Source organism: Achromobacter sp. D7-1, assembly GCF_059760445.1.
Genome location: NZ_JCBAMT010000009.1, coordinates 57,672 through 113,173 on the forward strand (window position 1 = coordinate 57,672; position 55,502 = coordinate 113,173).

The 55,502-nt window shown below is 66.3% G+C and carries 53 protein-coding genes and 1 tRNA gene (2 of these 54 cut by a window edge); 27 read left to right on the plus strand and 27 right to left on the minus strand.

Translation table 11 applies throughout. The annotated features are described in order from the left end of the window. The 5 genes from AC6LKD_RS06165 to AC6LKD_RS06185 all read right to left on the minus strand — a co-directional run. Positions 1-238, minus strand: partial view of a M14 family metallopeptidase gene (locus tag AC6LKD_RS06165; protein WP_498115532.1) — the beginning only. It extends 854 nt beyond the left edge of the window; 238 of the gene's 1,092 nt are visible here — the first part of the coding sequence; it begins with the start codon at positions 236-238; its stop codon lies beyond the left edge, outside the window. Further along, complete coding sequence (locus tag AC6LKD_RS06170) at positions 238-1,329, minus strand: M14 family metallopeptidase (RefSeq protein ID WP_498115533.1); 1,092 nt, start codon at positions 1,327-1,329, stop codon at positions 238-240. Before AC6LKD_RS06170 ends, AC6LKD_RS06165 begins: the two co-directional genes overlap by 1 nt. Next, positions 1,329-2,675 carry an MFS transporter gene (locus AC6LKD_RS06175; protein ID WP_492275980.1) on the minus strand — a complete coding sequence of 449 codons (1,347 nt, stop codon included), beginning with the start codon at positions 2,673-2,675 and terminating at the stop codon, positions 1,329-1,331. Before AC6LKD_RS06175 ends, AC6LKD_RS06170 begins: the two co-directional genes overlap by 1 nt. Positions 2,676-2,920: 245 nt before the next feature. Next, complete coding sequence (locus AC6LKD_RS06180) at positions 2,921-3,721, minus strand: hypothetical protein (protein ID WP_498115534.1); 801 nt, start codon at positions 3,719-3,721, stop codon at positions 2,921-2,923. Then, on the minus strand, positions 3,693-5,039 hold the full coding sequence (locus AC6LKD_RS06185) for an MFS transporter (protein WP_498115535.1): 1,347 nt from the start codon (positions 5,037-5,039) through the stop codon (positions 3,693-3,695). The genes AC6LKD_RS06180 and AC6LKD_RS06185 overlap by 29 nt, the downstream gene beginning before the upstream one ends. A gap of 367 nt (positions 5,040-5,406) precedes the next feature. On the opposite strand from AC6LKD_RS06185, the gene AC6LKD_RS06190 reads away from it, so the two are divergent. Beyond that, positions 5,407-6,372, plus strand: a complete 966-nt coding sequence (locus AC6LKD_RS06190) for a LysR substrate-binding domain-containing protein (protein WP_013391566.1) — start codon at positions 5,407-5,409, stop codon at positions 6,370-6,372. A gap of 21 nt (positions 6,373-6,393) precedes the next feature. Here the strand turns inward: AC6LKD_RS06190 and AC6LKD_RS06195 are convergent, their stop codons facing one another. Then, positions 6,394-7,197 (minus strand): helix-turn-helix transcriptional regulator, encoded by an 804-nt coding sequence (locus AC6LKD_RS06195; RefSeq protein ID WP_498115536.1) that lies wholly within the window; start codon positions 7,195-7,197, stop codon positions 6,394-6,396. Between the two features lie 106 nt (positions 7,198-7,303). Between AC6LKD_RS06195 and AC6LKD_RS06200 the strand changes: the two genes are divergently transcribed. The 5 genes from AC6LKD_RS06200 to AC6LKD_RS06220 are packed head-to-tail and all read left to right on the plus strand — an operon-like array spanning position 7,304 to position 11,731. Next, positions 7,304-8,956: an FAD-dependent monooxygenase gene (locus tag AC6LKD_RS06200; RefSeq protein ID WP_498115537.1), complete on the plus strand. Its 1,653-nt coding sequence runs from the start codon at positions 7,304-7,306 to the stop codon at positions 8,954-8,956. After that, on the plus strand, positions 8,953-9,156 hold the full coding sequence (locus AC6LKD_RS06205; RefSeq protein ID WP_013391569.1) for a hypothetical protein: 204 nt from the start codon (positions 8,953-8,955) through the stop codon (positions 9,154-9,156). The genes AC6LKD_RS06200 and AC6LKD_RS06205 overlap by 4 nt, the downstream gene beginning before the upstream one ends. Before the next feature lie 30 nt (positions 9,157-9,186). After that, entirely contained in the window at positions 9,187-10,164 is a 978-nt protein-coding gene (locus tag AC6LKD_RS06210) for a Bug family tripartite tricarboxylate transporter substrate binding protein (RefSeq protein WP_013391570.1), read from the plus strand. An 8-nt stretch (positions 10,165-10,172) separates the two neighbouring features. Continuing rightward, positions 10,173-10,715: a VOC family protein gene (locus tag AC6LKD_RS06215; RefSeq protein WP_498115538.1), complete on the plus strand. Its 543-nt coding sequence runs from the start codon at positions 10,173-10,175 to the stop codon at positions 10,713-10,715. Beyond that, the gene (locus tag AC6LKD_RS06220) at positions 10,712-11,731 is read left to right on the plus strand and encodes a fumarylacetoacetate hydrolase family protein (protein ID WP_498115539.1); all 1,020 of its coding nucleotides are present in this window, start codon (positions 10,712-10,714) and stop codon (positions 11,729-11,731) included. The genes AC6LKD_RS06215 and AC6LKD_RS06220 overlap by 4 nt, the downstream gene beginning before the upstream one ends. 9 nt (positions 11,732-11,740) lie before the next feature. Here AC6LKD_RS06220 and AC6LKD_RS06225 read toward each other — a convergent pair whose 3' ends face one another. The 3 genes from AC6LKD_RS06225 to AC6LKD_RS06235 form a co-directional block, all read right to left on the minus strand. Beyond that, the gene (locus AC6LKD_RS06225) at positions 11,741-12,028 is read right to left on the minus strand and encodes an MSHA biogenesis protein MshH (RefSeq protein ID WP_013391573.1); all 288 of its coding nucleotides are present in this window, start codon (positions 12,026-12,028) and stop codon (positions 11,741-11,743) included. Between the two features lie 109 nt (positions 12,029-12,137). Beyond that, on the minus strand, positions 12,138-12,557 hold the full coding sequence (locus AC6LKD_RS06230; protein ID WP_013391574.1) for a hypothetical protein: 420 nt from the start codon (positions 12,555-12,557) through the stop codon (positions 12,138-12,140). Then, positions 12,554-12,994, minus strand: coding sequence for a Fur family transcriptional regulator (locus tag AC6LKD_RS06235; RefSeq protein ID WP_498115540.1), 441 nt, complete (start codon positions 12,992-12,994; stop codon positions 12,554-12,556). Before AC6LKD_RS06235 ends, AC6LKD_RS06230 begins: the two co-directional genes overlap by 4 nt. A 103-nt stretch (positions 12,995-13,097) precedes the next feature. Here AC6LKD_RS06235 and AC6LKD_RS06240 point away from each other — a divergent pair, with 103 nt between their 5' ends. Continuing rightward, complete coding sequence (locus AC6LKD_RS06240; protein WP_492275990.1) at positions 13,098-13,880, plus strand: helix-turn-helix domain-containing protein; 783 nt, start codon at positions 13,098-13,100, stop codon at positions 13,878-13,880. A gap of 186 nt (positions 13,881-14,066) precedes the next feature. Continuing rightward, complete coding sequence (locus AC6LKD_RS06245) at positions 14,067-14,930, plus strand: alpha/beta hydrolase (protein WP_498115541.1); 864 nt, start codon at positions 14,067-14,069, stop codon at positions 14,928-14,930. Positions 14,931-14,941: 11 nt separating this feature from the next. Here the strand turns inward: AC6LKD_RS06245 and AC6LKD_RS06250 are convergent, their stop codons facing one another. Then, the gene (locus tag AC6LKD_RS06250; RefSeq protein WP_498115542.1) at positions 14,942-15,403 is read right to left on the minus strand and encodes a YkgJ family cysteine cluster protein; all 462 of its coding nucleotides are present in this window, start codon (positions 15,401-15,403) and stop codon (positions 14,942-14,944) included. 229 nt (positions 15,404-15,632) lie between these two features. Between AC6LKD_RS06250 and AC6LKD_RS06255 the strand changes: the two genes are divergently transcribed. Continuing rightward, positions 15,633-16,238 (plus strand): DNA-3-methyladenine glycosylase I, encoded by a 606-nt coding sequence (locus tag AC6LKD_RS06255; RefSeq protein ID WP_013391579.1) that lies wholly within the window; start codon positions 15,633-15,635, stop codon positions 16,236-16,238. 18 nt (positions 16,239-16,256) lie between these two features. On the opposite strand, the gene AC6LKD_RS06260 is transcribed toward AC6LKD_RS06255, so the two are convergent. Continuing rightward, a complete protein-coding gene (locus AC6LKD_RS06260) occupies positions 16,257-18,179 on the minus strand; it encodes an LTA synthase family protein (protein WP_013391580.1) in 1,923 nt (640 codons plus the stop codon). Between the two features lie 345 nt (positions 18,180-18,524). Between AC6LKD_RS06260 and AC6LKD_RS06265 the strand changes: the two genes are divergently transcribed. Further along, complete coding sequence (locus AC6LKD_RS06265) at positions 18,525-20,612, plus strand: AsmA family protein (protein ID WP_498115543.1); 2,088 nt, start codon at positions 18,525-18,527, stop codon at positions 20,610-20,612. 5 nt (positions 20,613-20,617) lie between these two features. Here the strand turns inward: AC6LKD_RS06265 and AC6LKD_RS06270 are convergent, their stop codons facing one another. Both AC6LKD_RS06270 and AC6LKD_RS06275 read right to left on the minus strand, forming a co-directional pair. Beyond that, entirely contained in the window at positions 20,618-22,207 is a 1,590-nt protein-coding gene (locus tag AC6LKD_RS06270; protein ID WP_498115544.1) for a GGDEF domain-containing protein, read from the minus strand. Positions 22,208-22,218: 11 nt separating this feature from the next. Then, positions 22,219-22,863 (minus strand): TetR/AcrR family transcriptional regulator, encoded by a 645-nt coding sequence (locus tag AC6LKD_RS06275; protein ID WP_498115562.1) that lies wholly within the window; start codon positions 22,861-22,863, stop codon positions 22,219-22,221. A gap of 115 nt (positions 22,864-22,978) precedes the next feature. Here AC6LKD_RS06275 and AC6LKD_RS06280 point away from each other — a divergent pair, with 115 nt between their 5' ends. The 6 genes from AC6LKD_RS06280 to AC6LKD_RS06305 all read left to right on the plus strand — a co-directional run bounded on the left by AC6LKD_RS06280 (position 22,979) and on the right by AC6LKD_RS06305 (position 28,907). Beyond that, complete coding sequence (locus AC6LKD_RS06280; RefSeq protein WP_498115545.1) at positions 22,979-23,725, plus strand: SDR family oxidoreductase; 747 nt, start codon at positions 22,979-22,981, stop codon at positions 23,723-23,725. Between the two features lie 151 nt (positions 23,726-23,876). After that, positions 23,877-23,952: transfer RNA gene (locus AC6LKD_RS06285), tRNA-Lys, on the plus strand. A gap of 196 nt (positions 23,953-24,148) precedes the next feature. Beyond that, positions 24,149-24,664 (plus strand): sigma-70 family RNA polymerase sigma factor, encoded by a 516-nt coding sequence (locus AC6LKD_RS06290; RefSeq protein WP_492275994.1) that lies wholly within the window; start codon positions 24,149-24,151, stop codon positions 24,662-24,664. Further along, the gene (locus AC6LKD_RS06295; protein ID WP_498115546.1) at positions 24,661-25,629 is read left to right on the plus strand and encodes a FecR family protein; all 969 of its coding nucleotides are present in this window, start codon (positions 24,661-24,663) and stop codon (positions 25,627-25,629) included. The genes AC6LKD_RS06290 and AC6LKD_RS06295 overlap by 4 nt, the downstream gene beginning before the upstream one ends. 88 nt (positions 25,630-25,717) lie before the next feature. Continuing rightward, positions 25,718-28,150, plus strand: a complete 2,433-nt coding sequence (locus tag AC6LKD_RS06300; RefSeq protein WP_498115547.1) for a TonB-dependent siderophore receptor — start codon at positions 25,718-25,720, stop codon at positions 28,148-28,150. A gap of 100 nt (positions 28,151-28,250) precedes the next feature. Then, positions 28,251-28,907 (plus strand): HAD family hydrolase, encoded by a 657-nt coding sequence (locus AC6LKD_RS06305; protein ID WP_013391588.1) that lies wholly within the window; start codon positions 28,251-28,253, stop codon positions 28,905-28,907. A gap of 51 nt (positions 28,908-28,958) precedes the next feature. Here AC6LKD_RS06305 and AC6LKD_RS06310 read toward each other — a convergent pair whose 3' ends face one another. Then, the gene (locus tag AC6LKD_RS06310) at positions 28,959-29,438 is read right to left on the minus strand and encodes an Lrp/AsnC family transcriptional regulator (RefSeq protein WP_013391589.1); all 480 of its coding nucleotides are present in this window, start codon (positions 29,436-29,438) and stop codon (positions 28,959-28,961) included. Positions 29,439-29,603: 165 nt separating this feature from the next. On the opposite strand from AC6LKD_RS06310, the gene AC6LKD_RS06315 reads away from it, so the two are divergent. The 6 genes from AC6LKD_RS06315 (at position 29,604) to AC6LKD_RS06340 (ending at position 35,493) form a co-directional block, all read left to right on the plus strand. After that, positions 29,604-30,398 carry an HpcH/HpaI aldolase family protein gene (locus AC6LKD_RS06315; RefSeq protein WP_498115548.1) on the plus strand — a complete coding sequence of 265 codons (795 nt, stop codon included), beginning with the start codon at positions 29,604-29,606 and terminating at the stop codon, positions 30,396-30,398. Positions 30,399-30,441: 43 nt separating this feature from the next. Then, positions 30,442-31,644: a pyridoxal phosphate-dependent aminotransferase gene (locus AC6LKD_RS06320; RefSeq protein ID WP_498115549.1), complete on the plus strand. Its 1,203-nt coding sequence runs from the start codon at positions 30,442-30,444 to the stop codon at positions 31,642-31,644. Positions 31,645-31,680: 36 nt separating this feature from the next. Continuing rightward, positions 31,681-32,865 (plus strand): acetylornithine deacetylase, encoded by a 1,185-nt coding sequence (gene argE, locus AC6LKD_RS06325; protein WP_013391592.1) that lies wholly within the window; start codon positions 31,681-31,683, stop codon positions 32,863-32,865. Between the two features lie 40 nt (positions 32,866-32,905). Further along, on the plus strand, positions 32,906-34,222 hold the full coding sequence (locus tag AC6LKD_RS06330; protein ID WP_013391593.1) for an MFS transporter: 1,317 nt from the start codon (positions 32,906-32,908) through the stop codon (positions 34,220-34,222). A gap of 233 nt (positions 34,223-34,455) precedes the next feature. Continuing rightward, positions 34,456-35,103, plus strand: a complete 648-nt coding sequence (locus AC6LKD_RS06335; RefSeq protein WP_013391594.1) for a YiaD family glycine zipper/OmpA-like lipoprotein — start codon at positions 34,456-34,458, stop codon at positions 35,101-35,103. A 69-nt stretch (positions 35,104-35,172) separates the two neighbouring features. Beyond that, the gene (locus AC6LKD_RS06340; protein ID WP_013391595.1) at positions 35,173-35,493 is read left to right on the plus strand and encodes a 4a-hydroxytetrahydrobiopterin dehydratase; all 321 of its coding nucleotides are present in this window, start codon (positions 35,173-35,175) and stop codon (positions 35,491-35,493) included. A 31-nt stretch (positions 35,494-35,524) separates the two neighbouring features. Here AC6LKD_RS06340 and AC6LKD_RS06345 read toward each other — a convergent pair whose 3' ends face one another. The 6 genes from AC6LKD_RS06345 to AC6LKD_RS06370 all read right to left on the minus strand — a co-directional run bounded on the left by AC6LKD_RS06345 (position 35,525) and on the right by AC6LKD_RS06370 (position 40,522). Further along, positions 35,525-35,980, minus strand: coding sequence for a MarR family winged helix-turn-helix transcriptional regulator (locus tag AC6LKD_RS06345; protein WP_498115550.1), 456 nt, complete (start codon positions 35,978-35,980; stop codon positions 35,525-35,527). After that, complete coding sequence (locus tag AC6LKD_RS06350) at positions 35,977-36,204, minus strand: hypothetical protein (RefSeq protein WP_492276001.1); 228 nt, start codon at positions 36,202-36,204, stop codon at positions 35,977-35,979. Before AC6LKD_RS06350 ends, AC6LKD_RS06345 begins: the two co-directional genes overlap by 4 nt. After that, positions 36,201-37,826 (minus strand): FAD-dependent monooxygenase, encoded by a 1,626-nt coding sequence (locus AC6LKD_RS06355; RefSeq protein WP_498115551.1) that lies wholly within the window; start codon positions 37,824-37,826, stop codon positions 36,201-36,203. The genes AC6LKD_RS06350 and AC6LKD_RS06355 overlap by 4 nt, the downstream gene beginning before the upstream one ends. Positions 37,827-37,949: 123 nt before the next feature. Continuing rightward, entirely contained in the window at positions 37,950-38,648 is a 699-nt protein-coding gene (locus AC6LKD_RS06360) for a DUF6776 family protein (RefSeq protein ID WP_013391599.1), read from the minus strand. 147 nt (positions 38,649-38,795) lie between these two features. After that, positions 38,796-39,482: an N-acetylmuramate alpha-1-phosphate uridylyltransferase MurU gene (gene murU / locus AC6LKD_RS06365; protein ID WP_498115552.1), complete on the minus strand. Its 687-nt coding sequence runs from the start codon at positions 39,480-39,482 to the stop codon at positions 38,796-38,798. Continuing rightward, on the minus strand, positions 39,482-40,522 hold the full coding sequence (locus AC6LKD_RS06370) for an aminoglycoside phosphotransferase family protein (RefSeq protein ID WP_498115553.1): 1,041 nt from the start codon (positions 40,520-40,522) through the stop codon (positions 39,482-39,484). Before AC6LKD_RS06370 ends, murU begins: the two co-directional genes overlap by 1 nt. A 169-nt stretch (positions 40,523-40,691) precedes the next feature. Between AC6LKD_RS06370 and AC6LKD_RS06375 the strand changes: the two genes are divergently transcribed. Genes AC6LKD_RS06375 through rsmA form a run of 3 tightly spaced genes read left to right on the plus strand, consistent with a single transcriptional unit; the run spans position 40,692 to position 45,499 of the window. Further along, complete coding sequence (locus AC6LKD_RS06375) at positions 40,692-43,088, plus strand: LPS-assembly protein LptD (RefSeq protein WP_498115563.1); 2,397 nt, start codon at positions 40,692-40,694, stop codon at positions 43,086-43,088. Next, positions 43,085-44,689 carry a peptidylprolyl isomerase gene (locus AC6LKD_RS06380; protein WP_498115554.1) on the plus strand — a complete coding sequence of 535 codons (1,605 nt, stop codon included), beginning with the start codon at positions 43,085-43,087 and terminating at the stop codon, positions 44,687-44,689. Before AC6LKD_RS06375 ends, AC6LKD_RS06380 begins: the two co-directional genes overlap by 4 nt. Before the next feature lie 18 nt (positions 44,690-44,707). Beyond that, positions 44,708-45,499: a 16S rRNA (adenine(1518)-N(6)/adenine(1519)-N(6))-dimethyltransferase RsmA gene (gene rsmA / locus AC6LKD_RS06385; protein ID WP_498115555.1), complete on the plus strand. Its 792-nt coding sequence runs from the start codon at positions 44,708-44,710 to the stop codon at positions 45,497-45,499. Positions 45,500-45,555: 56 nt separating this feature from the next. Here rsmA and AC6LKD_RS06390 read toward each other — a convergent pair whose 3' ends face one another. Further along, positions 45,556-46,698, minus strand: a complete 1,143-nt coding sequence (locus AC6LKD_RS06390; protein WP_498115556.1) for a glycerate kinase — start codon at positions 46,696-46,698, stop codon at positions 45,556-45,558. Between the two features lie 106 nt (positions 46,699-46,804). Between AC6LKD_RS06390 and pyk the strand changes: the two genes are divergently transcribed. Further along, complete coding sequence (pyk, locus tag AC6LKD_RS06395) at positions 46,805-48,247, plus strand: pyruvate kinase (protein WP_013391608.1); 1,443 nt, start codon at positions 46,805-46,807, stop codon at positions 48,245-48,247. A 52-nt stretch (positions 48,248-48,299) separates the two neighbouring features. Here the strand turns inward: pyk and AC6LKD_RS06400 are convergent, their stop codons facing one another. Next, positions 48,300-49,529, minus strand: a complete 1,230-nt coding sequence (locus tag AC6LKD_RS06400; protein WP_041654907.1) for a nucleoside recognition domain-containing protein — start codon at positions 49,527-49,529, stop codon at positions 48,300-48,302. Positions 49,530-49,682: 153 nt separating this feature from the next. On the opposite strand from AC6LKD_RS06400, the gene AC6LKD_RS06405 reads away from it, so the two are divergent. Beyond that, on the plus strand, positions 49,683-51,929 hold the full coding sequence (locus tag AC6LKD_RS06405) for an acyl-CoA dehydrogenase (protein ID WP_013391610.1): 2,247 nt from the start codon (positions 49,683-49,685) through the stop codon (positions 51,927-51,929). A 38-nt stretch (positions 51,930-51,967) separates the two neighbouring features. Here AC6LKD_RS06405 and def read toward each other — a convergent pair whose 3' ends face one another. The 5 genes in view from def to AC6LKD_RS06430 are tightly spaced (at most 32 nt apart) and all read right to left on the minus strand, a layout consistent with a single transcriptional unit that may run on beyond the window. Beyond that, entirely contained in the window at positions 51,968-52,501 is a 534-nt protein-coding gene (def, locus tag AC6LKD_RS06410; RefSeq protein WP_498115557.1) for a peptide deformylase, read from the minus strand. A 32-nt stretch (positions 52,502-52,533) separates the two neighbouring features. Continuing rightward, positions 52,534-52,929, minus strand: coding sequence for a lactoylglutathione lyase (gloA, locus tag AC6LKD_RS06415; protein ID WP_498115558.1), 396 nt, complete (start codon positions 52,927-52,929; stop codon positions 52,534-52,536). Positions 52,930-52,941: 12 nt separating this feature from the next. Further along, positions 52,942-54,084: a 2-aminoethylphosphonate--pyruvate transaminase gene (locus tag AC6LKD_RS06420; protein ID WP_498115559.1), complete on the minus strand. Its 1,143-nt coding sequence runs from the start codon at positions 54,082-54,084 to the stop codon at positions 52,942-52,944. A gap of 20 nt (positions 54,085-54,104) precedes the next feature. Continuing rightward, positions 54,105-55,085, minus strand: coding sequence for a M48 family metallopeptidase (locus AC6LKD_RS06425; RefSeq protein WP_498115560.1), 981 nt, complete (start codon positions 55,083-55,085; stop codon positions 54,105-54,107). Further along, on the minus strand, positions 55,072-55,502 hold the 3' portion of the coding sequence (locus AC6LKD_RS06430; RefSeq protein ID WP_332012981.1) for a lysophospholipid acyltransferase family protein. The gene runs 298 nt beyond the window's last position; only the last 431 of its 729 coding nucleotides appear in the window; the start codon falls outside the window, past its right edge — the gene reads right to left on this strand; its stop codon occupies positions 55,072-55,074. Before AC6LKD_RS06430 ends, AC6LKD_RS06425 begins: the two co-directional genes overlap by 14 nt.

Genomic DNA, 55,502 nt, shown 5'->3' on the forward strand with positions numbered 1-55,502 from the left:
GTTGGCAGCCCGAACCGCAGAAACCTTCCACTCCCAATACGGCGGAAGTCATGATGAGCATACGGTCAGCATCGGGATCGCCGATGTAGGCGACATCCGTGGCCAGCGCTTCGCCTTCCCTACCGGCGTGGTCGATGCCATAGGAATGGAACGAATCGGCAAGCGGCCTGGCAGCCAGCGCAAAGCGCTCGCGCGCCTGGGCGTAGCTGCGGGAGAAGTAACTGGCGCTGGTTCGCATCAAGCCTCCTGCAGACCGGAGAGAGCTTGCAGCACGGCGACGCGGTTCTGGCCCAGAATCATGCCGTGCCAATCGGCGGCGTTGCAGTAGAACGCTTCCAGCGTGGCGTTCAGGATGGCGTCGCGCTTGGCGTCGTCGGCCCCAGGATGCGCAAGCAGCCAGTTGCGGCCGCGCAGCGCTTCGATCATGTCTTCAAAAGGCAGAGTGCCGAATTCCAGTGCCATCGGCGTGTGCTGGGCGTCGGGGCAGGTCTGGTAGATCAGGCCGGCCAACTGGCCGGTAATGTCCGCGGAAGCGGAGCTGCCTTCGTAGGGAACCGCGATATCGCTGCCCCACCATTGGCGCGCGCGTGCGACAGCGGCGGCGTCGCGGCGCCCCGCGTATATTTTTTCGCCGTGCCCGCGCGGCCCCAAGCCTGTATGCACGTCGATCCAGCCGATATGCTTGCTGCGGCTGCCGTGCTGCTGAAGGATATGGCGCAGGTTCAGCAGCGATGCCGTAAGGTGAGTGCCGCCGTAGAACAGGCCGTCGGCATGCGTGTACTGCCCGCGGGTCACGACCTGCGCGAACGCCGATCGGCCATGCTCGGCGATATAGGCATCGATCCGCGAGGTGTTCGCAGCCGTGGCTGGCCATTCCGCAGGCAGCAGCAGGTCATGTATCCCCGCGTATCCGGGGTTCTGGGGCAGGGGTCGTCCGTCGAAGGTCTGGTCGTTGCGGTTCAGGTCGACATTGTCTTCGTTCGTGCGCGCCAGCCAGGAAAACCCATACGGGTTGATGGCGTGCACGAGCAGCACGGCCACGCCGGCTCTGCGGGCGCGCTCCAGCATGGCGGCATCGTCCAGCAGGGCGAGTTGACAGCCCGAGCCGCAGAAGCCCTCCACGCCATGTGTGGCGGAGGTCATGATCAGCAGCCGTTCAGCGTCGGTCGGGCCGATCAGCGCGACGTCTGTCGCCAGGGCTTCGCCGTGGCGGCCGGGGGGTTCGATGACATAGGATTGAAACTGCGTGGCCAGGGGTTTGGCCGCCAGCACGAAACGATGGCGCGCTTCTTCGTAGCTGCGGGAAAAGTAGCTGGAACCGTGCTGCATTAGGCCTCCTGGCCGTCGATGTCGTCGTGGGTGCGGTCGTCAATCCAGAACAGCACCACCGTGGAGAGGGCTATGGCCACCATCAGGAACCACGCCGGCGCCATGGAATTTCCGGTCACGTGTAGCAGCCAGGTCACGAAGAACTGCGCAAAGCCGCCGAACACGGATATGCCCAATCCATACACGACGGACATGCCGGTCGTGCGCACGGCCTTGGGGAAGAGTTCGGGAAGCATCGTGAATGCGGGCGCCGACTGCAGGGCCACCAGCAGCGCGAACAGGGCGACGAGCAGCATCAGCCGCTCGGTGCTGGGCGCGGCCATCAGCCATTGGAAGCAGGGGAGCAGGACGATCAGGGTGGCGAGGCGCGACCAGAAGATCACGCGCTTGCGGCCGTAGCGGTCGGCCAGCATGCCGACGAACGGGGCAATCAGGAAGCCGACCGCGCCGAACACGACGCTGGCCGATAGCGTGGACGTGGCCGGCAAGCCCAGTTCCCGGTTGGCGTACGCCGGCATGTAGAAGCTGAGGATCTGCGTGCTGACCATGCCACCGATCAACAGCAGGATGCCCTTCAATATGGTGACCTTGTACTCGGCAAAGATGCGGCGCAACGGCTGGTGAGGGGTGGCACGGCGTAGTGCCGCAGGCTGGAATTTGCCGGAGTCCGGGGGCGAGCTCGTCAGTGTTTCCTCGAGGTTGCGGCGGATGTAGGCGCCGACGGGCACGGTCAGGATGCCGATGACGAACGGGACGCGCCAGCCCCAGGCGTGCATCTGCTCGGTGGTCAACCCCATGGTCAGCAGCGTCACGACCAGCGCCCCAAGCATCACGCCTAGCGACTGGCTGCCGAACTGCCAGCTGGAATAGAAGCCACGCTTGCCGCGCGGCGCGTGTTCGACCAGCAGGGTGGTCGAGGCCCCGACCTCGCCGCCGGCGGCGAAGCCCTGGATCAGGCGGGCCAGCACCATCATGACCGGGCCGACCATGCCCAATTGCGCATAGGTGGGCGCCACGGCGATCAGGGCACAGCCCAGGCCCATCAGCCACAGTGTCAGCGTCATGGCCGCGCGGCGGCCGTGGCGGTCGGCATAGGAGCCGATCAGCATGCCGCCCACGGGCCGCATCAGGAACCCCACGCCGAAAGTGGCGGTGGTCAACAGCAATTGGCCGTAGCCCGAGGCGGCCGGAAAGAACAGTGGGCCCAGCACCAGCATCAGGAAAGTGAAGACGGTGAAGTCGAAGAATTCGAGTGCGTTGCCGATGGTGGTGCCGGCGATGACGCGCCGGCGCATGGACGGCGTATGTAGCGAGTTGGTCGCAGCTGCTGCGATTGCGATAGACATGGTTTCCCCTGGTGTCTGTTTGAGGAGGAGCCGATCCGTGGTCCCGGGCCTTGGGCCACTCCCCGAAGGGCACTATACGGATGCCCTGAGATAAGAAAAAGACAGAAAATTTGTTTTGGTGCTCACATTTTTATATAGTGCGGCCCCCTTTTTTTGCACCAAATTTCCCTGATGCCGTTGGCAGTCCGATGGATGGATTGGACCTTGCATTGCATGTGCCTCGGGCTGCGTGGGCAGGATGGCTCTCAGGTTGTCGTGGGCTGCCTCTGGCCCTGCAGCGTCCATTCCCGTTGCAACTTGTCGTCGCGCAGATGGTCGCGCGGCCGGGTCTCAGGCATGGCCATGAATGTGTCGGAGGTGACGGCGCCGATGTCCTGAAGCGCGCGGTACGCCGTTGACTCACGCCAGGCGGCGGCAGCCTGGGGAGTGGGCCAGTGGGTGATCAGCAAATAGACGACACCGCCGGTTTCCGGCGGGGTGTCGTCGGGGCCGATGAGCTGGTAGGGACGGGCTTCGTACTCCCCCGTCAGGGTTTCCAAGGGGGAGGCGCCAATCTCGGCCAGACAGGCCAGGATCTCTTTCAAGGCGCGGAGCTGCGCGTCGGCAAGGGGGATGGGGACAGTCAGACGAGTTTCGGTCATGACTTTTCCGGTCATGGCTTCACCGGGTGCGGGTTCGCGCCATTTGCGCATATAGACCGCTGTCCACCAACGGTCGTATGCCGCCTTCTGGGCAGCCTTGTGCCGTGGGTGGCTATGCCAGGCGTCCATTTGTTCGGCGCTGGCGAAGCGCACGCCTACATACCGCCAGGCTGAATCAAGGATTGCCCCGCCATACACCGATTCAAAGCCATCCTGGCTGACCGCGACAGGATGCAGTGCATCATTGAAACGGGCGAAACTGTCCTCTTTGCTGGGAACGATCTTGAAGCCGCTCTCCAGCACGGTTCGCGTGGACTGCACGGGTGATTTCGTCATGTGATCCTCAATGTTGAAGGGAAATTCGGGCTTTACGGAATCACGCAGCCTGCGCGTCGATGTCGTCATGGGTGCGGTCGTCTATCCAGAACAGCACCAGGGTTGAAAGCGCCGTTGTCACCATCAGGAACCACGCTGGAGACATGGGGTTTTCAGTGGCATGCAGCAGCCAGGTCACGAAGAATTGCGCGAAGCCGCCGAACACGGAGATGCCCAGTCCGTACACCACCGACATGCCGGTCGTGCGCACGGATTTTGGGAAGAGTTCAGGCAGCATCGTGAAGGCCGGCGCCGACTGGAGGGCCACCAACAGGGCGAAGGCAGCGGTGAGCAGCATGAGCCGTTCGGTGCTGGGCGCGGCCATCAGCCAATGGAAACCGGGCAGCAGGATGGCAAGCGTTGTGACGCGAGACCAGAAGATCACGCGCTTGCGGCCGTAGCGGTCGGCCAGCATGCCGATGAAGGGGGCGCCTGCGAAGCCGAGAGCGCCGAACACGACGCTGGCCGACAGCCTGGAGGTGGCTGGCAAACCCAGTTCCCGGTGGGCGTAGGTTGGAATGTAGAAGTTGAGGATCTGCGTGCTGACCATGCCGCCGATTACCAGCAGCATGCCTTTGAGTACGCTTGCTTTGTGCTCGGTGAAGATCCGGCGCAGGGGCTGATGCGTGGCGGCGCGATGCAAGCCCTTGGTGTGCGCCGGCTTGGCGGCCGGGGGCTCGACGGTCAGGGTTTCTTCCAGATTGCGGCGGATGTAGGCGCCTATCGGCACGGTCAGGATGCCGATGACGAACGGGACGCGCCAGCCCCAGGCCTGCATCTGCTCGGTGGTCAGCCCCATGTTGAGCAGCATCACGACCACGGCTCCGAGCGTGACGCCGAGGGCCTGGCTGCCGTATTGCCAGCTGGAATAGAAGCCACGCTTGCCGCGCGGCGCGTGTTCGACCAGCAGGGTGGTCGAGGCCCCGACCTCGCCGCCGGCGGCGAAGCCCTGGATCAGGCGGGCCAACACCATCATGACCGGGCCGACCATGCCCAATTGCGCATAGGTGGGCGCCACGGCGATCAGGGCACAGCCCAGGCCCATCAGCCACAGTGTCAGCGTCATGGCCGCGCGGCGGCCGTGGCGGTCGGCATAGGACCCGATCAGCATGCCGCCCACGGGCCGCATCAGGAACCCCACGCCGAAAGTGGCGGTGGTCAACAGCAATTGGCCGTAGCCCGAGGCGGCCGGAAAGAACAGTGGGCCCAGCACCAGCATCAGGAAAGTGAAGACAGTGAAGTCGAAGAATTCGAGTGCGTTGCCGATGGTGGTGCCGGCGATGACGCGCCGGCGCATGGATGGCGCATGTAGCGCGCTGGGCGCAGCTGCTGCGATTGCGATAGACATGGTGTCCCCTCGTGTCTGTTGAGAGGGGTCGGTCCGTGATTCCGGGCCTTCGACTCCTCTTCGAGGGCACTATAAGGACGCCTTGGAATAAGAAAAAGACAGGATTTAAGTTCTAATGAATACTTTTTTTTATAGGGTAAATTACCCAGGAAATTCAGTGCAGATACCGGGGCGAGTGGCGTTTCTACCCCCCGGGGACGCCGTGGCTGCCTAGCCGAGGCGGCGCTTCTGCCGCAGGCCAGCCTTGACTTCGGACCCGGGACTTCCGCTCGCAGGCGCCATACGGTTGCCATAGAATCAAAAAGACAGAAATCGGGTGCTGCGATCTGTTTTTTTATATCTCCACAAATCCGCCGGAGTCGAACGCATGAACCTACGTCAATTGCGCGCCTTCACGCTGATTGCCGAGCATGGCAGCATCCGCGCCGCGGCACGCGCGCTCTCAGTAACGCAGCCTGCCGCGACACGCAGCTTGCGCGAACTGGAGCAGAGCGTGGGTGTCGAGCTGGTACGCCGCAGCGTCAAGGGCGTGGAACTGACGACCTACGGCGAAGCGTTGTACAAGCGGGCCATCGTCATCATGCAGGAGGCCCGGCGGGCTCGCGAGGAAATCGGACAGATGCGCGATGGCGAAGGCGGCACGTTGAACTTGGCCGTGAGCTCGGCGGCGCTGGTGGTCGTGCCGGACGCGCTGGTCGCTTTTCGCGCACGCATGCCGCGCGTGGCGGTTTCGTTCAATGAGGTGGCGCCGCCCTACAGCCATGAGCAGCTGGAGTCGGGCCGCTACGATTTTCTCGTGCAGACCGAGTACGACGGGGAGATCAGCGACGGCTTCGCGCACCGTCCGCTGTTCACGCTGCCGCTCGCGGTCGGTGCGCGTCTGGGCCACCCGTTGCGCCGGGCGCGCAGTCTGGCGGAACTGCATGACGCGCCTTGGCTGGTGCCAGGCAATTCGGAAGCTCCCGCAAATCTGTTGAGGATGGCCTTCGCCGCGCACGGCCTGTCCCTGCCGCGCGACACCATATCCTGTCATTCGGTGGCGGTTGCGTTGGCCATCATGGCCAAAAGCGATGCGCTGGGCATTTTCGTGCGCCCATTGTTCGAGCATGATCTCCTGCCATCGAACATGCGCATGATGGCATTGGCGCACGAGCTTCCCTCTGCCCGGATCTCGATCCTGGCGAGGAAGGAATCGCCGCCCACGCCAGCCGCCGAGTGCTTTATCGATTGCCTGATCGCCACCCGGGACGCCATGGCCACCTCCAGCAAGGAAGGCCGTCCGGCGCGCAAGAATCCGGTCTACATGGACCTCGCGGAACCTGTTCGTCCATGAGACCGGCATGCGGGGCGCGGGTCAACGCGCCGCCCTGCTGCGTTTGGGCATGCTCGCGCCCAGCAGCACCATGAGTTCCCGATGGTTGCGTACGCCCAGGTGCTGGAACGCCCGGTAGCGATACGTCAGCGCGGTGGTCTCCGATACGCCCATTTCGCGAGCGGCCTCCCGGGTGGTCAGGCCGTCCAGCACATGCGTGATCAGTTGCCGTTCGCGGCCCGATAGCTTGGTCATGAGCTGTACCTGCAGCGGCTGGTCAGCGGGCGCGCGCCGGGTCACCTGGACATGGCGCATGACGGCCGCTGCAATCAGGGGAGCGTGCTGAGACATGCGCTCGAAATCCTTGGGGCCATAGTCGGGATATGAGAAATTCCGGTGCAGGCTGACCGCCACCCGATAGCCATCGGGAAACACGGCCAGCAGCGACATGCGCTCGCGGATGCCGGGGTCGTCGTAGCAGACGCGGCGGTAGTGCGCATCCGCGACCTCTGCCGCGAACTGGTGCCCGATCCACAGCTGGCGCGCTTTCGCCGGCTTGCGCCTGGACAGCCAGATCATGTTTGAGTCCTGCTTGTCGAAGCCCAGGCGCATGTATTCGATGGCGGTCAAGGTCGCCACTTCGCCGATGGCGCTGGCGCTGGAAACGGCTTCCACGCGGCCGCTGCTGCGCAGCGCGAATACCGTGCAATGGCTGGCGGGCACCGTAGCGCCCAATGCGTCCAGCACCTCGGCGGCGAAGTTCTCGGCGCCGATGGCATTCATCAGCGCGACACTCAGATCCTGGCCGGGAGGCGGGGGGCGCGGCGGCAGCGGCAGCAGTTTCATAGCGGGTTAGCCTGTCCTGATTAATTAGGACATATTAACGAGTCCGCCCCAGCAGAATATGACGCAAGCCAATACGGTTGTTTGATGACACGATCAGGACTTGCGCATGCCCCTAGAAAGAATCGGACCCTTCGAGTACCGGCGCTTCCCGCCCTCGCTTCCCCCGCTCGCGCCGCCAGGCGAGGAGGCCCGGCATCATCGCGTGCTGATCGCAGGCGGTGGTCCGGTGGGGCTGGCGGCAGCGTTGGGATTGGCCAGGTTGGGCATAGACAGTGTCGTGATCGAGGCCGACGACTCGGTCTGCGAGGGCAGCCGCGCAGCCTGTATTTCGCGCCGCAGCCTTGAAATCCTGGAGCGTCTGGGCGTGGCGCCGGCCTTCATGGAAAAGGGCCTGGCCTGGACGCGGGGCCGCAGCTATTACGGCACCGAGGAAGTGCTGGTGTTCGATATGCCGTCGTCGCAGGGCGACAAGTACCCGCCGATGATCAATCTGCAGCAGTACTACATCGAACAGTTCCTGCTGGATGCCATCGACGAAATCAACCGCCGTTTCCCGGGACGGGTGGATATCCGCTGGGCCAGCAAGGTGACCGAGTGCAGGCCCGACGCGGCCGGCGTGACGCTGCGGATCGAAAATCCGCTGGGAAGCTACGACACACGCGCCGATTGGCTGCTGGCCTGCGATGGCGGCCAGAGCTTCATACGCGCCAGCCTGGGCCTGGAGCTGAAAGGCACCGGCTACCAAGGCCGCTATGCAATCGTCGATATCGAACTGGCGAGCGAGCATCCGGCGGAGCGCCGCGCCTGGTTCGATCCGCCCTGGGCGCGCGGAACCACCATATTGATGCACCGTCAGCCGGACAACATCTGGCGTGTGGACTACCAATTGAAGGCCGGCGCGGACGCAGCGCAAGCCTTGCAGCCGGACCCGGTGCGCGCCTTTGTGCAGACCCATCTGGATGCCATCGGCGAAGGGCATTTGCCGTGGGCGCCCGTGTGGACTTCGGTCTACCGCGCTGGCGCGATGACGCTGGATGCCTATCGTCATGGTCGCATCCTGTTCGCGGGCAACGCCGCGCATGCCATGCCGATTTTCGGCGTGCGCGGGCTGAACTCGGGCTTTGACGACGCCGACAACCTGGTCTGGAAACTCGCTGCCGTGTTGCAAGGGAAGGGCACGGAAGCCCTGTTGGACAGCTATTGCAACGAGCGGCGGCAGGCCTTCCACATCAATGCCGAGAACGCCATGCGCAGCACCGAATTCATGTCGCCGCCGCATCGGGGCTTCGATCTGATGCGCGAGGCCAGCCTGTCGCTGGCTGGCCGGCATCGGGGGATTGGACGTCTGGTCAATCCGCGGCAGACGCAAGCCCTGGCCTATGCGCATTCGCCGCTGTCGACGGAAGACGAGGGTGGCGGCGCATGGGCGCCTGGCGCGCCGTTGGTGGATGGCCAGACTGCGGATGGCCGACACCTGACCGATCTGCTGACGCCCGGCGGTTTTACTTTGCTGGTGTTCGCGGCATGGCCGGGGCAGGACGCGCTGGAAGCGGTGACGACCTCGGCGGCGTGGCGATTCCTGCCTTGCCGCTGCGTCGCGGTTGCGGCCCCGGATGCGATGCGGCCCGGGTCCGAGAGCGGCATGGCCTACCTCTTGCGGCCTGACGGCCATGTTTGCGGCCGGTGGCGTTCGCCGTCGCTGGACACGGTGCTATCCGCCATCCAACGCGCCTGCGGCGCACCAGGAGCCATCCAATGATTGAAGACGCCGCGGTCCAGGATCGCATCTACGCCCGTTGCAGCAACGCCATCGCTACCGCGGGGCGCGGACGCGAGTCCCTGTTTTTGGCACGCCTGGCCTTGCTGCTGTTCGAGCAGGTCCAGGACGAGCAGCGTTGCCTGGACGCCATCGAGCAAGCCTTGCGCGATTTGCCCAACCCTTCGCTTTCAGCCGATTGACCGGCGACGACCATTCCAAAGGAGACAGACTTGAATCGACGCCATTTCCTCGAGGCGCTGGCGGCCACGGCCTTGACCGCTGCTGCGCCGCTGGCCCGCGCCCAGGGCAAGTATCCCGAGCAATTGATCAAGTGGGTGGTGCCGTATCCCGCAGGCGGCGGCACCGACAATCTTGCGCGCACGCTGGCGGAGTCCATGCGCGCCGCGTTGGGGCAGCAGATCATCATCGACAACCGGCCGGGCGCCGCGACCAACATTGGCGCGGAGCAGGTCGCGAACGCCAAGCCCGATGGCTATACCGTCATGTCGGCGGACAATGGCGTGTTGGCCTTCAACGAGCACCTGTTCCGCAAGCTGGCTTTCAGTCCGGAAAAGGATTTCACCTACATCGGCGCCATCGGCAAGTTTCCGCTGGTGCTGGTGGTTCACCCGGCGTTTCCCGCCGCGGACTTCAAAGCCTTCATGGCGCGCGTGCAGGCCGAGCCAGGCAAGGTGGACTATGCCTCGGTCGGCAACGGCTCGCCGCATCATCTGGCCATGGAACTGTTCCAGAGCCGTACCGGGGCGCGCCTGACGCACGTGCCTTACCGTGGCGCCGCCCCGGCCATGCAGGACGTGATGGGCGGGCAGGTTCCGGTGATGTTCCTGGACCTGGCTTCGGGAGCGTCGATCATCAAGGCCGGCAAGGTCAGGCCGCTGGCCATCGGTTCGCAGGTCCGTTCGCCGTTGTTGCCGGACGTACCGACACTGGCCGAACTGGGCGTGCCGGACGCGGAGGTTTTCGCATTCCAGGGCATGCTCGGCCCCAAGGGGATGCCGGCGCCAGCGGTCGCGCGCCTGAACCAGGAACTGAACGCCGCTCTGGCCAACCCCAATGTGGTCAAGCGTTTTGCCGAGTTCGGCTTTGAACCCCTGCCTGGAACGCCCGATGAATTCAGGGCGCTGGCGCGCGCCGAATCGGCCCGTTGGGGCGAAGTCATCCGCGCCAACAAGATCTCGCTCGATTGAGGAACCCTATGGACCATACTGCCGCCCGTCCCGTGCAGGGACTGCATCATTTCGCCTGGCGCTGCCGGGATGCCGAGGAAACCCGGCGCTTCTACGAGGACTTGCTGGGCTTGCCGCTGGTGCATGTCATCAAGAAGGACTCCGTACCCAGCACCGGGGAATTCTGCCCGTACGTGCATATCTTTTTCCGCATGCGCGACGGCTCCTGCATCGCGTTCTTCGACCTGGGCGACCAGACCGCGGCGCTGCCGTCGCCGAACACGCCGGGGTGGGTCAACCACATCGCCCTGCGGGTGCCGGAGCGCGACGATCTGCTGGCGATGAAGGCGCGGCTCGAAGTCCATGGCGTGGAGGTAGTCGGCGTTACGGACCACGACAGCTACATCGAATCGATCTACTTCTTCGATCCCAATGGCTTGCGGCTGGAGTTGACGGTCGAAGTGGCGGCGCCGGAGGTTGTCGAGGGTTACGAGCGCGAGGCCCGTGCGGCGCTGGACCTCTGGACCCAGGATAAGCGCGGTCTTGCGGCGGCGCCGGGGAGGCTGGCATGACGCAGGCGGCTTTGCCATTGCGCGTGGCGACGCGCAGGAACGGTACGCGCGACGGGGAACTGATGCTGGTGAGCGCTTGCGGGCAGCGCTGGGCATCCGCCAGGGCCGGCGCCGCCACGTTGCAGGCCCTGCTGGATGATTGGGATGCGCTGGCGCCGCAGCTCGTCCGCCGCAGTCAGGAACTCGACACGAGCGAGTGGGCCGGCGCCGGTGCGTTCGATGGGGGCCAATGCATGGCCCCGCTGCCGCGGGCCTACCAGTGGGCGGACGCCTCGGTCTACCGGAATCATGCGCGGCTGATCTACCAGTGGCGCCGGGAGCCCATTCCGCCGCGCTATGAGGAGGAGCCGCTGGTGTACCAGGGCGGGTCGGACGTGATGCTCGGGCCGGAAGAGCCCATTGTGGCGGTCGACGAGGCCCATCTGATCGACCTGGAAGCCGAGGTTGCGGTGATCACCAAGGACGTGCCCATGGGCGCCAGCGCGGCGCAGGCAGCCGGTCTGATTGCCCTGGTGGTCCTGCTCAACGACGTTTCCCTGCGCGGGCTGATTCCGAGCGAACTTGCCAAGGGTTTCGGCTTCTACCAGAGCAAGCCCGCGACCAGCTTCGCGCCCATCGCGGTGACGCCGGACGCGCTGGGCAGCGCCTGGAAGGATTGCATGCTGGATCTGCCCGTGCGTATAGAGATCAATGGCGAGCGTTTCGGCGAGCCCCATGCGAATAGCGAGATCGTCTTCAATTTCGCCCAGATCATCGCGCACCTGGCCAGGACGCGCAGCCTGGCGGCCGGCAGCATCGTCGGCGCGGGGACCATCAGCAATGCGGATCCCGCCGCGGGCAGCGCCTGCATCACCGAAGCGCGGGTCCGCGGCCAGCTCGACGGCATGCCTGAAGAGCGCCTGCCGCCCTATCTGCGGCGCGACGACCGGGTCCGCATCTACGCGCGCGGGCCGGATGGCGGCATGCCCTTCGGCGCCATCGACCAGCGCGTGGAAATCGCAGGGGGAGGGCGCTGACGGGGGATGTCAGGACAGGGTGCGGGCCGGCATGGCCGAGAGATCGTGCAGGCTCAGGCCGCAGCTGCGGGCGCGTTCCGCCATCAATTCGCTATGCGCCAGGGCGCGCCGACTTTCCTCCAGCAGCACGTCGAGCTGTTCCTGCAGGCTGGCCGCCATGGTCCAGGCGCGCTCGGCGAACAGGGCCGAGAAGGTGTCGGCGCAAGCCTTGCAGATGGCTGCGCCGTTCTTTTCGAGCAGCGGGGCGCCTTGCGCAAGCGTCGATTGGCAAAAAATGCAGGCGAGAGCGCGGTTCATGCAGGGCGGCCGGTCCTGAGGTTGGAGGGGCGCGCTACCCGGCGGGTACTTGCGCCATCACATCAATGGACTACGGCGCTGGCGGCCGACTCTTAAATCGACGGGCACCTTAGTCCACGATGAAGCCCCCCGGGCCCGACTGGCCCAGCAGTTCGCGGGCGCACTGCGCGGCCTGGCCGACGGTGGCCACGGCCAGGAATGGCACGCCGAAGGCGCGGGTCATTTTTTCGCCGCGCTTGCGGATCTTGTCCAGCGCTTCGGCGTCGCCTTCCACCGCGATGAATGCGCGGCAGCGGGCCTTCAGGCGCGGCATGTTGGCGGTCTGCCATTCGATCATGGCCTTGCGGTCGGCTTGGCCGGCTTCCTGTCGCATGTCGGGCACCACCATGACGAAGTGCCGGGGGTTGTCCACCAGCATCTCCATTTCGCGTATCCAGCTGGCGGAATAGCCGTCGGGCGCGCCGCCATGCCTGGCGGTGACGATGGGAAACTGGGACAGGTCGTGGAAGAAAAACTGTTCGTGGTTCATTCGAATTCTCCGTGAGGAAGGGCGGCCGCGTCTTTGCCGCAGCCGCAGTGGCCGTAAAGCACCAGGCTGTAGGAGTCCAGCAGAAAGCCGCTGTGCTTGGCGATCTTCCTGACCAACTGGCCCATGGCCGGGTCGCTGGACTCCAGGACCCGTCCGCAATCGGTGCAGACCAGATGGTCGTGGTGCCCCTTGTCATTGAGCTCGTACACCGTGGTGTGGGCGTCGAGCTGAGTACGTTTGAGCAGGCCGGCGCCTTCAAGTTGCGTGATGACGCGATAAACCGTGGCCAGGCCAATGTTGCAGTGGTCCGAGAGCAGGTGGCGGTATATGTCGGCCGGGCTCATGTGCAGGCCGGCGTGCTGATAGAAGAGATCCAGGATCTTCATCCGCGGGAAGGTGGCCTTGATGCCGGCATGGCGCAGCCTTGAGTGGTCCATGGGGGTTCTCCTTGCGGGGCTGATATCCAGGTGAGAATGATGTACATTTCCAACTGGATCCGCTCGCCGGAAACCGTCAACCTGTAGCTCAAACCTGCCAACCATGCTTCATGTGGCCGTGGCGCCTCCCCTGCCGGACGTATTGCTGACGCCGTTCAGCGTCCAGGGGCGGCGCGAATCCAAAGGTATTGCCGTGCCCTCTCATGTTCATGACGAGGGCATGCTGGTGCTGGTGCACGAGGGGCTGGTGGTGGTGCAGGCGGGCGCTCAGGTCTGGACGGTGATGCCGGGCAGCCTGGGCTGGATTCCGCCGGGCGTGCAGCATGGCGCACGCTGGTTCGGTGAGGCGCGCGGCTCGTTCCTGTATGTGCGCCGCGATGCCTGCGGGCGCCTGCCGGACCGCTGCCGGTCCTGGCCTGCGTCCCGGTTGATCGAAGCCTTGATGGAGCGCTTTACCTCGGTCCAGCCGAACACCACGTTGTCTCCCGCCTACCAGCAGCAGCTGTTCGACGTGCTGCTGGAAGAGCTCAAGCAGCGCGAGCATGAGCCCGTGCTGCTGCCGATGCCCGCCGATGCGCGCTTGCAGGATCTGGCGAATACCTTGCTGGACCGGCCCGACGACACTGCCGGCATCGACGAATGGGCGCAGCGGCTGAACATGTCCTCGCGCACGCTGATGCGCCGCTTCCGCCAGGAAACCGGCGTCACGCTGGGACAGTGGCGCCAGCAGGCCCGCCTGCTGCGCGCCCTGGAGCTGCTGTGCCGCGGCGGCTCGGTCACCGAGGCCGGCTTGTCGGTGGGCTACGAGAGCACCAGTGCCTTCATCGGCAGCTTCCGCGCCGCATTCGGCGTGACGCCCACGCGCTACCTGGCCGAACGCGAGTAGAGTGGCCCCTGCTGCGCGCTTTACGGATCTTCACGGTTCTCCGACAGTTTTGCCGATCTTCCCGAGCACCCCTTGCCTAGTATGACGCCAGGGTTGGACAGGACTTATCGTCCTGCCCGCCATGCATCAGGGGTGTTTCATGAATGACTTGTTTTTTCTTGCGTTGGCGCCGGCCAGGAGCGCGCCGTGAGCCAGCAACGCGTCGGCGCACTGCTCATCCACGGCTTGGGCGGCACCGAATTCGACATGGGCGCCATGCACAAGGTGCTGGCGCGCGCCGGGATCGAGCCCCACGGCGTGACCTTGCCCGGCCATGCCGGTTGTCCGGAAGACCTGCTTGATGTGCGGGTCGAGGACTGGATGGCGGTGGTCACGCAGCGCTATCGCGAACTCTGCGCGCAGTACGAGGTGCTGCACGTCATCGGGATGTGCCTGGGCGCCTTGCTGGCGGTGGAACTGTGCAAGCGCGAATCGCACACGCGGGGCGCGCTGGTGTCGCTGTCCGCGCCGGTATTCCTGGATGGATGGAGCACGCCCTGGTATCGGGCCTTGCGCTATCTGGTGTACCGCCTGCCGGGCGTGCCGCGCCGGATGCGGGTGCGCGAAGAGGATCCATACGGCGTGAAGAGCGAGCTGGTGCGCGCTTTCATCAAGGCGGGCTTTGCGCGCGGCGACGGCTTCCATTATCAATGGGTGCCGCTGGCTTGCGTGCGCCAGGTGGACCGGCTGCGCGGCATGGTCCAGCGGGGGCTGGAGCGCATGCGCTGTCCCACCTTGATCATGCACGCGGAAGAGGATGAACTGACCAGCCCGCGTTCAGCCCGGTTCCTGGCGCGGCGCATACCGGAGGCGACGGTGGTGATGCTGCAGGACAGTTATCACATGATCTGTGTGGATCAGGAACGCGAGCGCGTGATGCGCAACGTCCTGGGATTTTTGGGCAAGGACCCGGACATCGTCCGGATGCGCAGACGTTCGCGCGTGCCCGACGCCGATACCCCTCCCACGCCGGCGATGCTGGCGCAAGCCAGCCATTCCTGCGCGGGCTGAAAGCTGTTGCCTCAGGCCGCGGCGGGCTGGTTGGGGTGCATGGGGCCTTGCGGGTCGTTCTCGGCGTCCGGCCGCGGCGGCACCGGGGACAGCCCCAGCGTCAGCCGCAGACGTTGGCAATCGGGGTTGGGCGAACCGTCGGGCATCCAGATGTCGAATTCCCGGCAAGGCGTGGGGCGGTTCTCGTAAATGGCGCAATGGATGCCGGGCTGGCCGGGTTCGCCGCGCAGCGAGACGCAGCGGCCGCCGCCGGTTTCCGTGCCCTTCATGCAGGCGCGCAGCGGACTCATCTGGGTGACCAGCTCCACCGGTACGTGGCCGCCGTTTTCGCCGGCCAATTCGCCGCAATAGAACGACACCCTGAAATGCGCGCAGCATGCCCCGCAGTCCAGACAGGGGTTGGCGGCCGGATCGTCGCCAGCCAGGACGGCGGGGGAGACGAAGGAGAGGAGCGAGGACTCTAGCAGGGTCATGGAGCGCGGAAGGCTGAAAACCTGTCCAGGCCCCGGCAAGCTCGCAAAACGGGCCGCGTGTTGCGGACCCCCGTACAGCGCCGGGACGCGCGTGGACAGGGCCGGCGCGGGATCAGGGCTGCAAATATTAGCGGGATATGATCGACGGCCGCCATGATTTTTTTGCCCTTTTATCGGGGACGTTGCTGCGGTAGCATCGGTAGCCCCGATAGCGGCCAGGAGCCTGCCCTTGAACGCCAAAACCGAATCCCCCGACGGCCTGGTCCGTTGCGGCTGGGTGGACACGTCCGCCGAATACATGGCCTACCACGATACCGAGTGGGGCTACCCCGAAGGCGACGACCGGGCGCTGTTCGAGCAGCTCTGCCTGGAGGGGTTCCAGTCGGGCTTGAGCTGGCGCACCATCCTGTCCAAGCGCGACGCGTTCCGCCGTGGTTTCGCCAACTTCGAACCCGCCAAGGTGGCGCGTTTCGGCGAAAAAGAGGTGCTGAGGCTGCTGGGCGACGCGGGCATCGTGCGCCATCGCGGCAAGATCGAAGCCGTGATCAACAATGCCGCCCGCGCGCTGGAGATGATCGAGCGGGAGGGCTCGCTGGGCGCCTACCTGTGGCGCTTCGAAGCGCCGAAAGGGGCGCCGTCCACGCGTGGCGCCTCGACTTCGGCGCAATCCGAGGCCCTGTCCAAGGCGTTGAAGAAACTGGGCTGGAAGTTCGTCGGGCCCACCACGGTATACGCCTTCATGCAGTCGGTGGGCATGGTGAATGACCACAGCCCCGATTGCCATTGCCACGCCGCCAGCGAAAAGGCCCGCAAGGCGTTCAAGCGGCCGGCGTAGCGGCCGCCGGGCGGGGGTTCAGGCGGCCGGCTTTTCGCTGGAGCCGGACGATTCGGCAGCCTGGCCTGGCAGGCTGTAGCGGCCTTCGCGATAGGCCCAGCTGGGCCACAGCGCATGCGCCAGCGCCTCGGCGGCCAGGTCCGGATCCAGCGGCATGGGCGCGTATTCCTCGGGCGCCGTATAGCGGTACTGCAGCGGCGTCTTGTTGGGCGCCATCACCAGCAGCTCGTCTTCCTTCAGGTAGCCGTAGGTGCTGTCGTATTGCATGATGGCCCGGCCCGGCGTGCTGCGGGTGAGGTCATGGCCGATCATCGGATGCTCTGTGTCCACGCCTATCAGCGACAGCAGGGTCGGCGCCAGGTCGATCTGGCTGATCAGGCGGTCGTCGCGCCGCGGCTCGATGCCGGCACCCAGGATGACGGCCGGAATGTGGAAGTGGCGCACGGGCACCAGGCTGGCGCCGAAGACGCGGGAATCGTGGTCAGCCGCCACCAGGAACACGGTGTTCTCCCAGTACGGCGAGGCCTTGGCGCGTTCGAAGAACCGGCCCAGCGCCCAGTCGGCGTAGCGCACGGTGTTTTCCACGGTGGCCGGGTTGCCGTCGGTCTGGATGCGGCCCGCCGGGTACTCCCAGGGCGAATGGTTGGACACGCTGAAGGCCAGCGTGAAGGTGGGCTGGTCGCCGTCTTCGCGCAGCAGCCGGTCCAGCTGGTTGAACATGTCCTCGTCCGAGGCGCCCCAGGTGCCGACGAAGGCCGGATCCACGAAGTCGGAGCGGTCCACGATCTGCTTGAAGCCGTTGCCCAGGAAGAAGCCCTTCATATTGTCGAAGTGCGATTCGCCGCCATAGATGAAGCGCGAGTGGTAGCCGTGGCGTCCGAGCAGGTCGGCCAGCGAGAAGAAGCCGCGCTGCGAGCGCGGCAGCTTCAGCACCGCCTGGGCGGGGGTGGGCAGAAAGCCGGTGACCACCGCTTCCAGTCCACGCACCGAGCGGGTGCCCGTGGCGTAGGCGCGGGTGAAGGTCCAGGCCTCGCGCGCCAGGGCGTCCAGCTCCGGCGTCAGGTCGGCGCCACCCAGGCCGGCGCAATACTGCGCGCCCAGGCTTTCTTCCAGGATGATCACCAGGTTGAGCGGCCGCGCCGTCTTGCGGCTGGCCGGCTGGCGGTGCAGGCTGGGGTAGTCCGGGTTGGCGGGCGGGTTGGGCAGGCCGGCCTGCGCCAGCACCAGCCCGTGCATCTTGTCGTCGTCCATGCCGCCGTACACGGCGGAGGCGGACTTTTCGTTCTTCATGCTGTAGACGGCGTAGAACACGTTGTAGAGCGAGTTCAGCGCCAGCGTGTTGAGCATGCCGTCCGAGCTGTAGGCGACCGAGGACGGGTTGATCGGGCGATGGCCCAAGGTGCCGCGGATGGCGAGGATGACGATGGCCAGGATCGCCAGGCTGGCCAGCGGCATCTGCCACCAGCTCAGCGGCGCGTCGGGCTGGGCGTGGCCGAACAGGCCGTAGGCGCCCCAGCCGATCAGCGCCACGACCGCCAGGCCGCCCACCAGCGCGCCCTTGTAGCCGCGCCAGAGCATGCCGGAGACTTCGCGGGGATGTTTCAGATACTCGACGAACAGCCGGTTGGGGCGGGAGTCGTATTCGATGATGAAGGGCGGCGTGGCCACTTCCAGGAAGGCCAGCAGGATGAAAGCGACCAGGTACCAGTAGCCGGCCAGGGTGGCGGCCAGCGGGATGTGGCCGAACAAAGGCGACAGCACGGCCGGCAGCGCCGCCAGCACGGCGATCTGGTGCGCATCGATGCGCAGTCCGCCCAGCAGCAGGGGGATCAGCCCCCCGGCATCGCGCACGCGCTTGGACTGCCAGGCGGCCAGCGCCAGGCGGCTGAGCGTCAGCAGCGCAAACGCCGCCACCACGAAAATCAAGGTCGAATGCCGCATCGGGCCTCCAGGTTGTTCTGCTGCCCGGTCCGATGGGCCGGGGTCTGTCGTTCAGGCATTTGAGCGGTGCCGGCGTCGAAAATTCGGTAGGCGCCGGTGCTCGGGTCATCTTTCGCAGCGCGCAGCCATTTCGTTTTGTAACTGGCTGCTGCGCGGCCAGGCACGCGCCATGCTGGGCAAACCCCGGGCGACGCGTGCCGAGCGGCTTCGCGGGGGCGTCGAGCCTGGAAAAATCCGCACACATTATGGGGCCGGCAACGCCGGACCAAGCCGCGGGCCGCGATACCCTTGGAGGTAACAGGAGCCGGCAGCGGTACGCCGGCCGCAATGCCAAGGATAATAACCATGACGCGCTCTGGAAAAATAGCGATCGGGATTGTAGGGGGAGCGGCGCTCCTCGTGGCGGTACTGGTGGTGGTGATCGCCACCTTCGACTGGAACCGCGCCAAGCCCTTCATTAACGAGCGGGCCAGCGCCGCGATCGGACGCCCCTTCGCCATCAACGGCGATCTCAGCGTTGAATGGGGGCGTGACTCCGACGGGGGCGGCTGGCGCGCCTGGGTGCCATGGCCGCACATCATCGCCAATGACATATCGGTGGGCAATGCGCCCTGGGCCAAGGCGCCGCAGTTCGCGACCCTCAAGCGCGGAGAGCTCAGCCTGGCGCTACTGCCGCTGCTGCGCCAGCGCGTCGTCATCCGCCGCATCCAGCTGACCGAGCCCGCCGCCGACCTGCAGCGGCTGGCCGACGGCCGCGCCAACTGGGAGTTCACCCTGCCGGAAACCGGCGAACCGTCGCCTTGGGTGCTGGACATCAACGAGATCGGCTTCGACAAGGGCCGTGTGGGGCTGGTGGACGAGGTCCTCAAGGCAGACCTGACCGTGCTGGTGGATCCCCTGGGCAAGCCGGTGCCGTTCGCGGACGTGGCCGGCGCGGCCTTCGCGGCGGAAGAGGGCGGCCCCGCGCCCTCGCCGCGCGACTATGTGTTCGGCTGGAAGCTGGACGGCAAGTACAAGGGCCTGGCCACCAAGGGCGAAGGTAAGGTCGGCGGCATGCTGGCCCTGCAGGACGCCAGGCAACCCTTTCCGGTGCAGGCGGACGTGGCTATCGGCGGCACCCGGGCGTCGGTGGCCGGCACCCTGACCGACCCGGTCAACCTCGGCGCGCTGGACCTGCGGCTGAAGCTGTCGGGCGCATCCATGGCGCAGCTGTATCCGCTAACCGGGGTCACCCTGCCGGACACGCCGCCGTATTCCACCGACGGCCATCTGGTGGCCAAGCTGCGTAATCCCGGTGGCGCGGTGTTCGACTACAAGGGCTTCAACGGCAAGGTGGGCAATAGCGATCTGCATGGCGACATCAGCTTCGCGCTGGGCATGCCGCGGCCCAAGCTGACCGGCAAGCTTTCCTCCAAGCAGTTGCGCATGGAGGACTTGGGGCCGCTGATCGGCGTGCCGTCGGGCAAGGTCGCGGGCGCGGCAACGGACCAGGCCAAGGACGCGCCGGCCAAGCCCAAAGGCGGCAAGGTGCTGCCTACCCAGGCCTTTCGAACCGACCGCTGGCGCGACATGGACGCCGACGTCTCGCTGGATGCGGGCCGCATCGTGCACGACAGCAAGTTGCCGCTGTCGGACCTGTCCGTGCATCTGGTGTTGCAGGACGGCAAGCTGGCCCTGGAACCCCTGCGCTTCGGGATGGCCGGGGGCAACATCAATTCCACCATACGGCTCGATGGCTCCGGCGCTACTCTGACCGGTCGAGTCGACATCAGCGCACGCCGCCTGCGGCTCAAGCAGCTCTTTCCCGGCACCGCCGCCATGCAGAAAACGCTGGGCGAGCTGAATGGCGACATGGCGGTGAGCGGCGCGGGGAACTCGGTCGCGGCCTTGTTGGGTACCGCGACGGGCGATGTGAAGATGCTGGTCAATGACGGTGTGATCAGCCGCAGCCTGATGGAGATAGCGGGGCTCAACGTCGGCAACTACGTCGTTTCCAAGCTGTTCGGCGACGACGAGGTGAAGATCAACTGCGGCGCGGCCGACCTGGAAATGAAGAGCGGCGTCATGACGCCGCGGGTGTTCGTGTTTGATACCGAGAACGCGCTCATCAGCATTACCGGCACGGCCGACTTCAAGAACGAGAAGCTGGACATGGACATTACTCCGGACAGCAAGGGCTTCCGTATCTTCTCGCTGCGCTCTCCCTTGTACGTCCGCGGCACCTTCGGCTCGCCGGACGTGGGCGTGCACGTGCTGCCTTTAGCCGCGCGCGGCGCGGGCATGGTCGCTTTGGGGGTGTTGCTGACGCCGGCTGCCGGTCTGTTGGCCCTGGTCGCGCCCAGCACCACGGACGAGAACGCCTGCGGCCCCTTGCTCGAACAGATGCGCAAGCCGCCCAAGGCGCCCGCGCCCGCCACGGCGAAGGGCAAATAGGCGACTCAGGCCGGCGACGCCATGCGCGCGCCGGCCTGGGCGTTGTCGTCCGCGACGCAGACCGCGTTGCGGCCATGGTTCTTGGCGTAATAAAGGGCTTGGTCCGCGCGTTGCAGGACGGCGTCCAGGGTCACGCCATGTTCCGGGTAGGCCGCGACGCCGGCCGAAATGGTGAGCGGAATGGCGATCACACCGGGCTCGGCTGCGATACGCAGGCGCAGCCGTTCCACCAGTCCGATCGCAGCCTCCAGCGGCGCGCCGGGCAGCAGCATGACGAATTCCTCGCCGCCTGCGCGCGCAAGGGTGTCACCGCTGCGCGATCCTTCACTCATCAATTGCGCCAGTTCACGCAGCGCGCGATCGCCCGCCGCGTGGCCATGGCGGTCATTGATGTGCTTGAAGTGGTCGATATCGATGGCCACGATCGCCACCGGCTGTTCCTCGGCCTGCAACAGCGCCAGGGCCTCGTTCAGGCCGCGCCGGTTCAACAAGCCAGTCAAGGTGTCGGTGGTGGTCTCGCGGCGCAGGTCGCGGATCTTGTGGTGGATCGAGGCCAGCCCCATCAGCAGCGCGCGCTTTAGCTGCGCGGCTTCCGAGTACCACGAGCGCACATGGCGGATGCGGTCCGCCGAGTCCGGGTTCTGCATATGCGTGGCGATGCTGGCCAGTTCCCCCAGCGGCCGGGCGATCCAGCGCGACAACAGCCAGATGGACGCCAGCGACAGCAGCAGCAGCGGCAAGGTCTGGCGGGCCGTGGCCAGCAGCAGATCGCTCAGGGGCTGCAAGGTGGCATCCACCGGGCGTTGAGCGATGATGCTCCAGCCCATGCTCGGCACGGGCGCATAGCCTGCCAGCATTTCGCGGCCATGTTCATCCGTGTAGCGCATTTCACCAGTTTCGCCGCGCAGGGCGGCGGCGAAGTCGCTTGGCGAAGGGACGATCCGCCCCAGGCTGCCGCGGTCGGAATGGTAGATCTGCGCGCCGTTGCGATCCAGGACGTACAGGGAGGACTCGCCACGATAGAAATGCTGATTCAGCAGATGGTCCAGCGCATTGTGCTCATGCAGGTAGAACGCGCCGCCGAAAAAGCCCAGGTAGCGGGCGTCGGCCGAAAAAATCGGGTGGGTGTAGAGAATCATCCAGCGGTTCTGGCGGCCTATGTAGGCGGCGCCGACAGTCGGGCGCTGATTGGCTATCGCCTCTATGGTCGCTTCGCTGCGCAGCTGCTGCCCCAGCAAATCCTGGCCCGACGTCGATGTCGCCAACACCTTGCCTTGAGGCGAGACGATAAAGGTGGAGTTGAAGTGGGCCAGCTGCCGTTCCTGCCGTAGCGTCTCGGCCGCCATGTGTTCGGGATGGGTCTCCATGTCGGCCAGCATTTCGGCGCTATATGACAGATAGCGCCTCAGATCGGTCAGGAAAATCTCGGTCGTGGATGCCAGCTTGGAGGCATAGGCCCGGTTGAGTTCCAGTGCGGTATGCAGCAGCAGGTCGCGCTGCACCACGTAGCTCGCGTGCAGGCTGCCGACCAGCGCCAGGGCGACCGAAAAAAGACAGATCCACAGGATGAGACGCCGCAGATCGATCCGGAACATGACGCGATCCATCAGGCGCGGACCCGGCCTTGCGGCAAGCCGGAGGACGGCGGGCTCGCGGTCAGCGCATCCCAGGCGCACATCGCCTGTCTGGCCACGGCTTGCAGGGTTTTGCGGGTGGCGCCGTCGCGCGCCTGGATCGACATGCCGTGCAGCACGGTGGTGTAGAAGGCGGCCAGGCTCTTGAGGTCGGTGCCTGTCGGCAGTTCCCCCTCGGATGCGCCGGCCTGGAGACGGGCCAGGATGCGGCTTTGCATTTCGCGGCGGTTGTCGCCCAGGAAATCGCCCACGCCGGTCTGATTCATGCAGCCTGCCGGCGCGCCCAGCACGATCATGCAGCCAGACGGCGTGCCGGGAGCGGTAAAGCGTTCTGCCGATGCCAGCAGCATGGACAGAATGGCTTCGCGGGCGGTGGGCGCATCTTGCAGCGCGCGCCGCGCCGAACCGCCCTCGGTTTCGCGGTAGAGCTCCACCGCTTCGCGGAATAGTCCTTCCTTTGAGCCGAATGCCCCATAGAGGCTGGGCGAATTGATGCCCATCGCCGCCGTGAGGTCGGTCAGCGATGCTCCGTCATATCCCTTCGACCAGAAGACGTCCATGGCCTTGTGCAAGGCCTGGGCCCGGTCGAAGTTCCGGGGGCGCCCACGTTCTGCCATGGCCATGATTTTACCTGGCAGGGATTTTTGTGGTGATCGATAAAAAAATAGTTGACGGACGTTGGCTGGCTCGGCGAATATATTTGTACTGATCACTACAAATATAGGTATGCCAATGTCGAATCTGACTGGGAAAGTTGTTTTTGTCACCGGCGGAAGCCGGGGTATCGGCGCCGCCATCGTGCGCCGCCTGGCGGCCGACGGGGCCGACGTGGCTTTCACCTACGTGAGCGCTTCCTCGGCCGCCACCGCGCAGGCGCTGGCGCGCGAATTGTCCGCGGACGGGCGCCGCGCGCTGGCGATCCAGGCGGACGCCGCGGATGCCACCGCGGTCCGGGGCGCCGTCGAACGGGCCATTGCCGAGCTCGGGCCTATCGACGTGCTGGTCAACAATGCCGGCATCTTTCTCACCGGCGCCATCGGCGAGACCAGCCTCGACGACTACGAGCGCACCATGGACATCAACGTGCGGGCGCCCTTCGTCGCCATCCAGGCGGCGCAGGATTCCATGCCGGACGGCGGCCGCATCATCAACATCGGCAGCTGCCTGGCCGGCCGCGCCGGCCGCGCCGGCGTCGCGCTGTACGCCGCCAGCAAGTCCGCGCTGGTCGGCCTGACCCAGGGCCTGGCGCGCGACCTGGGCGCACGCGGCATCACCGCCAATGTGGTGCACCCCGGCCCTATCGACACCGACATGAATCCCGCCGACGGCGCGCATGCGGCAGATCTGGTGGCTGTGCTGTCCCTGCCGCACTACGGCGAAGCCCGCGACATCGCCGGCATGGTGGCGTTCCTGGCCGGGCCGGAAGGGCGCTACGTCACGGGCGCGAGCCTGTCGGTGGACGGCGGCTACGCCGCTTGATGCGGCCTGTTTGAAAGTTTTTTCGGGGCGACTTGCACAAACCAAAAAAGCTGCATATAATCTTGCTTCTTCGCACTACACACATAACGAAACGCAGCGGCGGCGGACTAAAAAACGCGCAGCAAAGCGGACGAGACTGAGTGAAGTTGCAGGGCTGTTAGCTCAGTTGGTAGAGCAGCGGACTCTTAATCCGTAGGTCGAGTGTTCGAGCCACTCACAGCCCACCAGAATTCCCAAAGGCCGTTGACGTCACCGTCAACGGCCTTTTTGTTTTTCCTGTTCAAGCGCGCGACGGCAGGCTGTGCGGCTCGCGGGAGCCATGAAAATGCATGCGCTGCGCCATTGAGAAAAGCGGGATGGCGGGACACGGACTTTTGATATGATTGCTAATCATTCTTGTTTCCAAATCTCGACGCGCGTGCCATGTCCGCTCCCGATACCGCCCGCCACGCGGCCTTGTTGACCTGGTACAGCGATCATCACGGTTGGCTGGTCGGATGGCTGCGCCGCAAGCTGGGTTCGTCCTGCGACGCGGCCGACTTTGCGCAGGATACCTTTGTGCGGCTGATCGGCCGCGACGATCTGGCGGCGATCAGGACGCCGCGCGCCTATCTCACAACGACCGCAACCCGCCTGGTGATCGACGACGCGCGCCGGCGCAAGCTCGAAGCGGTGTGCCTGGAGAGTTGGGCCATCCTGCATGGCGGCGAGGCGGCGCCCGCGCCTGAGCAGTTGCTCGAAACCGTGGAGATCCTGGCGGCGTTGGCGCGCATGCTCGATACCTTGCCCGCCAAGCCGCGCAGCGCCTTCCTGCTGCACAGGCTGGAAGGGCGGAACTACGGCGAGATCGCCGCCGAACTGGGCGTATCCACCAGCATGGTGAAGCAGTATGTTGCGCGCGCGCTTGCTCATTGTTACCTGGCGATGGAGGCGGCGTGAAGGCCGGTGCCGTTCCTGCCATCGTGGCGCACGCCGCGCAATGGATGGCCACGCTGCGCGATGAGGGCGCCAGCGACGCCGACCGCGAGGCCTGTCGGCGGTGGCGGGCGGCGGATCCGCAGCACGAGAAGGTCTACCGCCGGCTCGAGGATCTTTGGGGCAGTTTCGACCAGGCGGCAGCCTTTGATTCTCCCGCGGCGGCCCGGCGCATCCTGGAGCAGTCCAGCCGCAAGCCGCGGACTGGCCGCCGCGCCCTGGGGGCGGCGGCGCTGGCTCTGCTGATCTGCGGTGCCGCGCTCTGGCGCATGGCGCCGCCGGCCTGGCTGTTGGCCGATCACCGCAGCGGAGTCGGCGAGTGGCGCGTCATTGAACTGGACGACCATAGCCGCATCACCCTGAACAGCGATTCGGCCATCGACGTGCGCTTCGATGGCCGCCAGCGTCTGATCACCTTGCGGCAAGGTGAAATCCTGGTCGATGTGGCGCACGAGGTTGCGGGGCGCCCCTTCCTGGTGCAGACGGCGGACGGCACTGCGCAGGCGCTGGGCACGCGTTATGCCGTGCGGCGTGGCGACGGCCATACGGATGTGATCGTGCAGGAATCCCGCGTGCGGGCCTGCGCCCAGGCGTCCGCGCCGGTGTGCGCCGATCTGGCGGCCGGGCAGCGCGTGCGCATGGGCGGCGGTCAGGTCGGCGAGGTCGAATCCGTCGATCCGGAGCAGGCGCTGGCCTGGACGCGGCGCAGCCTGGTGGTGGACAACCAGCCGCTGGCCGACGTGCTGGCGGAGCTGGGCCGCTACCGCAAGGGGCGGCTGCAATACGACGCAGGCGCGCTCGACGGCTTGCGCGTGTCGGGGGTGTTCCCGCTGGAAGCGCCTGATCAGGCGCTGGCCTCGCTGGCGGCCAGCCTCCCCATTACGGTCAGCCGATACACCTCTTGGCTGGTGCTGGTGCAGCGCCGTTGAAAAAAAATCCTGCATTCCGCTGTCCCTGGCGCGGTTTGCTTCGTCATGACTCATGAGTAGCCATCAATCTGGAGAGGGTCGTCCGCTCATGAGTCATTCCAAGTCTGCTGCGCGCGCCTTGCGCGCGCTGTCCGCCGCGGCCGCGTTGGCCGCGTTTCATCCTGCCTGGGCGCAGCCGCCGGCAGCGCCATCCGCGACGGCCGCCCGCGCGGTCGATGTGCCGCCCGGTCCGTTGGCGCCAGCGCTGAACCGTTATGCCGAACAGGCTGGCCTGGTCCTGTCGTTCGATCCGGCGTTGACCGCCGGGCTGCAAAGCCCGGGCCTGTCCGGCACGGTGGCGCCCCGCGAGGCGTTCGCTGGGCTGTTGGCCGGCACCGGCCTGGAGGCGGTTGCACGCGGCCAGGCCGGATACACCATCAGGCGCGCGCCCGGCGCCTCCACCAGCACGCTGGAGCCGATCACCGTGCATGGCAGCGGCGAGCAGGCCTGGGGGCCGGTCGACGGTTATGTCGCGCGCAAGAGCGCGACAGCCACCAAGACCGATACGCCGTTGATCGAGACGCCGCAGTCGATCAGCGTCATCACGCAGGCGCAGATGGCGGCGCAGGGCGTCAGCCGCGTGGACGAGGCTTTGCGCTACAGCGCGGGCGTGCGTACCGAGCCCATCTATGACACGCGCCGCGGCACTTACTACGTGCGTGGCTTCAATGTCGCCAACAACGGGCAGTATCTCGACGGCCTGAAGCTGGCCTACTCAGGCGGCTACGGTGGCTGGGAAGTCGATCCCTACACGCTGGAACGCCTGGAAGTCCTGCGCGGCCCCTCGTCCGTGTTGTACGGGCAGACCGTGCCCGGCGGTCTCGTCAACCAGGTCAGCAAGCGTCCGCTGGAGACGCGCAGTGGCGAACTGGCGGTGCAGTACGGCAGCTTTGATTGGAAGCAGCTCTCGGGCGACTTCACCGGCCCGCTGGACGATGCGGGCCATTGGCTCTACCGTCTGACGGCGGTGGGGCGCGAGGGTGGCACGCAGACCAATCACGTCGACGACGACCGCGTCCTGCTGGCGCCGTCGCTGACCTGGAAGCCGAGCGCGGCGACCTCGATCACGCTGCTGGCGCAGTACCAGCACGACCGCACAGGCAATACGGCCAACTTCCTGCCGGCGGCAGGCACGCTCTGGCCTGTTGCCAACGGCCATATCCCCGTGGACTTCTTCACGGGCGACCCGACCTTTGACCAGACCGACCGGCGCAAGGCGCAAATCGGCTACCTGGCCGAGCACCGGGTCAACGATCAGCTGACGCTGCGCCAGAACTTGCGCTATTCCACGCTGGACGTCGATTACCGCAGCCTGGGGGCGAACGGCGGCTGGGTGCAGACGCGCGAGCCCTACACGGACCTGCGCCGGATTTCGCTGGTCAGCAAAGAGGGCTTCCATTTGTTCACGCTGGACAATCAGGCGCAGTTCAACCTGTCTCATGGACCAGTGGCGCACACATTGTTGTTGGGCGCGGATTACCAGGAATCGCGCTTCGACCGACTTTACGGCTTGCGCACGGCCGCGGTGGACCCGATCAATGTGTGGAACCCGGCGTATGGCCGGCCGTTTCCCGGCGCGACGCCGCAGGCGTCCAACGACACCAACCAGGTGCGCCGGCAGTTCGGCCTGTATGCGCAGGACCAGATCAAGTTCTACGACAAATTGGTGCTGCAGTTGGCCGGCCGCTACGATTGGGCGCGTTCCACCACCGGTGAGACGATCCTGCGTACCGGCGTGGAAACCACGACGCGCACCAATGACGAACAGTTCAGCGGCAAGGTTGGGCTGGTCTATCTGGCCGACAACGGTCTCGCGCCCTACGCGTCGTACACCGAGTCCTTCGAGCCGGTGGCGGGCGCGGGCTACGGCGGCACGCCATTCGAACCCACGCGCGGCAAGCAGTATGAGATCGGCCTGAAGTATCAGCCGGCCGGCGCCCGCAGCTTTGCGCAAGTCTCGCTCTTCGATCTGCGCCAGACCAATGTGTCGACGGCGGACCTGGCCCATCCCGGCTTCAGCGTGCAGACCGGTGAAATCCGTTCGCGCGGCATCGAGTTGGAAGGCACCTGGGAAGTCACGCCGCAGTTGAACCTGCTCGCGTCCTATACATACAGTGACGTCAAGGTGACCAAGGCGGCGCGGACCGCGGTCAACCTGGGCAAGCGTCCGCCCTACATTCCCGATCACATGGCGTCGCTGTGGGCTGATTACCGCCTGTCGGCCACGGGACCGCTGGCCGGCTTGTGGTTTGGCGCGGGTGTGCGCTACATGGGGGCGACCAATGACATCCCGGATGCAGTGCGCGTGCCTGCCTACACGCTGGTGGACGCCGCGCTGCGCTATGACATGGGGAGCTACCAGTTCTCGTTGAACGCCAGCAACCTGTTCGACAAGCGCTATGTGGCGGCGTGCGACAGCGTGACCAACTGCTATTACGGCCTGGAGCGGACTGTCATGGCGCGGGTGGCTTACCGCTGGTAGGGCGATTAAGTTCAGGCTTAATGGTGGGTAAACGCAGGTTGAATCACAGCGGCTCCGATGCTCTTTATAGTGGCTCCGTACCCGTCCGAGAGAGCCGCGCATGTCCAGTACCGTCCATTTACCCGCCTATCCCCGCGCCGTGTTGTTCGACCTGCTTACCGCCTTGCTCGACTCCTGGACCGTATGGAACCGCGCCGCCGGCTCCGAGGCTGCCGGCCGAGCCTGGCGCGCGGAGTACCTGCGCCGCACCTATGGCTGCGGCGCCTATCAACCCTATGAGCGCCTGGTGCAGGAGGCCGCGTCCGCGGTCGGCCTGCCGGCGGCGGCGCCGGCCGCGCTGGAAGCGGGCTGGGACGAACTGCCTGCATGGGACGGCGCCCGAGAACTGTTGCAGGCCTTGCGGCCGCATTGCCGTCTGGCCGTGGTCACCAACTGTTCCGCCCGCCTGGGGCGGCGCGCCGCCGGCTTGCTGGGGGTGGATTGGGACGTGGTGGTGACGTCGGAGGAAGCAGGTTTCTACAAGCCCGATCCGCGCCCCTATGAACTGGCATTGGCGCAATTGCAGGTGCAGCCCTCGCAGGCCGCATTCGTCGCCGGGTCCGGTTATGACATGTTCGGCACCAGCAAGGTGGGCTTGCGCACGTATTGGCACAACCGGGTGGGACTGACGTTGCCGGAAGGCGCGGCGCGGCCTGAAGTGGAGTCCGCGCGGCTGGATGCGGCGCTGCCCTGGCTGGAACGGTTCGGCGCAGGCTGACGGCGAGCAATCCCTGGGGGCATGCCGCGCTTTGCCGGCGCGTTCCCGGCATCATCCCGCCGGCAACGAAATCGCATCTCCCAACCCTTTGACCTCCTTCAGCACGAAGGAGGTGTAGACCTCCTTCACGCCCGGCAAGGCGCCAAGTACGTAGCGCGCCAGATCGCCGAAGGCGTCCAAATCGCGGGCGATCACCGTCAACTGGTGATCGTAGCGGCCCGACACGCAATGGCAGGTCAGTACTTCCGGCACGTCCTTGATGGCGTCCTCGAACGCCTTGACGTGCTCCGCACCCTTCATGTCCAGCGAAATCCAGACGAACGCGGTCACGCCGAAGCCCAGCTTCTTGACGTCGACCTCGGCCCGGTAGCCGCGAATCACGCCCTCGTCTTCCAGGCGCTTGACGCGCCGCCAGCAAGGGGAGGGCGTGAGCGAAACGCGTTCGGCCAGATCGGCGCTGGACAGCCGTCCGTCGACCTGCAAGGCGGCCAGGATCTGCAGGTCTGTGGGGTCGAAATTCTTGTTTTGCACGATTTTTCCAAGAAATCCAGGATTTCGCCAATTTCAATCCAAAATATTACACGTTGACGTCAAAAATTCGGAAATATTCGCGATTCGGCTCCGGTATCTTTGTTTGGCTGTTTGAGGGGGCGTCGACACGATGAATGCTCCCCGTTTGAACACTATGGAGCAGACATGAAAGATTCGAATCCGATACGCAAGGCACTCCTGGCCCTGGAGCCTTCCGAGGGCTGCTGGCTGACTTTGGCGAGCCCGGCCGTGGCCGAGGCGATTGCGCATTGCGGCTTCGATTGGCTGGTGGTCGACATGGAGCATGCGCCCAATGATGTGGCGGGCCTGACGGCGCAATTGCAGGCCATCGATGCGGCGCGCGCGCATGGCGCGGCGGCGTATCCGATCGTGCGCGTGACGGTTAACGATGCGGCGCTGGTCAAGCGCGCCATGGACTGCGGCGCCAAGACGATCATTTTCCCGAACATCGACACGGTCGAGGACGCGCGCCGCGCCATCGCGGCCATGCGCTTTCCCTTCGAAGGCAATGGCGGCGTGCGCGGGGTGGCGGGGCTGGTGCGGGCCGGCATGTATGGGCAAGACCCGTCCTACGTCAAGCTGGCCAATGAGCAGGCCTGCGCGGTCCTGCAGATCGAATCGGCGCAGGCGGTGCGCAACGTGGAAGCCATTGCCGCCCTGCCTGGGGCGGATTGCCTGTTCGTCGGCACGGCCGATCTGGCGGCCAGCCTTGGCCGCCTGGGCGACATGGCCCACGCCGAGCTGCGCGAGGCCGTGAGCCGCGTGATTGAGGCCGGCCGGGCGGCGGGCAAGGCGGTCGGCATTTTCGCCAACGATCCCGAAGAGGCGGCGCGCTACCGCAAGCTGGGGGTGCAGTTCATCGCCTTGCACTCCGACGTGGCCTGGCTGGCCCGGGGCGCCCGTCAGGCGCGCGCGCAGTTCGACGCGGCGTGCCGCTGAGCGGGCGGCGCGATCTCTTTCTTCTGGCAAGACAGGAACAGGCATGAATACAGCAGTATCTTCCGGCGGCTTCAGCACGACCGCGCGCGCTAGCGTGCAGACCTTGCGTTCGTCGCAAATCCGCGAAGTCGCCAATGCAGGCATGGGCCGCGCCGACGTGCTGCCGTTCTGGTTCGGCGAGCCCGACGAGCAGACGCCGGCAGCATTCCGCGACGCGGCGATCGCCCATATCGCTTCCGGGCAGACGTTCTACGTCCAGACCCTGGGTGTGCCGGTGTTGCGTGAACGCCTGGCCACGTATGTGAGCGGCCTGCACGGCCAGCGCGACGTGGACAACATCGCGGTGACCAGTTCGGGCACGTCGGCGTTGATGACCGCCGTGCAGGCCCTCGTGGGCGCGGGCGACCACGTGGTTGCCGTGACGCCGCTGTGGCCCAACCTGGTGGAAATGCCCAAGGTGCTGGGCGCGCGGGTGACGACCGTGGCGCTGTCGTTCTCGGAGAGCGGCTGGCGCCTGGATCTGGACGCTTTGCTCAGCGCCTTGACGCCGGATGTGCGGGCGCTTTTGGTGAATTCGCCGAACAATCCCACGGGCTGGGTGATGACCGCCGAGCAGCAGCGCGCGGTGCTGGAGCATTGCCGCAAGCAAGGCATCTGGATCATCTCCGACGATGTCTATGAACGCTACTACTACGAAGGCGCGGTGGCGCCCACGTTCCTCGACATCGCCGCGCCGGACGATCGCGTGGTCAGCTGCAACTCGTTCTCGAAGGCCTGGCTGATGACGGGCTGGCGCGTGGGCTGGGTGGTGACGCCACGCGGACTGCTGCCGGAGATCGGCAAGCTGATCGAATACAGCAACACCTGCACGCCCGGCTTTGTGCAAACCGCCGCCTTGTGCGCGCTGGAACAGGGCGAGCCCGTCATCGCGCGCACGGTGCAGCGGCTGCGCTTGGCACGCGACCATCTGGCGGCGAGGCTGGGCGAGGTGCCTGGGGTCGAGCTGGCCGGCGCGGCGCCGGGCGCGATGTACACCTTCTTCCGCGTCCGCGGCGTCTCGGACAGCCTGGCGTTCTGCAAGGACCTGGTGGTGCGCGGCGGCCTGGGCCTGGCGCCGGGCGTGGCTTTCGGTCCCGAGGGCGAGGGCTATCTGCGCTGGTGCTACGCCAGCGCGCACGAACGCCTGGATGAAGGCGTGGCTAGACTATCGCGCTTTCTGGACGCGGCCCGGGGCCAGGCAGCCTGAGCGCCGGCGCCGGACCTCAACATTAGGGCAAGACCCATGAATACTCCTGAGCTTCCCCGTTCCCTGGAATGGATAGAACGGCTGGTGCGCTTCGATACGACCAGCCGCCTGTCGAACCTGGGCCTGATCGAAACGGTGCGCGACCACGTGGCTGCGGCCGGGCTGGCGCCTCGGCTGATCTACAACGCCGACGGCAAGAAGGCCAACCTCTTCGTGACCGTCCCCGCGGCCGACGGCGGCACCCAGGGCGGGGTGGTGCTTTCGGGCCATACCGACGTCGTGCCGGTGGACGGCCAAGCCTGGAGCAGCGATCCGTTCGCGCCCGAAGTGCGCGATGGCCGGCTCTACGGACGCGGCACCTGCGACATGAAGGGTTTCATAGGGACGGCGCTGGCCATGCTGCCCTCGTTCACGTCGCGGCGCCTGCGCGTGCCGCTGCATCTGGCGCTGAGCTATGACGAGGAGGTCGGCTGCCTGGGCGCGGACGCCATGCTGCGCGAGCTGGCGAAGCTGGAGATCCGGCCCGATAGCTGCATCGTGGGCGAGCCGACCGAAATGCGCGTGATCTCGGCGCACAAGAGCAGCAATCTGTACCGCTGCACCGTGCATGGGCATGCCGCGCATTCTTCATTGACGCCGCGTGGCGTCAACGCGATCGAATATGCGGCGCGCGCCATCTGCCACATCCGCGATATGGCCGACAGCCATCGCCAGAACGGACCGTTCGACCAGGACTTCGAGGTTCCGTACACCACCGCCAACACCGGCACGATCTCGGGCGGCCTGTCCGTCAACACGATCCCGGACCGTTGCCAGTTCGAGTTCGAATTCCGCACCATCCCGGGCGTGCTGGCGCCGGACGTGATCGGCGGCCTGCGCCGCTACATCACCGGCGAACTGCGCGACCGCATCAAGGCGGAGCACCCGCAGGCCGACATCGAACTGGAGGCGATGGCGGAAGTGCCGGGTTTCGATACCGCCGCGACCGCCGAGATCGCGCGGCTGGCGCAGGCGCTGACCGGTATGCGCGGCACCGAGAAGGTGGCGTATTGCACCGAGGCGGGCTTGTTTCAGCGGGCAGGAATGACGGCCGTGATTTGCGGTCCGGGCAATCTGCAGCAGGCGCACCGGCCCGATGAGTATGTGGCGCTGTCGCAGATCGGCCTGTGCGAACAGTTCATGGAAAAGCTGGCGGGCCATCTTGCGATAGCCCGTCCATAAGTTGATCGATAGTTAATTCTTCAAAAAAACAGAGGGAAAAATGGCTTACTCGGAGAAGACAACGTGGAATGCGGCGGCCGCTGCCCGCGACAAGGCGGCGCCATCAGGCGACCGGCGCGCCCAGGCGCGGCGCGCGGTGATCGCCGCGTCCATCGGCAATGCGCTCGAATGGTTCGACATGATCGCGTACGGCACCTTCGCGCTGATCATTGCCAAGCTGTACTTTCCGTCCGCCAGTGAGAGTTCCTCGCTGCTGCTGGCGCTGGCCACGTTCGGCGTGTCGTTCCTGATGCGGCCGCTGGGCGCCATCGTGCTGGGAAGCTATGCCGACCGGGCCGGGCGCAAGGCGGCGCTGACGGCTTCCATTTTCCTGATGATGATAGGCACGCTGATCATCGTGGTGGTGCCCACGCACGCGCAGATCGGCGTTGCCGCGTCGGTCATCATCCTGGTCGCACGGTTGATCCAGGGCTTTTCGGCGGGCGGAGAGTTCGGCAGCGCGACGGCCTTCCTCATCGAATATGCGCCGGATCGGCGCGCCTACTATGCCAGCTGGCAGGTCGCCAGCCAGGGCGCCGCGATCCTGCTGGCGGCGCTGTTCGGCGCCGTGCTCAACGCGACCTTGACCCAGGCGCAGCTGGAAAGCTGGGGCTGGCGCATTCCGTTCGTGTTCGGCCTGCTGATTGCGCCGGTGGGCTACTACATCCGCCATCACATGGATGAGACGCCGGAATTCAGCGCGGCGCAGGCTTCGGCTTCGCCCCTGAGCGACATGTTTGCGGGACAGAAACTGCGGCTGCTGGTGACGGTGGGCTTCGTGGCGCTGGGCTCGGTGGGCAACTACCTGGCGCTGTATATGCCCACGTACTCGATTCGCCAGCTGGGCCTGCCGCCGACCATCGGCTTTCTGGCGACGCTGGTCACGGGCGTCATCATGACGGTAGGCGCGCCTTTTGTGGGCGCGCTGGCTGACCGGATCGGACCCGCGCGCATCATGACGGCCGCGGCCCTGTTGACCGCAGTGCTGTGCTATCCCTTGTTCTATCTGCTGGTGTCGTATCCGACGGTGGGCGTGCTGATGATCGTCCAGGTCATTCTGGGCTTGTTGGCGACGCTGTACTTTGCGCCCATGCCGGCGCTGATGTCCGCGATTTTCCCGGTGCAGGTGCGCACCACGGGCCTGTCATTGGGCTACAACATCGCGGTGACGATCTTCGGCGGCTTCGCGCCGTTCATCCTGACCTGGCTGATCGCGACCACCGATTCCAAGCTGTCGCCGAGCTACTACCTGCTGGCCATCGCGCTCATGGCCATGGTGTCGCTGAACGTGGCGCGCCGGACGTTCCAGCAGCGCTAGGCGCCAGGCGCCGGCCTTCGCCTTGAAGGCCGGCCCGCGCTGGGCGGAATGTAGCCCATTGTTGCGGGATTGCGCGCCTTTTCGCTCCGGCTGGGGCCGCGCCGTACAGCGCGGCCGCGCTATCTTCAGGACCCTGCTGATAGTACAAAATGTTGCCTGCCTCCCGTCCCGCGCTTGCTAGCATGGTCTGGCCGGAATGATCCGGCACACCGACGGAATAAGTGGAGGTTGCCATGAGCTCAAGAACAATATTCAACCGGATCGCAGTTGTCGCGGCCACGGGTGCCTTGCTGGCGGGATGCGCCACGCAGCAGCAGACCAACACGGCCGTGGGTACGGGCGCCGGGGCGGCCATCGGCGCCGGCATCGGCGCCTTGATCGGCCACGGCAAGGGCGCGGCCATCGGCGCCGGCATCGGCGCGGTGGCGGGCGGCCTGGTGGGCTACAACTGGAAAGTGGTCAAGGAAGACGTGCAGAAGTCGGGCGCTTCATCGTTGGGTATCGACGTGGTGGAAATGCCCGATGGCAGCCTGAAGGTCAACATTCCCAGCGGCGTGTCGTTCGATACCGACAAGACGCAGCTCAAGCCCGCGTTGCTGCCGGTGCTGGACAGCGTGGCGCGTTCGCTCAACCAGCATCCTGAATTGCGGGCCAAGGTGGTCGGCCATACCGACAGCACGGGCGCGTTGGCGCACAACCAGACGCTGTCGGTCAATCGCGCCAAGAGCGTCACGGACTACCTCGGCAAGCAGGGCGTGGCAGCCGGCCGCCTGACGGTCGAAGGCCGCGGACCGAACGATCCGATCGGCGACAATGCGACCGCCGAAGGCCGCGCGCTGAACCGCCGCGTGGAAATCTACCTGTACGCGGTCCAGCAGTAAGCCTGGGCCAGCCCAGTGTCCGAGGCGGCTGGCGCAACGCGCCGCCGCCTTTTTTTTCCGGAGTCCGTCATGAGCATGTTTCCTCCCGCCCGCGTCGGCACCGATACCGCCGTGGCCGCTTTGTCAGGTTGGCAGGCGGTTGCGATGCGCGACGCCATCGAAAAGCGCTTCCGCTTTCCCAATTTCAATGCGGCATTCGGCTTCATGGCGCGCGTGGCCATGTTCGCGGAGAAGCTGAACCATCATCCCGAATGGACCAACGTCTATAACCGTGTGGACGTGACCCTGACCACGCATGACGCTGGCGGCGTGACCGAATTGGACGTGCGCATGGCGCAGTTCATGGATGAGGCGGCTGCGCAACTGGGCGCGACCGCGCCTAAGGGCTAGGGCCTGAGCGAGTTGCAATCGCGGCTGTGGGCTAGTCTTCCGCCCCGTCCGCGTCCGGCTGCAGATGGCCGATCACGCGGTCCAGCATGTCGCCCAGCAGGCGTTGCTCGTCGTCGCTGAGGCAGTTGAAGATCTCCTCATTGCGGCGGGCGATCAGGTCGATGACGCGCTGGTATTGCGCCAAGCCGGCCGGGGTCGGCGCCAGCACCACGCCGCGCCCGTCGGAGGCGGACATGGTTTTTTCCACCAGGCCGCGGTCCACCAGCGCCTGCGCCGAGCGGCTGGCCTGGCCCTTGTTCAGATTGGCCGCGCGCGCCAGGTCGTTGACCGAGAGCGGCGCGTAGCGGCCGATGGCCGCCAGGCAGCGCGCCTCGCCTAGCGGAATGCCGCAGTCTTCCAGATAGGCGCGATTCGTGTCCCTGTCCGTGATCTTGTTGAGCACGTGCAGGCGGTAGGTCAGGAATCGTTCGAGGGCGGGCGGGTTCACGTCGGGCGGGTAGAAGCAGAGGCGGGACAGTGTGCCACAGGGTCGTTGGCCAGGCAGGCGGCTTCCGCCTGGGCCAGCAGCGCGGCGGCGTCGCGCGCATCGCTCAAGCGGGCCAGCAGCGACAGGCTCAGGATCGACAGGAAGAGCGACGCTTGCTCTTCGCCGACGCGCGTCAGGGCTTGCGCCATGGCGGTATAGGTCTGGTCCAGTTCATCGTTGTTCATGCTTGGTCTTCCTTGGGCGCATCCAGGGCGATCGAGGGGTAGTAGGGCCGGAGGGCGGCGCGCAGGGTGGCGGCCGCGGGGGCGATCCAGCGGCCCAGTACGTAGCCGTCCGGCCGCAGCAGGTAGACGGCGCTGCCTTGGGCGCCATAGCGCTGGCGCAGTTGCCCGCGCGTGTCCTGCAAGGCGTCGGCGCCCGTCTTCAGCACGCGCAGCGGCTGGGGGGCATCGCGAGTGGCAGCGGCCAAGGCCTCCAGTTCCGCTGCCAGCCTGGCGTCGGGTTCGAGCGCCAACGCCACGAAGCCTGCGCCGAAGCACGCGCTGAGATGCAGCGGCGCGCCGCGATCCTGCAGCAGCGCTTCGGGCGCGGGCTGGCCGGGCGCGGCGGCGGCGCCGGCTTGCGGCGCGCCGTCAGCCAGATTCAAGGGCGAGGCATCGTAGGAGATGGGCGCCGACTGCCGCGGGTTGATCAACTGGCGCACTCGCTCGTCCGAGAGGGCCAGACGCAGGGCGGCCTCGCGCATCAGGCGGAAGCCGAAATCCGGCGGAGCCATGAATTCGGTGCTCTTGGCGCCGTAGGCCAGGTTCTGGCGGGTGGCGTGGACGCGCTCCACGCTGTAGCTGTCGAGCAGGCTGTCGGGGGCCTGGCCTTGCAGCACCCAGGCCAATTTCCAGGCCAGGTTGCCCGCGTCGTCCAGCCCCGAGTTCAGGCCTCGCACGCCGAAGATCGGCACCAGGTGGGCGGCGTCCCCGGCGAACAGCACGCGTCCGTGGCGGTAGCTGTCCAGCGTCAGGCACTTGGCGTTGTAGATGGAGATCCACAGCGGCTTCCAGGGTGCGGTCTCGCCGATCATGTCCAGATGGCTCTGCACGCGCGGCAGCACGTTCTCCGGCTTGACGGCCTCCTCGGGATCTTCGTCGTCGCGGATCTGGTAATCCACGCGCCAGACATTGCCGGGCTGGCGATGCATGAGCAGGGTGGAACCGGGATTGGACGGCGGATCGAACCAGGCCAGGCGCTCCACCGGACGGCTGGATGCCTGTTCGATGTCGACGATGACGTAGCGCCCTTCGTACTGCATGCCTGTCAGCTTCAGGCCCATGGCCTCGCGCACGGTGCTGCGGCCGCCATCGCAGGCGATCAGCCAGTCGGCGCGCACGGTGTGGCGGCCGCCTTCGGCTTCCACTTCGGCCGTGACGCCGTCCGCGTCCGTCTGCAGGCCTGCAAGCCGCGCCGACCAGCGCAGCGCGGCCCGTTCCGGATGGCGCTGCATGGCCTGGTGGGCGTACTCCTCGACGGCGTACTGCTGGATATTGACCATGGGGGCGTAGCGTTGCAGCGGGTCGTGCGGCATTTCGAAGTGCAGCACCTCGCTGTTGCGGTAGTAGCTGCGGCCTCCGGTCCAGGCCAAGCCGGTGGCGGTCAGGGGGCGGTCGGCGCCGACCCAGCCCATGATTTCCTGTGACCGCCGCGAAATGCAGATGGCGCGGCTGCCGCTGCAGTAGTCGTCGTCCGCCTCCAGGGGCAGCGTAGCGATGCCGTATTCGGCCAGCAGGGCGGCCAGCGTCAGGCCGACGGGGCCGCCGCCGGCGATCAGGACGGGAACGTGCGCGGGTAGCGGCATGCTGTCTCCGGCTATTTGGTTGTTTGCGCAACTATATTCTCAAAAAGGTTGTACGCGCAACCATATTGTTGGGGCAAAAAAAACCCGCCGGATCAGGGCGGGTCGTCGGGCTGTAGGGGCGTTTCAGTTGCGCACGTAATAGATACGCATCGCCTGCTGTTTCTGCGCACCGTCCAGTACGCGCAGCACCACGACCTTGGCCGTGAAACCATCGGGCAGCTTCAGTTGGCCCAGCGCGTAGTCGTAACGGTCGACGTTCAGGGCAGGGCCTTCGGGCGTGACGGTGGCGGCGCGGCCATTGGGATAGGTGCCGTCGATGGAGAAGGTCAGCGTGCCCTTGAACGGCGCGCCTTGGCGCTCTTCGCGCATGACCAGCACCTGGTAATCCAGCAGGCCGGGCGCGCGCTTGAAGGTGGCGGAGCGGATGCCCAGGTTGCCGCCGCGCGGGTCGGCCGGCATGGCGTCCTGGAACAGCACCAGTTCCTTGTTCAGCGTGTCGATCTTGCTGCGGGCGTCAGAAAGGTCGGCGGTCAGTTTTTCGTGGCCGGACTTGTTGGCGTCGCGCTGCTGGGTGGCTTCCTCGAGCTGGCTTTGCAGGCGCTGGCGCTCAAGATTGGCCGTGCTGAGTTCGCTGTGCAATTGCTCGGACTGTTCCACGGTCAGGCGTTGCGGACCGTAGTTGGTCTGCAGGAAGAGCACGCCGCCGGCGCCCAGGGCGATGCCCACCAGCAGCAGGACCAGCCAGCGCGGCATGCGGCGCGTGCGTTGGCCGGGCTGGTATACGGAGGGCTTGAACACAGCCCGTTGCGATCTTCCGAACATCCCCATTCCTAGAAAACTTCCTGTATGTTTGCTCGCCCGCGCGCAGCGCGCGCAGGTCAAAGCGCTAGAGAATACCCCGTTAGCCGGGGCGGTTGGGTGCGCGGACAAGCCTGGTTGCGCACCTTGATATTGTGAAATATGTGGACATCAGCGGCCCTGTCCGTTGAGTTCGGCATCCAGGTCCGCCAGCCGCTGCGGCGTGCCGACATCCGTCCATTTGCCCGCATGGCGCGCGCCGCGCACCAGGCCGCGGGCCATGGCCTGCCGCAGCAAGGGCGCCAGGGGCGCCGCCGCGCCCCGGGGGACGTCGGCGAACAACGAGGGATGGTAGACGCCGATGCCAGCAAAGGTCAAACGAGGTTCGCCCTGGGCATGGACGCTGCCGTCGGCCTCCAGCCGGAAATCGCCGGCCGGGTGCTGCGGCGGATTGTCCGCCAGCAGCAGCCAGGCGCCGCCGTCGGGGAGGGCGCCTGCCAGGTCCTTCGCCGCGGCAGGATCCCAGTCGCACCAGACGTCGCCGTTGATGACCAGGAAAGGCTCGCCGCCCAGCAGGGGCAGCGCCTGGGCGATGCCGCCAGCGGTTTCCAGCGCGGTCGTTTCCGCCGAATAGCGGATGCGCACGCCGTGCGCGGCGCCATCGCCCAGCGCCCGCTCGATCTCGTGGCCGAGCCAGGCGTGGTTGATGACGACGTCGCGGATGCCGGCGGCCGCCAGCCGGCGCAGGTGCCAGACGATAAGCGGCTGGCCACCCACGGCCAGCAGGGGCTTGGGCAGGCTGTCAGTCAGCGGGCGCATGCGTTCGCCGCGCCCCGCCGCGAGGATCATGGCCCGCATCAGAACGTGTACCCGACGCTGACCTGGCGGTCGTCCAGCTTGTCCAGCAGGCGCAGCAACGGCGTGAAGACGCTGTAGCGCTGGGCCACCTGGCGCACGTAGCCATTCATGCGCGGCATGTGGGCCAGGTAGTGCGCCTTGCCGTCGCGGTGGTTCAGGCGGGCGAACACGCCCAGGATGCGCAGATTGCGCTGCAGGCCCATCCATTCATAAGCGCGGTGGAATTCGGCGAAATCCGGATCCACCGGCAAGCCTGCCGCCCGCGCCATTTCCCAGTAGCGGATGGCCCAATCCAGTTGCTGGGGCTCTTCCCATGTGGTGCGGGCGTCGGTCACCAGCGAGGCCAGATCGTAGGTGATGGGACCGATGAGCGCATCCTGGAAGTCGATGATGCCCGGATTGGGGCCGTATTGTGGCTGGTCGCAGACCATCAGGTTGGGCGAGTGGTAATCGCGGTGCACCAGCACCTGGGCCTGTCCGCCATTGCTGGTGGACAACAGCGCGAAGATCTTTTCCAGCGCGTTCGCGGTCTTGTCGTCCAGCGTCACCCCGTGGTGCTTTTGCACGTACCACTCGGGGAACAGCTTGAGCTCGTCGGCCAGACGGGTGGTGTCGTAGGTGCCCAGGCCGGTGGTGGATGCCTGCTGCAGGCGGACCAGCGCGGCCAGGGCCTCGCGGTACAGCGTCTGCAGTTCGCTGTCCGGCAGTCCCGCCTGGATGCGCTGGTAATAGGTCTGTTCGCCCAGGTCGGACAGCAGCAGCAGGCCCTGGTCCAGGTCCTGTTCCAGCACGGCGGGCACGTTCAGCCCGACGTCCGCCAGCAGGCGGTCCACGTGCAGGAAGGGGCGGCAATCCTCGTGCGCGGGCGGGGCGTCCATGACTATCAGGGTGCGCTCGCCGGCGTCCAGCCTGAAATAGCGGCGGAAGCTGGCGTCGGCCGACGCCGGACGCAGCGTGTCGATGGCCAGGTTCAGGCTGGCGGGCAGGCTGCCCAGCCAGTTGCGGATCAGCTCCAGGCGGGGGTCGTGATCGTTTTTCAAGGAAGATCCGTGTCAGAAAGGCAATATTGCTGAGAATTGTGTTCCGAGCACATAAGTCTGGGCCTATGGCGCGGCTTCTCTATAATACCGGCTCGTTTCCGTTAGCATTGGCCCTCCGTGGGTGCCGGTGTCGCGTTCCCACCATCGTCAAAAAGGGCTGTTTTCACTCGTGCGCAAGGTTCGATGGTTGATCCTCTCTGCTGTCAGTGTCGCCGCCGGCGCCGTTCAGGCCCAAGGTAGCCAGGGCAGCGTTCCCGCCGCGTCGTCGACCTCGGCGACTCCCGTGTTGCGCACTTCGCCGGGCTTGCGGATGCACCGCCTGCCGGACGACAGCATTCCCGCCTTCATGGAGGCGGACTCCATCGATGGCGATCCGGATTCCGACCTGACCCTGACCGGCAACGCCCAGGTGCGCCGCATCGACAGCGTGATCAAGGGCGATCGCATCAACTACCGCAAGGACACGGGCGAAGTCGACGTCCAGGGCAGCGCGCGCATGATGCGCGACGGCACCCTGGTGATCGGGCCGAACGCCACATTCAACGTGGACAAGTCCTCGGGAGAGATCGAAAAGCCCAATTTCTGGATGGGCGCCAACGGCGGCTTCGCCGTCGCCGAGCACGCGGACATATTCAGCCGGTCGCAGATGCGGCTGCACACAGTGACTTACAGCGGCTGCGCCTGCGAAACGCCGTCCTGGTACATCAAGGCCAAGACCGTCGACATCGACTTCGACGAGAACGAAGGCGTGGCGCGCAGCGGCGTGCTGTATTTCAAGGACGTGCCCATTCTGGCGTCGCCCTACATGACCTTCCCGGTCAAGAAGGAGCGCAAGTCGGGTTTCTTGATGCCGACCTACGGCACTACCAGCCAGGGCGGCTTCGATTTTTCGATTCCGTATTACCTGAATCTGGCGCCGAACTATGATCTGACCGTGCAGCCGCGCTATTTCTCCAAGCGCGGGCTGCAGATGGGGGGCGAGTTCCGATACATTGGATCCGGTTATGGCGGGATTGCGACTGGCACCTATCTGCCCAACGACAATCTGACCGGCACCGACCGTTGGATGTACTGGTGGCGTCATCAGCAGTTGCTCGGCAACGGGTTCTACGCGGACTGGGACCTCGCCAAGGTCTCGGATGACAATTATTTTCGCGATATTTCCCAGCTAGGCTTGAACCAGGCGTCCACAACGTATCTGCCTCAGCGCGGCCGGGTGGGCTGGACATCCAATTACTGGAATGCATACGCCCAAGTCTACAAATTTCAGACGCTTCAGGATCCTGACGCGCCATTGTCTCCCCAGTACGACAAGGTGCCCGAACTGTATCTGCGCGGTGCGCGCTACGACTGGGGGGGCTTTGACGTGGACTGGACGTCGACCGCCGTGCGTTTCAGGAAGCCGTTGCTGGACGGCACGCGCACCGGTCCGGAAGGCGATCGCTTGCAGTCGTACCCGACGGCCTCCTATCCGATCGTGCGTCCCGGCTGGTTCGTGATTCCCAAGGCGGGTGTCCACTATACGCAGTATCAGACGAACTGGTACAGCAGGGATTGGCTCGGCCTCAACGCCAATACTCCAAACGCCGGTACTTCGGCAGGCTATCCACAGTCGCAATCGCGTACAGTGCCGATCATGTCGTTGGACTCGGGCCTGATCTTTGAACGCGACACCAAGCTATTCGGCAAGGCTTCTACGCAGACACTGGAGCCGCGCCTGTACTATCTGTACGTGCCATACCGCGATCAGTCCAAGCTGCCTACCTACGATACGGCTCTGGCAGATTTCAGCTTCTCGCAGGCGTTCGATGAGAACATCTATACCGGCGGGTGGGACCGTATCGCGAATGCAAACCAGCTGACCGCGGCGTTGACTACGCGTTGGCTCGATGCCGATACCGGCTTCGAACGTCTGTCGCTGGCTGTGGCGCAGCGGTTCTACTTCGCGGACCAGAAGGTCACGCTACCCTACGAGACGCCGCGCGAAAACGTGCGCTCCGACTTTTTGGTAGGGGCTAGCGCAGCCTTGACCGATACGCTCAGCACGGAAGTCGCGGCCCAATACAACCCCTATGACAACAACTGGTCACGCGGTCTGATCAGCGCACGTTGGTCCCCCCAACGCCTGACTACGGTCGCCTTGTCCTATCGCTATCAGCGTGACCCCCAGCCGGGTGTCGCCTATCAGCCGCAAGGTCAGAACCAGGTCAGCATGGCAGTCCAGTGGCCCTTCAGCAAGCGCTGGTACGGTGTTGGTCGAGTCGACTATTCCTTGCGTTCCGGACCCTCCAGCACCATCGCCGATACGTCGGACTCCCCCCGCGTGACGCAGGCCATCGCAGGCCTGGAGTACAAGGGAGATTGCTGCTGGGTGGGCCGCGTGGTCTACCAGCGGTACGCTGTGTCGGCCACGGACGCCAACTCCGCAGTGTTCTTCCAGCTTGAGCTGACCGGCCTGGGTTCCCTCGGAACCGACCCGATGAACCTGCTGAACAGAAGTATCCCCGGCTACTCGCGCATCACGCCGCCAGTGCCCACCGGGACCACATTTGAAAGGTATGAATGATGCGTAGGTTGCACTCTTTGCGCCGCCTCTCCGGCAATGCGCTGCTGTTGGCCGTGTGCGCCGGCTTGCCCGTGGCCCATGCGGCCGAGCAGGGCGGCAAGGCCGCGAGCAATGGCGCCAAGCCGAATTCCGCCGCGCAGAAGAACGCTGCGCCGGCGCCTGCGCCTCAGCGCGAGCAATTCGTCGACGGCATTGCCGCCGTGGTGGACAAGGACGTGATTACGTTGCGCGAATTGCGCGACGCGTCCCAGCGTATTTCAGGTGAGTTGAAATCCCGCGGCATCCAGGTGCCCGATGACCAGACCCTGCAGCATCAGGTGCTGCAGCGCTTGATCATGGAGCGCGTGCAGCGCCATGAAGCAGACCGTCTGGGCATACGGGTGGACGATGCGCAAGTCGATCAGGCGATCCAGACCATCTCCGCCCGCAACAAGATCACCGTGGCCCAGTTGCGCCAGGAAATCGAAAAGTCCGGCACGAACTGGGATGGCTACCGCAAGTCGCTGCGCGACGAAATCCGCACCGATCGCCTGCGCCAGCGCGCGGTGGATTCGACGATCGTGATTTCCGATGCCGAGGTCGACGCTTTCCTGAAGGACCAGCGCCGCAATCCGGCGTTCGGCGCGGCGCCGCAGGCGGCCCCGCAGCCGCAGGCCCAACCGCAGGCTCAGCCGCAACCCGAACCCCAGCAGGCCGCCGCGCCGTCGGGTCCGATGCTTTACGCCCTGGCCCAGATCCTGGTGCGCGTGCCTGAAGGCTCGTCGCCCGAGCAACTGGCCGCGCTGCGCAAGAAGGCCGAAGGCCTGCTGGCGCAAGCCAAGCGCGGCGACGACTTCGCCAGCCTGGCCGCCGCGGCCTCGGACGGTCCCGAAGCCTTGCAGGGCGGCGTCATGGGTGTGCGCCCGCTGGACGGCTGGCCCGACCTGTTCGTGCAGGCCGTCAGCAATCTGCAGAAAGGGCAGGTCAGCAGCCTGATCCAAAGCGGCAACGGCTTTCACATCATCAAGGTGATGGACCGCGGCACCGCCCAACCCGCGCCTGCCCGCACGGCCCGCGCCCCGGCGCCGGCCCAGGCGCCGCAGCCCGCTGCCGCGCCCGCGCAGACGCCCGCGCACCAAGGCCCGGTGGAAGTGATGCAGACGCGCGCCCGCCACATCCTCATCAAGACCTCCACCGTCATGAGCGACGAACTGGCGCGTCAGCGCCTGGAGCAGGTCCGTCAGCGCCTGGTGAGCGGCGGCGCCAAGTTCGAGGACATGGCGCGCCAGTATTCGCAGGACGCCACCGCCCCGCAAGGCGGCGAACTAGGCTGGCTGAACCCGGGCGAAACCGTGCCGCCGTTCGAGGCCGCCATGAACGCCTTGAAGCCGGGCGAGATCAGCCAACCGGTGCAATCGCCTTTCGGCTGGCACCTGATCGAAGTGGAAGAGCGCCGCCAGCACGACGCCACCGACGACATGGCCCGCATGAAGGCTCGCCAGATCCTGTTCGAACGCCGTGCCCAGCCCGCTTTCGAAGATTGGCTGGAGCAGCTGCGCGCCCAGGCCTACATCGACAACCGCCTGGAAAAGCAGCAGAAGATCCAGCAGAACAACCGTTAAACGCATTACAGGCATTACATGTCACAGCACCAGGCGCGCAAGCGTTTCGGCCAGAACTTCCTGACCGACGAGAGCGTGGTCGAGTCCATCGTCCGGGCGGTGTCGCCCGCCCGCGACGACACCGTGGTCGAGATCGGCCCGGGCTTGTCCGCGCTTACCCGGCCGCTGCTCGAACGTCTGGATCATCTGACGGCGGTCGAGATCGATCGCGACCTGGCGGCGCGACTGCGCAAGCAGTTCGACGCCAGCCGCCTGACCGTGGTCGAGGCCGATGCGCTGACCGTGGATTTTTCCCAGTTCGGACCGGCGCTGCGGGTGGTGGGTAATCTGCCTTACAACATCTCCAGCCCGTTGCTGTTCCATCTGATGACCTGGGCCGGGCACGTCCGCGACCAGCATTTCATGCTGCAGCGGGAAGTGATCGACCGCATGGTCGCGCAACCCGGCTCAGGCGACTTCAGCCGCCTGTCGGTGATGCTGCAATCGCGCTACCGCATGCACAAGCTGTTCGACGTGCCGCCGGAAGCCTTCGATCCGCCGCCCAAGGTGGTGTCGGCGATCGTGCGCATGGTGCCCTTGCCGGCGGACCGCCTGCGTCCGGTCAGCGAGCGGGCCTTTGAAACAGTGGTGGCGCGCGCGTTTTCACAGCGGCGCAAGATGTTGCGCCGGGTGCTGGCGGACTGGGCTGCGGCGGTGCCTTGGGAAGCCCTGGATATCGCGCCCACGGCACGCGCCGAGGATATTTCGGTGGATCGCTATATTCGCCTGGCGGATGCACTGGTGGCGGCTGGAGTGCTGCAGGCCGGTTGAAGCTGGACCCCAAAAACCGAAAAGCCCGCTACAGCGGGCTTTTTTCAATTCAGTGCCTAGAGCATGCGTTTTTGCGCGGTCATCCAGAGTTGCATGACGTCGCGGGCGCGGTCGGCCAGCAGTTTTTCGGCATCGGTGAGCGCCTGTTGCAGCGTGATGGGGCCGGGGGCCAGGCTGAAGGCCGCGCTGATGCCGCAGGCATGCAGCGCTTCGTAGCCTTCGCCTAGCGATCCGGCCAGCGCCACGACCGGCACGCCCGCGCGCTGCGCGATCTTCGCCACGCCGGCGGGGGTCTTGCCGCGCAGGGTCTGCGCATCCAAGCGGCCTTCGCCGGTGAACACCAGGGTAGCGCCCTCGATCGCCTGAGCCAGGCCGCCCAGTTCCGCGACAATCTCCACCCCGGGGCGGAAACTGGCGTTGAGGAAGGCCTTGGCCGCAAAGCCCAGGCCGCCCGCGGCGCCCGCGCCGGGTTGGCCGCGGTGGTCGGCGCCCAGGTGCTGCGCGCACACGTCGGCGAAGTTCGTCAGCATCTGGTCCAGGATCTGCACTTGTTCGGGCGTCGCGCCCTTTTGCGGGCCGAACACGTGCGAAGCGCCCTGAGCGCCGCACAAGGGGTTGTCCACGTCCGAGGCAATGTCGATGCGGATCTCGGCCAGGCGCGGATCCAGGCCGCGCGCATCGATGCTGGCCAGCTTGCCGAGAGCGCCGCCGCCAGGCGGCAGGCTGCGGCCATCCGCATCCAGCAGGCGCACGCCCAGGGCCGTCAACATGCCGGCGCCGGCATCGTTGGTGGCCGAGCCGCCCAGGCCCAGGATGATGCGCTTGGCGCCCGCGTTCACGGCGGCCAGCATCAGTTCGCCCACGCCATGGCTGCTGGCGCGCATCGGATCGCGCTTGGAGGGCGCGATGAGTTCGAGGCCCGCCGCCGCGGCCATTTCGATCACCGCCGTGCCATCGTCCAGCAGCCCCCACACGGCGTCGACCTTGTAGCCCAATGCGTCGTTCACCGTCAGCTGCTGTTCCTTGCCGCCCGTGGCTGCGAGCACGGCTTCGACCGTGCCTTCGCCGCCGTCGGCCATTGGAATGCAGACCGTATGGGCGCCGGGGATTGCGGCCTTCACGCCGCGCGCAATGGCTGCCGCGGCATCGGGCGCGGACACGCTTTCTTTGAAAGAGTCGGGGGCGATGACGATTTTCACGGGTTCAGTCGAGCTCGTTTTTCGGTTGAGGTGATGCCCATGATACCTGCGTGAGCGCGGCCGGCGTACCATAGCGTTTTTGTCGTTTTAGCGAGAGTGGATCGTCATGCCCGTATTGCGCCGCACCAAAATTGTCGCCACCCTGGGACCCTCGACTTCGACGCCCGAACGCATTGAAGCGCTGATCCGCGCGGGCCTGGACGTGGCCCGCCTGAACTTTTCGCACGGCAGCCCGGACGACCACCGCGAGCGCGCTCGCATGGTGCGCGAGATCGCCGCCAAGCAGGGCCGCTTCGTCGCCATCATGGGCGACCTGCAGGGTCCCAAGATCCGCATCGCGCGCTTCACGGACAAGCTGGTCCAACTGCAGGTCGGACAGCCGTTCACGCTGTCGCGCGTGCATCCCAAAGAGGCCGGCACGGCCAGCATCGTCGGCATCGATTACCCCGAACTGGTGCAGGATTGCCGCGTCGGCGACGAGCTGCTGCTGGATGACGGCCGCGTGGTGCTGGTGGTGGACAGCGTCGAAGGCGACGAGGTCCACACCACCGTGACCGTGGGCGGCCCGTTGTCGAACAACAAGGGCATCAACCGCCGCGGCGGCGGCCTGTCCGCGCCCAGCCTGACCGACAAGGACCGCGTCGACATCAAGCTGGCCGCGGAAATGAATCTGGAATACGTGGCCGTGTCGTTCCCGCGTTACGGCAGCGACATCGACGAGGCCCGCACGCTGCTGGCGGCAGCCGGCAGCCAGGCCTGGATCATCGCCAAGATCGAGCGCGCGGAAGCCGTGGCCGACGATGAAGCGCTGGATGCCCTGATCCGCGCCAGCGACGGTGTGATGGTGGCGCGCGGCGACCTGGGCGTGGAAGTGGGCGATGCCGAACTGGTGGGCATCCAGAAGCGCATCATCCAGCACGCGCGCACCCTGAACAAGGTCGTCATTACCGCGACGCAGATGATGGAGTCCATGATCTCCAGCCCCATGCCCACGCGTGCCGAAGTGTCCGACGTGGCCAACGCGGTGCTCGACTACACCGACGCGGTCATGCTGTCGGCGGAGAGCGCATCGGGCCAGTATCCGGTGGAAACCGTGCAGGCCATGGCTCGCGTCTGCCTGGGCGCGGAAAAGCACCCTACCTCGACCAAGTCGCATCATCGCCTGGGCGAGACCTTCACGCGTTGCGACGAGACTATCGCGCTGGCGGCCATGTACGCGGCCAATCATTTTCCCGGCGTCAAGGCCATCATCGCGCTGACGGAAAGCGGCCATACGCCGCTGATCATGTCGCGCATCCGTTCGGGCGTGCCGATCTATTGCTACAGCCCGCATAGCGCCACGCAGAACCGGGTGGCGATGTTCCGCGGGGTCTACACCGTGCCGTTCTCGCCGTCGGACTACGAGCCCGCCGACCTGAGCAACGCCGCCATCGACGAACTGCGCAAGCGCAATCTGGTGCAGACCGGGGATTGGGTGATCCTGACCAAGGGCGACTTCTACCGCGACAGCGGCGGCACCAATGGGATGAAGATCCTGCTGGTGGACTGACACGAGAAGGGCAGGGGCGCCATGCCGGCGTTTCCTGCCGCCCCGACGAGTCTCAGCCGAAGAACCAGTAGCACACGCCGATGGCCGCCAGCACGCCGGCCAGGTCGGCGATCAGGGCGCAGCCCACCGCATGGCGGGCCCGCAGAATGCCCACCGATCCGAAGTACACCGCCAGCACGTAGAAGGTGGTTTCGGTGCTGCCCTGGACCACAGCGGCCAGCAACGCCGGAAAACTGTCCACGCCGAAATGCGCCATGGTTTCCAGCATCATGGCGCGCGCCGCGCTGCCCGAGAAGGGCTTGACCAGGGCGGTGGGCAGGGCGTCCACGAAGCGCGTGTCCCAGCCGGCTTGCACCGCCAGCCAGCGGATGCCGTCGAGCAGGAAATCCAGCGCGCCCGAGGCGCGCAGCACGCCCACCGCGCACAGCATCGCGACCAGATAAGGCAGCAGGCTCTTGGCGATGTCGAAACCTTCCTTGGCGCCCTCGATGAAGGCCTCGTAGACCGGCACCTTCTTCCAGGCGCCCGCGATCAGGAAGGCCAGCAGGATGCCGAACAGCGTCAGATTGCCCAGCAGCGACGACAGCGAGGCGATGGCGGCGGCCGACATGCTGGCCAGCAGCGCCATGAAGCCGCCCATGAGCAGCGCCGCACCGCCCAGCCACAGCATGACGACGGGATCGATCAGGCGCAGCCGCTGGCAGGCCGCCACGGCCAGAAAGCCCGCCAGGGTCGATGCGCTGGTGGCCAGCAGGATGGGCAGGAACACCAGCGTCGGGTCCGCCGCGCCCTGCTGCGCGCGGAACATGAACAGCGTCACGGGCAGCAGGGTCAGCGACGAGGCATTCAGCACCAGGAACAGGATCTGCGCGTTGCTGGCGGTTTCGGGCGTGGGATTCAACGACTGCAGTTCGCGCATGGCGCGCAGCCCGATGGGCGTGGCGGCATTGTCCAGCCCCAGCCCGTTGGCGGCGAAGTTCAGCGTGATCAGGCCGATGGCGGGATGGTTGCGCGGCACCTCGGGCATCAGGCGCGCGAACAGCGGCCCCAGCACGCGCGCCAGCCTTTCCACCAGCCCGGCACCCTCGGCGATGCGCAGAAAGCCCAGCCACAGCGTCAGCGTGCCGAACAGCAGCACCATCACTTCCACCGACACGCGGGCCATGTCGAACAGGCTGGCCACCATCAGGCGGAAGACTTCGGGGTCGCCGATGATCAGCCAGCGGTACAGCGCCGCCGCGGCCGCGGTAAGGAAAAAGCCCAGCCAAAGTTTGTTCAGCATGCGGAGACTGCCCGGATAGCGATGGATTGCGCGCTGCGCGCCGTCGCCCATTGTCGCAGAGTCGGTAGGCCGCAGCTTGGCCCGGCGCCGCCAATTCTGGTACTTTGACCTGATACGCCCTGAGGCCTGGGGCCATAACAGTGAGGAAAACTCATGGACTTCAATGCCTGGCGCCGCCGCCGCATCTCGGAACCCGCTTATCGCTGGGCGCGCAACGCGCTGCCGGCCATGTCGGCCACGGAGCGCGAGGCCATCGAAGCCGGAGACACCTGGTGGGACGCGGACCTGTTCACCGGCAACCCCAATTGGCGCAAGCTGCTGGACGTGCCCGCCGCCACGCTGACCGCGGACGAGCAGCGCTTCATCGAGGGCCCGCTGGCGCGGCTCTGCGCCATGCTGGACGAATGGGACATCACCTGGAACCGCCGCGACCTGCCGCCGGAAGTATGGGATTTCCTGAAGGCCGAACGCTTCTTCGGCATGATCATTCCGCGGCGCTACGGCGGCCTGGGTTTTTCGCCCTATGCGCACTCCGAGGTCGTGCGGCGCATCTCGGCCTATTCCATCACCGCGGGCGTCACCGTCATGGTGCCCAATTCGCTGGGGCCGGGCGAATTGCTGATGCAGTTCGGCACGCCGGCGCAGCGCGATTATTGGCTGCCGCGGCTGGCGGACGGCCGCGAGGTGCCGTGCTTCGGCCTGACCAGTCCCGAGGCCGGTTCGGACGCCGCGTCCATGGTGGATACCGGCGTGGTCTGCCGCCAGGTGGTCGATGGGCGCGAACTGATCGGCATCCGGCTGAACTGGCACAAGCGCTACATCACGCTGGGACCGGTGGCGACGGTGCTGGGCCTGGCCTTCAAGATGTCGGACCCGGACGGCATCCTGGGCGGTCCCAAGGACATCGGCATATCGGTCGCGCTGGTGCCGACCGAAGCGCCGGGCGTGGAGATCGGACGCCGCCATCTGCCCGCCATGCAGGTCTTCCAGAACGGCCCCAACCGCGGGCGCGACGTGTTCGTGCCGCTGGACGCGCTGATCGGCGGCGCCGAGCGCGCCGGACACGGCTGGCAGATGCTGATGAGCGCGCTGGCGGCGGGCCGCGGTATTTCGTTGCCTTCGCTGTCGGCCGCCGCCGCCGCGATGTGCGCGCATACCACTGGCATGTATGCCCGCGTGCGCGAGCAGTTCGGCATCCCGGTGGGCAAGTTCGAGGGCGTGCAGGAAGGCCTGGCGCGGCTGGCGGGCAATGCCTACCTGGTCGAAGCGGCCCGGCGCCTGACCTGCGCCGCGCTGAACCAGGGCGTCAAGCCGGCGGTGGTCTCGGGCATCATGAAGTACCACGCCACCGAGCGCATGCGCGGCTCGGTCAACGACGCGATGGATATCCATGCCGGCCGCGCCGTCATCGACGGCCCCAGCAACTACCTGGGCGCGCTCTACCGCGCCGTACCCATCGCCATCACGGTCGAGGGCGCCAACATCCTGACGCGCAACCTGATCATCTTCGGCCAGGGCGCGATCCGCGCCCATCCCTACCTGATGCCGGAAATCCTGGCGCTGGGCAATCCCGACGAAGAACGCGGCATGGAGGTCTTCCACGACGTGTTCTGGCGCCACCTGCGCCACACCGGACTCAACGCGCTGCGCGCCATCGGCCGCGCATGGACTGGCGGGATGCTGGCGCCCGCGCCTTCATCCGGTCCCGTGGCCGGGCACTACCGGCGGCTGGGGCGCTATGCCTCGGGCTTCGCGCTGCTGGCCGATGCCACGCTGGCGCAGCTGGGCGGCGGCCTGAAGCGCCGTGAGATGATCTCCGCGCGCCTCGGCGACATCCTGTCCGAGCTGTACCTGCTGTCGGCGGTGCTCAAGCGCTGGGAGGACGAGGGCCGCAAGCATGATGACCTGCCGCTGGTTCGGTGGTGCATGGAGCAGGGCTACGCCAGCATCGAGAAAAGCATGGACCAGGTCCTGCGCAATTTGCCGGGCCGCGTATTGTCATGGGGGCTGCGCGTCGCCATCCTGCCGCTGCGCCTGGCCAAGGGACCGGATGACGCCCTGACCCGGGAATGCGCGGAACTGCTGCTCAAGCCGTCGCCCACGCATGTGCGCCTGGCGGCCGACCTGCACCGCGAGGCCGGCGCGGCCGGTGACGATCCAGTGGGCCTCTTGACCCGCGCGTTCGCGCTGGCGGACGCCGTGCAGCCGCTGCGCGACCGGGTGCGTCAGTCCGGCGTGCGTGATTGGCGCGAAGCCCACCAGCGCGGCGCCATCACCGACGCGCAGGCGGCCGAATTGGAACAGGCCGAGGCCTTGGTGTCGCGAGTGCTGCAGGTGGACGATTTCGCGCCCGAGGAGCTGTCGCCGCAGGCCGCCAAGGCGGACCCGGGCGAGGCTTAGGCTAGAGACGCAGGCTCCCGCAACGCGGGAGCGAGGCCTCAGTCGTCCTGGTTCGGATCCATGTCCGGGAACAGGATCTCGGTGAATCCGAACTTGCTGAAGTCCTGGATGCGCGACGGATAGAGCCGGCCGATCAGGTGGTCGCATTCGTGCTGCACCACCCGGGCATGGAAGCCGTCGGCTTCGCGCTCGATGAGCTGGCCGTAAGGGTCGCGTCCGCTGTAGCGGATGCGGCGGTAGCGCGGCACCAGGCCGCGCAGGCCCGGCACTGACAGGCAGCCTTCCCAGCCGTCTTCCATCTCGTCGGACAGCGGCGTGATGACGGGATTGCACAGGATGGTCTGCGGCACGGCGGGCGCGTCGGGATAGCGTTCGTTGCGGTCGAAGCCGAAGACCACCAGTTGCAGGTCCACGCCGATCTGCGGTGCGGCCAGGCCCACCCCTTGCGCGGCGGCCATGGTTTCGAACATGTCGTCGATCAGCGCGTGCAGCTCGGGGGTGTCGAAGCGTTCCACGGGCGCGGCCACGCGCAGCAGCCGCGGATCGCCCATTTTCAGGATGGTGTGGATCATGGGGTGTCTTCCTGGCGTCAGCCGCGCGGGGCTTAGTCCTGGCGGCCTTTCTTCTGGATGAATTCGATCTTGTAGCCGTCGGGGTCCTCGACAAAGGCAATGACCGTCTTGCCGTGCTTCATCGGGCCGGCTTCGCGCGTGACCTTGCCGCCTTTTTCCTTGACCTTGTCACAGGCTTCGTAGGCGTTGTCCACTTCCAGGGCGATGTGGCCGTAGCCGGTGCCCAGGTCGTACTTGTCCGTGTCCCAGTTATGGGTCAGTTCGATGACGGCGCCTTCGGTTTCGTCCTGGTAGCCGACGAAGGCCAGCGTGAACTTGCCGTCGGGGTAGTCGTTGCGGCGCAGGACGCGCATGCCGAGCACGTTGGTGTAGAAGTCGATGGACCTGTCGAGATTGCCGACTCGCAGCATGGTGTGGAGCATACGCATGGGATGTTTTCCTTAAGCGGTGAGGGGGAGCGGGAAGAATCCGCCGTTGCCGGCGGCTTCCCGGGTGATGCCGATGTCGCGCAGCGCGCCGCCCATGGCGTCGACTGCTTGCCGCATCTGGTCGGGCCCGAAGGCGCCGATGCAGCCGACCCGGAACGAAGGTTGTTCGGTGTTGTAGAAGTTGCTGAGCACGTAGCCGCGGCGCTTGAGGGCGTCCACGAACAATTGCAGGTTCCAGGTCGGGGCGTCCGGGGCGCGGACGTTGACGACGATGGGGCCCTGCAAGGCAGGCGGCAGGTACGGGGTCAGGCCCAGCTCCCTGACGCCATCATATAGCGTGCGCATATTGGCCGTGTAGCGCGCCAGGCGCGCCTCGCGGCCTTCCTCAAGGTGCAGCGCCAGTGCCACTGCCAGCGCGGCCAACGTGGGCGCGGGCGGCGTGAAGCGCGGGCCGGCGTTGGGCTGCAGGCTTTGCTGATAGATGTCCGCCAGGTCCAGCGACCAGCTGCCGGCGACGCCGCGCGCGGCTTCCAGGCTGTCGCGCCGGGCCACCACGAAGGCGGCGCCGGGCATGCCTTCCAGGCACTTGTTGGCCGTCAGCACCACCGCTTCCACGGCGGGCAGAGCGCGCAAGTCCAGGGGCAGGGCGCCGAAGGCGGACACCGCGTCGACGATGACGCGGCGGCCTAGCATGTGCGCGATGCGCGCCAGTTCAGGCACGTCGTGGCAGATGCCGCTGCCGGTTTCGCTGTAGACCAGCGCCAGGTGCGTGAGGGTGGGGTCTTGTTCCAGCGCCTTGGCGACTGCTTGCGGATCGATCCGCTCGGTGGTGCCCACGGACAGCGGCACGGCCACGCGGCCCGCGTCGCCAGCCAGTTTCTGCAGGCGGGCGGCATAGGCGCCGGTGGAGGGCGCCAGCAGGCGGCCGCCGGCGGGGATGAAGCTGCGGATCGCGGCTTCCACCGCGAAGTGGCCGCAGCCCGGCAGCGCCAGCGCGGCGTGCTCGTCGGGGGACGCCTGCGCCGCGTGCAGCACGCCGTCGCAGACCTGCCGGTAGGTCTGGCGGAAATCGTTGTCCCACGGCGCATAGTCTTGCGCCATGGCGGCCTTCACCCGCGCGTCGGTCGTGACCGGGCCCGGAATCAGCAGCAACATTTTCTGGTCTCCTGGATGCCTCAGAACTGAGGCAAGGATGCGGGGTCGTGGCGCCGCAGGATGTTCTTGGCGTCTTCGAAGTCGGGCAGGATCTGCCCCACTTCGCGCCAGAAGTCCTGACTGTGGTTCATTTCGCGCAAATGGGCAAGCTCGTGCGCGATGACGTAGTCGATGATGGCGGGCGCGAAATGGATCAGGCGCCAGTTCAGCATGATGTTGCCGTCGCTGGTGCAGGAGCCCCAGCGGGTGGCGGCCGACGACAGGCGCCAGCGTTGGATCTTCAGTCCGCTGACCTGCAGGAAATGGGCCAGGCGGGCGCCGAACCAGGCGCCGGCGCGCTGCTGCAGCCAGGCTTGGGCCGAATCGCGGATGCGGCCCTGGTCCGCGGAGGACGGCAACGCCAACCAGAGGGTGTCGCCATCCTGGGGGGCGTCCGCATCGCCGGACAGGTTGGCCTGGCGGCTGTCGCCGCCCACGCCGATGACGATGCGCTTGCCCAGATAGGGCAGCTCGCCGCCGGGCTGCCAGCGCGTATGCGCCATGGCCAGCTGCTGCTTGCGGGCGTGCCATTCGCGCAGCTTGGCCAGGATCCAGCGGGCCTTTTCGCGCACGGCGTCGTCCACCTGCGTCAACGTGACCCAGTTGGGGGCCGTGACGCGCAGGCCGTCGTCGGTGATCACGAAGCCGATGCTGCGGCGGCGCGAGCGCAGCAGCACGAAGCCTATGGGTTGCTGCTCGGTCGAAACCTCGCGCCAGCGCGCGCCGGGCGGCAGCGGGTCGGGGCAGGGCGTGGGGACGCGCGACGTCGCGTTGGGCGAGGGCGTCAGCAAAGGCTCGCTGGTGGCGGCAGTGGCTGGCGGCAGATCGGGGAAGAGGGGCTTGGGCGGTGTTGCCCGGGGCGGGGCCGGCGGCTTGGGCGCGGCGCTCAGCGGCGACGCGCCCGCGGGCGCGTCGTGTTGCTGTTCATCGAACAGGAGTTCGAGCTGATCAGTGCTGGCCATACCTTTCTGGATTGAGACGCCGCATTTCCCCCTCGATCCAGTCCTGAACCTTTTGGTTCAGTTCGTCTGGGGAGAGTCCCTTGGATTCTATCGCGGGACCGATGGAGACGGTAATCAGGCCCGGATATTTCACGAAGGCATTGCGGCGCCAGCATTCGCCGGCATTGTGCGCCACCGGGATGACGCGCGCGCCGGTGCGCGAAGCAAGCAGCGCGCCGCCCATCTTGAAGCGGCCGGTCTTGCCGGGCGGAACCCGGGTGCCCTCGGGAAACAGCAGCGGCCAGCGGCCTTCGTCCAGGCGGGTCTGGCCTTGCTTGACGACCTGATCGAAGGCGTCGCGGCCTTTGGCGCGGTCGATCGGGATCATGCGCAGCAGCGCCAGGCCCCAGCCGAAGAACGGCACCATGTGCAGTTCCC

Bases quoted from the DNA above. Each gene is read 5' to 3' on its own strand.
- AC6LKD_RS06170 (WP_498115533.1), bottom strand. From the start codon at position 1,329: ATGCAGCACGGTTCCAGCTACTTTTCCCGCAGCTACGAAGAAGCGCGC.
- AC6LKD_RS06175 (WP_492275980.1), bottom strand. From the start codon at position 2,675: ATGTCTATCGCAATCGCAGCAGCTGCGACCAACTCGCTACATACGCCG.
- AC6LKD_RS06180 (WP_498115534.1), bottom strand. From the start codon at position 3,721: ATGACGACATCGACGCGCAGGCTGCGTGATTCCGTAAAGCCCGAATTT.
- AC6LKD_RS06185 (WP_498115535.1), bottom strand. From the start codon at position 5,039: ATGTCTATCGCAATCGCAGCAGCTGCGCCCAGCGCGCTACATGCGCCA.
- AC6LKD_RS06190 (WP_013391566.1), top strand. From the start codon at position 5,407: ATGAACCTACGTCAATTGCGCGCCTTCACGCTGATTGCCGAGCATGGC.
- AC6LKD_RS06195 (WP_498115536.1), bottom strand. From the start codon at position 7,197: ATGAAACTGCTGCCGCTGCCGCCGCGCCCCCCGCCTCCCGGCCAGGAT.
- AC6LKD_RS06200 (WP_498115537.1), top strand. From the start codon at position 7,304: ATGCCCCTAGAAAGAATCGGACCCTTCGAGTACCGGCGCTTCCCGCCC.
- AC6LKD_RS06205 (WP_013391569.1), top strand. From the start codon at position 8,953: ATGATTGAAGACGCCGCGGTCCAGGATCGCATCTACGCCCGTTGCAGC.
- AC6LKD_RS06215 (WP_498115538.1), top strand. From the start codon at position 10,173: ATGGACCATACTGCCGCCCGTCCCGTGCAGGGACTGCATCATTTCGCC.
- AC6LKD_RS06220 (WP_498115539.1), top strand. From the start codon at position 10,712: ATGACGCAGGCGGCTTTGCCATTGCGCGTGGCGACGCGCAGGAACGGT.
- AC6LKD_RS06225 (WP_013391573.1), bottom strand. From the start codon at position 12,028: ATGAACCGCGCTCTCGCCTGCATTTTTTGCCAATCGACGCTTGCGCAA.
- AC6LKD_RS06230 (WP_013391574.1), bottom strand. From the start codon at position 12,557: ATGAACCACGAACAGTTTTTCTTCCACGACCTGTCCCAGTTTCCCATC.
- AC6LKD_RS06235 (WP_498115540.1), bottom strand. From the start codon at position 12,994: ATGGACCACTCAAGGCTGCGCCATGCCGGCATCAAGGCCACCTTCCCG.
- AC6LKD_RS06240 (WP_492275990.1), top strand. From the start codon at position 13,098: ATGCTTCATGTGGCCGTGGCGCCTCCCCTGCCGGACGTATTGCTGACG.
- AC6LKD_RS06250 (WP_498115542.1), bottom strand. From the start codon at position 15,403: ATGACCCTGCTAGAGTCCTCGCTCCTCTCCTTCGTCTCCCCCGCCGTC.
- AC6LKD_RS06260 (WP_013391580.1), bottom strand. From the start codon at position 18,179: ATGCGGCATTCGACCTTGATTTTCGTGGTGGCGGCGTTTGCGCTGCTG.
- AC6LKD_RS06265 (WP_498115543.1), top strand. From the start codon at position 18,525: ATGACGCGCTCTGGAAAAATAGCGATCGGGATTGTAGGGGGAGCGGCG.
- AC6LKD_RS06270 (WP_498115544.1), bottom strand. From the start codon at position 22,207: ATGTTCCGGATCGATCTGCGGCGTCTCATCCTGTGGATCTGTCTTTTT.
- AC6LKD_RS06275 (WP_498115562.1), bottom strand. From the start codon at position 22,863: ATGGCAGAACGTGGGCGCCCCCGGAACTTCGACCGGGCCCAGGCCTTG.
- AC6LKD_RS06280 (WP_498115545.1), top strand. From the start codon at position 22,979: ATGTCGAATCTGACTGGGAAAGTTGTTTTTGTCACCGGCGGAAGCCGG.
- AC6LKD_RS06290 (WP_492275994.1), top strand. From the start codon at position 24,149: ATGTCCGCTCCCGATACCGCCCGCCACGCGGCCTTGTTGACCTGGTAC.
- AC6LKD_RS06300 (WP_498115547.1), top strand. From the start codon at position 25,718: ATGAGTCATTCCAAGTCTGCTGCGCGCGCCTTGCGCGCGCTGTCCGCC.
- AC6LKD_RS06305 (WP_013391588.1), top strand. From the start codon at position 28,251: ATGTCCAGTACCGTCCATTTACCCGCCTATCCCCGCGCCGTGTTGTTC.
- AC6LKD_RS06315 (WP_498115548.1), top strand. From the start codon at position 29,604: ATGAAAGATTCGAATCCGATACGCAAGGCACTCCTGGCCCTGGAGCCT.
- AC6LKD_RS06320 (WP_498115549.1), top strand. From the start codon at position 30,442: ATGAATACAGCAGTATCTTCCGGCGGCTTCAGCACGACCGCGCGCGCT.
- argE (WP_013391592.1), top strand. From the start codon at position 31,681: ATGAATACTCCTGAGCTTCCCCGTTCCCTGGAATGGATAGAACGGCTG.
- AC6LKD_RS06330 (WP_013391593.1), top strand. From the start codon at position 32,906: ATGGCTTACTCGGAGAAGACAACGTGGAATGCGGCGGCCGCTGCCCGC.
- AC6LKD_RS06335 (WP_013391594.1), top strand. From the start codon at position 34,456: ATGAGCTCAAGAACAATATTCAACCGGATCGCAGTTGTCGCGGCCACG.
- AC6LKD_RS06340 (WP_013391595.1), top strand. From the start codon at position 35,173: ATGAGCATGTTTCCTCCCGCCCGCGTCGGCACCGATACCGCCGTGGCC.
- AC6LKD_RS06350 (WP_492276001.1), bottom strand. From the start codon at position 36,204: ATGAACAACGATGAACTGGACCAGACCTATACCGCCATGGCGCAAGCC.
- AC6LKD_RS06355 (WP_498115551.1), bottom strand. From the start codon at position 37,826: ATGCCGCTACCCGCGCACGTTCCCGTCCTGATCGCCGGCGGCGGCCCC.
- AC6LKD_RS06360 (WP_013391599.1), bottom strand. From the start codon at position 38,648: ATGTTCGGAAGATCGCAACGGGCTGTGTTCAAGCCCTCCGTATACCAG.
- murU (WP_498115552.1), bottom strand. From the start codon at position 39,482: ATGCGGGCCATGATCCTCGCGGCGGGGCGCGGCGAACGCATGCGCCCG.
- AC6LKD_RS06380 (WP_498115554.1), top strand. From the start codon at position 43,085: ATGATGCGTAGGTTGCACTCTTTGCGCCGCCTCTCCGGCAATGCGCTG.
- rsmA (WP_498115555.1), top strand. From the start codon at position 44,708: ATGTCACAGCACCAGGCGCGCAAGCGTTTCGGCCAGAACTTCCTGACC.
- pyk (WP_013391608.1), top strand. From the start codon at position 46,805: ATGCCCGTATTGCGCCGCACCAAAATTGTCGCCACCCTGGGACCCTCG.
- AC6LKD_RS06400 (WP_041654907.1), bottom strand. From the start codon at position 49,529: ATGCTGAACAAACTTTGGCTGGGCTTTTTCCTTACCGCGGCCGCGGCG.
- AC6LKD_RS06405 (WP_013391610.1), top strand. From the start codon at position 49,683: ATGGACTTCAATGCCTGGCGCCGCCGCCGCATCTCGGAACCCGCTTAT.
- def (WP_498115557.1), bottom strand. From the start codon at position 52,501: ATGATCCACACCATCCTGAAAATGGGCGATCCGCGGCTGCTGCGCGTG.
- gloA (WP_498115558.1), bottom strand. From the start codon at position 52,929: ATGCGTATGCTCCACACCATGCTGCGAGTCGGCAATCTCGACAGGTCC.
- AC6LKD_RS06420 (WP_498115559.1), bottom strand. From the start codon at position 54,084: ATGTTGCTGCTGATTCCGGGCCCGGTCACGACCGACGCGCGGGTGAAG.
- AC6LKD_RS06425 (WP_498115560.1), bottom strand. From the start codon at position 55,085: ATGGCCAGCACTGATCAGCTCGAACTCCTGTTCGATGAACAGCAACAC.